Genomic DNA, 57671 nt, shown 5'->3' on the forward strand with positions numbered 1-57671 from the left:
GCCGTGACCATCACCGCCACCCGCACCGGCGGCAGCGCGGGAGCCGTAGGGATCAGCTACGCCACCAGCAGCGGCACCGCCACTGTCCGGCAGCGACTTTACCGCCACCAGCGGCACGCTCTCCTGGGCCGATGGCGACACGGCCGTCAAGACCTTTGATATTCCAATCACCAACGATGCCACCGTGGAAGGGAACGAAGACTTTACCGTCACCCTGAGCGCCCCGACTGGCGGCGCTTCGCTCGGCTCGCCGTCCAGCGCCGCCGTTACGATCGTGGACAATGACGTGGCATCAGCCGGGACCATAGCTCTGAGCGCTTCTGCCTATTCCATCGGCGAGGCGGGCCCCACGGTAACCATCACGGCAACCCGCACCGGCGGCAGCAGCGGCGCAGTCGGCATCAGTTACGCCACCAGCGATGGCTCGGCCACGTCAGGAAACGACTATTCCGCAGCCAGCGGCACACTTTCCTGGGGTAGTGGCGACACGGCCAGCAAGACCTTTACAGTCGGCATCATCGACGATGCCGACGTTGATCCCAACGAGGCCTTTACTGTTACTCTCAGCTCACCGACCGGCGGCGCATCGCTCGGATCGCCATCCAGCGCCGCCGTAACCATCATTGACAATGAAGGCCCTCCCGCGTCAACCAGCACCCTGATGCACAACAGCGCCAACACCTCGATCACCTACGGCACCTGGGGTACCGATAAGAACTGCTCCTGGTGCCACAACAGGGATACCGCCAACGTCAAGCGGATTGCCCAGACCATCGACACCCCGTATGGAACCCAGCAGGTCATTTTCACCCGGATGACCGCATCCCAGAACAGCACTTCCGGGGTCTTCGGCGACGACCAGCGCAGCTACGCCCTGACCGCATCCACCAACGTCTGCGAAGTCTGCCACCACAAGACCAAGTACCACCGCTACAGCTCCAACAGCACCTATTCAGGCACCACCTTTACCAAGACCCACGAAAACCGCAACGACTGCCTGACCTGCCATGCCCACAAGAACGGCTTCATGGCCGCATGTGACTCCTGCCACGGCAATCCGCCCAACTCTTCCGTTGCCGGCCCCAAGGGCATGGCCAAAGACGGCAGCAACACCACCGGATTTGCCAATCCCGGTGCCCATGTGGTGCACGCCGGCGACCCGCTTCTCGGCAACCAGGGCATGGCCTGCAGCGTCTGCCATAACGGCAACAGCACGCCGAGCCACCCCAGCCAGACCGTCCAGTTCGGCTTCGTGGTCAACAACAGCACCTGGAATGCCAAATTTATCGGCTCCAATAGCGCATCTTACGGCTCCTACAGCGGCACGGGACTTACCGCGCCATTTACCTATGCGACAAGCGATAGCGGTACCGTGGTCATCACGAATGCCGGTAGCCGCAACTCCTGCAATGTTTACTGTCACGGAGCCTGGCCGAACGCCAACGGCACCACCAACCCAACCTGGACCGGCGGCGCCTCCCAGGCTGCCTGCGGCACCTGTCACGGCGACCGGGCATCAAGACCGCCGCTCACCGGCAGCCATCTCCAGCACGCGGCCAACAGCGCCGGCAACTACGGCTTCTCCTGCTCCAAGTGCCACCCGAACGTCTCTGGTGCCGGCGACGGCCATGTCAACGGCTCCGTCCAGTGGCGGCTCTCCACCGGCTCCAACCTGATTGGCGTCAGCGGCTTCACCCCGCAGTACCGGACCGGCGCCAGCGGTGCGACCGGCACCACCGCGCCGAGCACCAGCTTCGGCAACTGCACCAACATCTACTGCCACAGCGCCGGCCAGGGCGCTACCGGCGGCAACCTGATCGCTACCGACTTTGCGTCGGTCCAGTGGGGGAACGGCGCATCCGTAAACTGCGGTTCCTGTCACAAGAACATTGCCAGTGACGCCACCGCGCCTGGCGACCATGTCCGTCACTCCCAGAATTACGGCTACAGCTGCGGCACCTGCCACAAGGGGTCCTCGGCGACCAGCGTCACTGTCGCCAACCATGTCAACCGGACCATCTACCTGAACTTCTCCGGCCAGGCAGCCGGGACCACCTACGGCAAGACCAGCCCGTTTGCCCCGTCGCTTGGGTACAGCAGCTGCGGCAACAGCTACTGCCACTCAAACGGCCAGAGCAACGACGCCAAGACTGCAATCAAGCGTACCGTCACCTGGGGGATTGCATCCGGCCTGGATTGCGGCGGCTGTCACAACAACATGGCCTCCTTTGCCAACGCCAGTTCCGGCAGCCATAAGGTGCATGCGCAAACCGCAGCATACACCTGTGACATCTGCCACGGCGCCAGCTACGGCAATGCCACGGTGCCGCGTCAGACCAACTCCACTCATGTGAACAAGAAGATCAATCTGGCTTGGACCGGCAAGGCCACGGGGCTCACCTACTCCAAATACTCCGCTTCCGGTTTCGCGCCGGCCAAGGGGTACTACGGCACCTGTTCCAACCTGGTCTGTCACGGCGGCGCTGCCGCCAAGATCACCTGGGGTGCCGATACCGCCCGTCCGGAATGTATGAAGTGTCACGGATCGAATTCCGCCTCGTTCACCAACGTGTCAGCCGCGGCAATAGCCCCTGGCTATAACAACGAGGGCCACGACCTGGCCGGCAATACCAACTCGACTGCTGCGCGTGTCGGCACCCACCAGGGGCACCTCACCGCGGCAACCGGCATCTCCGATACGGTTCACTGCGGTGAGTGCCATGTCAAGGTTTCTAATGTCGCTGATCTAGCCCATCTGGATTACACAACTGCAACCGTCACCATGACCAGCGGCAGGGGATCGCTGCAGTCGCACACGCCGAGGGTGAGCAGGACAAGCGGTGCCATCAACTGCAGCAACACCTACTGCCACACCGGCAAGACCAACACCGGCAACGCCATGACGCCGGCCTTCAACAACACCGCGTACCTGAACGCCACAATGGACATGGCGAGTTGCAAGCAGTGCCACAACATGCCGCCCAACCCCGGAGCCGTTGGTGACCACTCAACCGTTCCTGCGGCGCTGACGGCATTCCCGGTCAACAACAGCTGCAACTGCCACTCCAACCTCTCGACCAGCGCGACGACCTACGCCAACATCTTCACCGACAAGAAGAAGCATATCGACGGCGTTGTCGACGTGGACGGCGGACACGTGACCCCCTACTATGCCGGCTACACATACAACGAAGGCCATCAGGGGTGTCTGACCGGCATCGGTTGTCACCAGAATACCAATCCTGCCGCTACCTACCCGGCGGCATCCGGTGCGCCTGACTGCCGCTCGTGCCACAAGAAGGCCGACCCGACCGTTACCGCGACCTGTGCCAGCTGCCACGGTACCGGCATCAACAATGCCGCCGTGCCGAGCGGATCTACCGCTCCGGACCGGGCAGGCAGTCATGCCAAGCACATGGCGCTGGCAAGTGCCACCTGTACTGGCTGTCACGACACCGGCGGCGCTGGTGGCATGGCAAACCACGGCCCCGGCGACCACGGCGCCAACGCAGCTGTCATCAATGTTGCCTCGGCCCAGGCGTGGAGCTCGGGCGCCCACACCTGTTCCACCAGCTACTGCCACTCCAGCGCCCAGTCCAAGAACGGCACCAACACCGGCATCCACTATAGCGCCACGCCGTCCTGGCTCAGCCCGTCCACCCTTACCTGCGGCGGCTGCCACGCCAATATGGCCACCTTCAATAACATTTCATCAGGTGATCATCAGCGTCACTCCAAAGAGTACGCCTTCCAGTGCTACTACTGTCACGGCACGGGGTATAAAGCGGCATCGGTAACAGACGGAGCGATAAACACCCACGTCAACGGCCAGATCAACATGGCCTTTGCCCCGCTCTCATCGGCACTTCCGGCGTATGGTACCACCTACAGCAAGACCAGCCCGTTCAACCCCGGCATCGGCTTCGGCACCTGCTCCAACAGCTACTGCCACTCCAATGGCCAGAGCAGTACCGCCAGGGCAGCGATCAAGAGGGCCAACGTATCCTGGGGGCCGACTCTCGGCTGCGGCGGCTGCCACAACGATATGGCCACGTTTGCCAACACAACATCGGGGAGCCATTATAAGCATGCCAACACCGGCCAGCTGAACTATGACTGCTCGCTCTGCCACGGCGCCAGCTATGGTGATGCGACCGTGCCGCGAACTGCAAACTCCACCCACGTAAATAAAAAGATCAATCTCGGTTTCACCGGTACCGCTTCAGGAACCGTCTACTCCAAGTATTCGGCCTCAGGATTTGCCCCGGCCAAAGGGTACTACGGCACCTGTTCAACCTCGGTATGCCACGGTGGAGCACTTGCCAAAAAGCCGTGGGGGGTATCGCGATCTACTACCACCTGTACAGAATGTCACGGTCAGGCTAACTACTCTTACGCCAACATATCAGCAGCACAGATCGCGCCTGGCGGAGCAGGAACTGACCTTGCCGGCAATACGGCAGCGACTGCGCTCCGAGTCGGCACCCATCAAGGGCATCTAACAGCCGCCACCGGTATTTCCGAGCCGGTTCACTGCGGCGAATGCCATGTGAAGGTCACCGTAGCTTCTGATACTACAACACACCTGAACTACACCACTGCCACGGTCACTATGACGAGCGGCAGGGGATCGCTGCAGTCGCACACGCCAACAGTCAGCCGTTCGTCAGGCGCAATAACCTGTAATAACACCTACTGCCACACCGGCAAATACAACACTGGTGCAGGAATGATCCCTGCCTTCAATAACAATACGTATCTGAATTCAACGCTGGATATGGCGAGCTGCAAACAGTGCCACAATATGCCGCCAGCCACTTCCGACCATACCGGCATTTCCAACTTGGCAAACTTCCCCGCTGCCACCTGTAGCTGCCACACGAACCTGAACAGCGGAGCAAGCCCCACTTATGCGAACATCTTCTCCGACAAGAAACAGCACATCAATGGTGTCATCGAATATGCGAGCTCATGCACAGGATGTCATGCAGCCACTGTAGGCGGAAGCCCGTCACCGGCGAATTCACGTCGTCAGGTTGCCGCCAGCGGTGCAAACAACGGCGAATTCACCGTTGCCTCCGGCTCCAAGTACACCAACATGACGTCTCATATCAAAACCACTGCTGTAAGCGATTTGTCCTGCCAGTTCTGCCATGCGACGACATCCGCGCACAAGGCTTATGCTGACGGCATCAGTGTAAGACTTCAGAATACATGGGCTGCAGGGACTATCGATTACAATGGTACAACGGCAAGCCTGACCTATTTCTGCGCCGGCTGCCACCGGAGCGCCGGCTATGGCGGCTCCATACCGTCAGGCGCCACCGGCACTGCCACACAGCCGTACAAGGATTCCGGAGTTACCGCCTCGCCTGACAATATTTTCTCCGACTGGTCGTCATCCGCTCAGTACACTGCCACTAGTGCCGAACCAACATCTTTTACCTCCACCGGGAACACCAAAGTTCGCTACACCCACCGCAAGGCCGCACAATGCATGGACTGCCATGGCGACAACCGGACCAACACGACAACAACTCCGCGCGCAAACGCCCATGCGTCAAGCAATGGCAAGTTCCTGCGCTATTCCACGAGCGCCGGGCGTTACGAAACCCAGACCTGCTTCAATACCAAGAATGCCGCAGGCGTCAACGCCTGCCACGGTCCCGGCACCACCCTTGCCTGGGCAGGCGCAAAGGTCTATACCGAGTTCAAAGTTAATAATGCCGCTGCGGGGACAGGCGGAGCGCACCCGATCCTTCAGGCCGTAACTCCGAAATCTACAAACATAGCATCCGACACCACCGGCACACGATTTGTGAACGGCTGGAAGTCGAACAGCATCGCCACCTGCTCCGACTGTCACGGGGGCACAACTACCGGCCCCCGCGGTCCGCACGGGTCAACATTGCCATTTATAATCAAGGCGGCACCCACAACCTCGCCGACTAAGACTACCAGCGGCACCACCTTTACCGCAGTAACTCAGAACTCGCGGGCCTTCTGTCTCAACTGTCATGCCGCATAGTTTTTATGGCGACGGCAACGGAAACAAGGGGGCCGGGGCCGGCACCATGGTTGGCCATGGCTCTACAAGTGGTTGGAGCGGTACTTCAAACTGCAGCGGCCCGGCGAACAGCTACATGAACAACAGCTGCCAGAACTGCCACTGCGGCCGCGGTTTCTCCGGGACAGGGGCCAAAGGGACCCATAGTACCACCGCGACTCTTGGTGGGGCTACAGCTCACTCCGTCGGATTTGCCAACGGCAATGCCTGGATGGGTGGGCCGTGGGGAACTGGCTCTACCAGCGGTTGCTACGCAATCAGCTCTGCCACCAATTATGGCGACTGCAACAAAGGGGCGAACCATGCAAGTTCCGACAACAGGTTCAAGAAGAACTTCATGGATATCATCAACCCTCTTAAACAGCTGTTTGCTGCCGATATGACCCGTTATAGCAATGACGGGAACATACCGGTGCTGATCGAGTCAGTCAGGGAACAGCAGCGAATGCTAGACAATCAAAGCCGTGATATTAATGAAATCAAAGGTATGATCCGGGAAATGAACAGATAGACATCAGCTGTTTGCAGCAACAAAAGGGTGGCTTGCGCCACCCTTTTGTTGTTTGATATAGTGCATAAACTTCCAACTAGTCAAAATTATTATGGGGATATATGATACGAATCCGCACCGTCGCCAGCGTAGCAGGTTTAGTAATTGGTCTCGTCGCCATCGTGTTCGCGTTTATCCACCCGACAGATTTTATCGTCCTGGCGGTCATGCTGAATCTGGCATTTTTGCTACTAGGCTTCTATTTTTTCTCCGGAAGCGAATTATTTCGCAAAGAACTTTCTGAACAGGCAATTCCTCGTTCTCATGCCCTGTTGGTTCGTCTATTCTTTGTCTTCACTGTGGTGCTATTCAATCTCTTGATCCGCAACGAGTTATCGCGTGTACAAATACTTTCCGACCCTCTGCGGAAGGTTCTCAGCCTTCAGGGCAAGAGCTATGAGTGGCAGCGGGATCAATTCCCGGTTGAAAATTTTCCGGAAGGGCGAGTAACTGGTGTGATAGCTCAGGAGATCGAGAAGGTGCTTCCCGAACTGGTCGGCACACGCAAGGATGGCTACAAGGGTGTGGCGTACCAGGAGATCGTCCCAGTGCTGATTGAGGCGGTGAAGGAGCAGCAGAAGATTATTGATAACCAGAAGAAAGAGATAGGAGAGATAAAAGTAATGCTGCAGGGGATGAAGAAATAGGGAATGAGCCTTTTCGGGAGAAAGCGATATGACTCTGATGCATATCATCAATAAGGAAATCCGGCACTATATCTATTCTCCGATCGCCTATATCCTGGCAGGGGTTTTCCATGCCATTATCGGCTATTTTTTCTACAACGCAATGGTCGGTTATTCCCGTAGAGTCGTTGAAATGTCAGGTTCAGGCACGCCGACCGAATCATTCACTCCGATGACCGTTATCTTCCAGGGGCTTTGCAACAGCATGGGAACAATTTTTGTCTTGCTTGCTCCGTTACTTACAATGCGCCTGATCGCAGATGAAAAGCGCAGCCGCACCATGGAGTTCCTGGCGACTTCGCCGACACCGCTCGCATCATTTTTGGCGGGGAAGTTCCTTGCCGCCTGGCTAGTCTATCTGGTCATGATCTGCTCCTCGCTTTACATCCCGATCACCCTTGATCTCCTGTCACGAGTTAACTGGAGCCACGTTGCAGCTGCTTATCTGGGGCTGGCTTTGGTAGGAGGGGCGATGATTTCTGTTGGCCTTTTTACCTCGACCCTGACCGACAAGCAGGTAGTGGCTGCGGTGCTCAGTATCGGAATACTGGTGATCTGTTGGTTCGTCGGTGGCGGAATTGGCGCCGCAAGCCAGCGCGCATCAGACATGCTGCGGGAGCTGTCGCTTTATACGCCGTTCAGCAATATGATTGCCGGATTGATCGATCTGCGGGACATCGTCTTTCTGGTCACCTTCATCCTGATTATGCTGTTTATGTCGCATCGGGTGCTGGAATCAGATCGATGGTAACGTAATGATGAACTGGAGCTTTTCGCTTTGAATAAAATCACTTCAATTACCGGCGTCGCAGGAGTCCTGCTCGGAATCGGCGCTCTGGCTTACTCCAGCATCTACCCTGCCGATACCGTAATTATTACGGTCATAGCCCTGCTCGCACTCGCTCTGTTGGGGTGGTTCGTTGTTGCGGAATTTGCCCATTTCAGAATACTGGCTCGCAAACAGGCCACCTATCTTCGTCTCAACAATTTCCTGATGCTCGTCTTTGCGATCTTTGCCGTTGTGCTGATAAATCTGATTGTCCGGCAATACTACTACCGGGCCGATCTTTCGACAACACGTCGCTATACCCTCGCCCTACAAAGCATGACGGTAGCAAAAGGAATTGACCGGGAGACGGAGATCCTCTTTTTCGGGACCGAAGGGGGAAAAGAGCATAAAAGGGTTCGCGAACTGATGGATATGTATCGCTATCTGAACAGAAAGATCATCTATACATTTTATGACCTGGACCGATCTCCGCTGAAGGCAAAAGAGTATAATGTCGTGGATTACAACACCCTGGTTTTCAGGAGCGGGGAGAAGGTTGTGACCGCCAGGGGGGCCGACGAGGAGGCCATCACCAATCTGCTGATTCGCGGAACAAAGCGCAAGGTTATAAATGTCCGTTATCTCCAGGGACATAACGAGCATTCACTGAGCGAAACGGATCGGGACGGCTATGGAAGGGTCCTCGCTCAATTGAGCGCACAGGGATTCAATCTGCAACCGTTAGATCTGCGCGGCGCTGAACTCAGTCCGACTCAGGTGGACCTGCTGATCATTGCCTCCCCCAAGACAGAACTGTCTCCGGAAGAGCACGAAAAGCTGTGGAATTACCGGGAAAAAGGGGGGAAGCTGCTAGTCCTGGTTGATGGGCCGGGTCCGATGACCCCTTTCTTGAAGACATTCGCCATTCAAGTCGGCGATGAGCCGGTCTACGATACGCAGAATGTTGCAGGCACTGATCCCTCAACCCCGCTGGTCAACAGCTACCCCGACACACCGATCACCAGAAGCTTCAGGCTCAGCACTGTTTTCCCCGGTGCACATGGCCTTTATTATAAGGCTAACATTATGCTCGGGTTCAATTTTGATTCGCTGGTTCAGACTTCTCCAAATAACTGGCTGGAGGCGAACGGCAACCGGGTGAAAGATCCGGGAGAGGAAGCCCATCCCCAGGTTCTGGCGGCCATAGTCTCCCATCCGGACAAACTGGTGAAGATGGTACTTTTTGGAGACAGTGATTTTGCCTCCAACGCATATTTCGGGGTTGCCGGCAATGCCAACCTGTTTGTGAATGCGGTCAACTGGCTGTGTGGCGAGGGGGCCATGGTATCGGTAGCACCGGCCAAAGTAGAGTTTGTGCCGATGTTCGTTTCGGAACAGCAGTCGCGTCTTTTGCGGGTTCTGGTGCCAGTCGGGATTCCGCTTCTGTTTGTGGCGGCCGGCACACTGGTCTGGTGGCGGAGGCGTCGGTTATGAGGTTTCGCGGGACTGCGGTTCTTGTGGCAATAACTCTGCTTCTGGGTGGATTCTACCTGCTGTACCAACGCCCGCAGGCAGAAGCGAAAAAGGCTGCCCTTGCCTTTGAGAAGCGGTTCTTCCGTGCCGATAGCGGCGCCATTTCATCGATCATTATCGAGAACTGGGATGGTGTGGTGGAGATCTCCCATGGGGCCGACGGCTGGATGATCGAGAGGCCACAGCGATATCGCCCGGACGACGGCATGATCAGGAAACTCCTGGAAACGATCGCCAAGGGTGAATTAACCAAGGTGGTGGGAGAGGCGTCGGAACTGAATCAGTTCGGTTTCGATCGGCCGGTGTTGAGCCTGACCATCAGGACGGGCCAGTCCCGGGATATGCTGATGATCGGCCAGAAAAACCCGACTGATACCGGATATTATGCCTATTCGGAGGGGCTAGGCAAGATATTTCTGGTCAACAAGGAACTGCCGAAGGATTTGTATCTACGGCTCTACGACCTCCGGGAGAAGCGGCTCTACCCTGCCCTCCGTTTTGAGGATATCGGCAGAGTTGTCATCAGCCGGGGTAAAGAGAAACTGGACATTGCGTTCGACGGCAAAGTCTGGCGGATGCGTGCGCCGTTTGATGTGATGGCGTCGGCAGAGGAGGTGAAGGCCTTTCTGGGGACATTGACCGGCCAGAAAGCGGCTGCGTTCATTCCGTGGGAGAAGGGGCTGGCAAAGCTGCCGCAGCAGATGCATCTGCAACTGTTTGACCTGAACGGCCGGCCTGTTGTCGATAACCGGGTCTATTACCTGGGCACGGGGGAGGACGAGGGGGTCGTCATCCATGCAGCCGGCAATGGCGAATCGATCCGCACCCACCGCGAGTTCTGGGAGATCCTGCAAATTGACCCGGCTGACCTGATGGAGCGCAGGCTGTTCCCTCGCGACTCGGCAGGAATCACCCGGGTCAGCGTGTTTACAGGGAACGAACAGATCGTGCTGGTGCGTAACGGCAACCAGTGGGAGAAAAACGGCCGTCGGGTTGATGCGGAAAAGGTACGGATTATCCTTGATACCATGCGGAACTGGAAGACGTCCAAACGCGCGCCGGAGAAGGAGCATTTAGGGAAAACCCGAACAGGAATCGAGGTGAACTATGCCGGGGAGGTAGAGCGACTTATGATAACTGAAAAGGAGATTAGCCGCTCTATGTCTACCGAACTCCCCACAATGCATGCTGAAAGTAAAGACATAATCTACTTTTTGGCGTCATCGTCGGCGCTGGGTCAGAACGTCCTGGTTCTTTCCAATGAATTGGATCGCTTTCTCGGGCAGATGCGGCAACTCAAATGACATCCTCCGGCCTCAAGCAGCGCATCTGGCAGACGGTCACCAACAGGTCTCTTTCGACCTGGCTGCTGATTGCGGTGACAGCCATGCTGGTGCTCGGCTCGCTACTGCCCAACCCGGAATACATGACCCCTGATGCGGTTGCCAATCTGCAGGCCCGTAACCCGCTGCTGTTTGACATCGGCTCACATTTCAACAGCAGGAAGCTTGCAACGGGATACTTTTTCGGATTCGTCGGCATCTACCTCATCATCTCGGCAACACTCTGCAGTGTCGACCGCATCATGAACCGAAGGCGCGAACAACCGGTCTACGCCGAAACAGAGGCGTCAACCGGTGACATAACCATTCTCGTGCCAGCCGCTGCGCCTGAAGAGACCCGCGCCTTCCTGACCGACCGGCTGTGCCGGCGGTTGTTAGGGGCGGCGATCTTGCCGGATTCAGTGACCGGTACCGTTATCATCCAAAGGGGGCGATTCGGCTTCTGGGGCTCGATCATTTTCCATACCGTGCTGATTACGGCCCTTGCCGGGCTGGTGCTGTTCTACCTGGGCGGGACCCGAGGTAAGCTGGTGTTTACCGAGGGGCAACGCTATCGCCTGGAGAAATCCCGGTTCATCCACCTGGAAAAGGAACCGGTCTGGGGGTTGCGGCTGCCGCGGGTCGAACTGGAACTCATGACGCAATACTCCCTTTTTGCCCATGATGACCCGCAAACGGCAATCGAGCATCTGGCGCGTTTCCGGGTGCTTGACCTCGAGAGTGGCCACAGCTCTGTCCGGGATGTAAAGATCAATCTCCCCTTGCGGATCGCAGGCAGCGATTTTCTGCTGATGACCGGCGGATTTGCGCCGCGCTTTGTCATTTCCGGAAAGAACGGCGCCGCTGTTCGCTATGATTCCTTCGTCAATCTGAAACGGGAAGCAGGGACCAAAGATGACTTCTCGGCAATAGACGGGTTACATTTCAATGTCCGGTTTTTCCCCGACCTGGCGCGCAAAAACGGCCAGCCAATCACGAAAAGCCTGTTGATGAACAATCCAGCGGCGCTCATTACCGTGACCCGGGGTGGAAACAGGCTGTTCGATGATTTTGTGCCGGTTGGAGCGAGCGCGGTCGTTGCGGGATACACCATCACCATCCCCGAAGTCCGACGCTGGGTGGAGCTGGAGATGGCCGATGAACCGGGAATCGGGTTCTTCTTTGCCATATCTTTCCTCGGCATTATCGGTATTCTGGTGCGGATGCTCGACCCTGATGAGCAGCTTATTATGGTGACCCGCGCAGAGACTAAGGGGACAAGGGTTGAATTCTTTGTGAATTCCCGTCATTTTTCGGCCCTGCTCAAGGATGTTGCCACTGATTGCGCCCGGGCCGCGGTGGCATGGGGAGAGGAAAGGTCGAAAGGATTGGAGAAATGAACATGATGTCTGAATCGTGGCGGCGGACAACGATGCTTTTTGCAGCCGTGCTATTCCTGGTGCTCGGGTTGACCGGCTGCACGCGGGGTGAAGTGGAACTGAAAAATACGGTTTCGGCCTACATCCAGATGCTGACCGAATCGCTTGCCAAGCCGGATGCCGCAAAGATGAAGTTTTTTGCCAGCCAGGCTGAAATAGCCCGGATCGATTCGTATATTCTCTTCATGCTCAAGGAGAAGAAAGTCCTGAACAGCACTATGCAAAAACTGGATTTTCGTGGCGTCGAGATCGATAAGGATCAGACGAAAGCAACGGTGACGGCCTACGAGGAATGGACATACCATTATGTGGATGAAAAAAGCCGCCAACCGATCAGCAAGGAAGAAGCGATTGCCTATAACAATGTCTACCACCTGATCAAGGATCAGGGGCACTGGGTAGTGGACAAGATAGACTCGAACGAGACGCAGTCAACCACCACTCCGGCCCCTGCCGAACCAGCCGGCGCGAAACCTCCGGCTGGCGATAATTCCGGAGGCATACGGCCATCGGGGAAATTTTAGCTGCAGCACTGATTGACGATTGCAGTTACCGGGAAACCAGAGCGTATGATTCAAATTGAAAACCTGACAAAACGGTTCGGACAGCATGTTGCAGTCAACGGGATATCCTTCACCGTCGGCAGGGGTGAGACCATGGGGCTCCTCGGGCCCAACGGCGCGGGCAAGACCACCATGATGAGGATGATCACCGGCTATCTCCCTCCCAATGACGGCCGGGTCGTTATTGATGGGCTCGACATGTTCGACCAGCCGAGCGAGGTGAAAAAAAGGATCGGCTATCTTCCCGAACAACCGCCGGTCTACATGGATCTGACGGTCCGGGAATACCTGGAGTTTGCCGCCCGTATCCGGGCTCTCCCCGGCAACAGGGTCAAGCGGCAGATCGAGCTTGTCGTGGAACGGTGTGGCATTTCCGACAAGCTGGGACGATTGATCGGCAACCTTTCCAAGGGGTACCGCCAAAGGGTGGGACTGGCCCAGGCGCTGGTTCACAACCCGGACATCCTGATCCTGGATGAGCCGACCGTCGGCCTCGACCCGGTACAGATCGTCGAGATTCGTGAACTGGTGCGTGAGTTGGGCCGCGAACGGACCGTCATCCTCAGCAGCCACATAATGCAGGAGATAACGACGATCTGCGAGAAGGTCGCCATAATAAACCAGGGGAAGCTGGTGGCATTCGACAGCATCGCCAACCTTTCTTCGGCCATGAGTGGCGGACAGAGATTGACGGCGATCGTGTCGCGCCCCGGGAACGTGGACCGGGCCAGGTTGTTGTCGCTGCCGCATCTGCTGTCCGTAGAAAGCCGGCCCGACGGATATCTCGATATTCTCGGCGAAAGGGGCTGGGATGTACGGGAGCCGCTGGCAAGGGAACTGTATGAAATGGATAGCGGCCTGCTCGAATTGCGGCTGGTCAGCCTGACGCTGGAAGAGGTGTTTTTAAAGGCGATCACCAGTTGACCGGAGAGATATCATGTCCCTGATTGAAGGATTACTGCTCTGGCCGGCCATGTTCGGCTACTTAACGGTTTTCATCCTGTACCTGACCCTGGCAATCTTCAAAAAAGACCGGGTGGAGAGGGTTGCCTGGCTGTTGTTCATTATCAGCTTTCTTGTCCAGACCGCCTCCATACTCTGGAGATGGCATGTCAGCGGCCGGGCGCCGGTCATGGTGAGTTACGAGCATTACCAGCTCGGTTCCTGGTTTGTCGGCCTGGTCACCATTGCCAGTGGCTACAGATACCGGCAGACGCGGATCTTTGCCATGGCTTCGGCAGCGGCCATGCTGTTGATGCTCGGCATGGGACTGGGAACCGAGACGGCCATGGAACCGATGCGCCCCCCCTTCCGCTCCAACTGGCTCATCATCCATATCGGCTTTGCCTGGTTTGCCTGGGGCTGTTTCGTGATGGCCGCAGCCATGGGGGTCGCATTCCTGCTAAAGCGCCCCGGAAAGGGTGAAGGCCCGCTGCTCGCCAAATTCCCCGACCGCAAAGTGATCGACGACCTGATGATTAAACAGGTGCTCTTCGGATTCGTATGCCAGGGGTTGATGATCATTGCCGGCGCCATCTGGGCTCATCAGTTGTGGGGACGTTACTGGGGGTGGGACCCCATAGAGACCTGGTCCCTTATCTGCTGGCTGGTCTACGGGGTGGTGCTTCACTTGCGCCTCATGATGGGGTGGCGGGAGGATAAACTGGCGATCCTTGTAATCCTGGCTCTTTCAACGTCTGTAATCTGCTTCTGGGGGATCGGCCTGGGACCGCAGAGCCACACGACTCTGATGCTGATGGAATTCAAATAGGATGAAATCGTAACCGAGGGGATTGAATCAGGTGAGGAACTTGCCTGACATCAGACAATAGAACCCGGCGGTTAAGAGGCTGGCGGGTTTATATTCTTTTCAGCATGTAATCCGGCAGGTAACCAGTTAAAGTCCCTCATGAAACTGACGATAGATAATTGTGTATAGACCGTTATCGAGAGGTTGTACACATGGAACAGTTTCAAGCCCAGTTGAAAACCGGCAGGCATATCCTGCTGACAATCAATACCCCCTGCGGATTCGCTATGGTTGAGGACGCCGTTATCGCAAGCGCTTCCGGCCGGTATATCAAGGTGATCCTGCCTGCTGCAACAAACCCCAAAATGGACCATCTCCCTGTGGGCACAAAGGTTTCCGTGGCTATTGAAACGGATACCGGCGGCCAATTGGCCTGTAACGCCGTGATAAACAACCTGGATGAGCGCCCGTTTATCTGGATCAAGGTTCTCGATACGCTGCCGGCCATCTCGAAGAGACGGCATCAACGTATTTCAGTGAACCTGCCGATGTACTGCTCCGTAATTACCGAGGATGGTTCAATGACCGTCATCTACGACGGCAAGAAGGACAACGGGAGTTACGAACCGGTTGACCTTTCGTTAAGCGCCGGGGGATTCAAACTCAAAACCCCGTTCAAAGTAAAGGATGAGACAATAGCGATCGCAGTATTTTTTTCCGCCGACGAAACAGAATGGATGGTGCCGGTCTTCTCGAAATCGGTATATTCCTACCCGTCAAACGCGAACAACAAATTCCTGACCGGTTTCAGGTTTTCCATGATCAATTCCCGCGACAAGAAAAAGATCGCTCATCTGGTCGAGGAGCATCTGCAGCCTGTCACCGCCGGCTGCAAGGCCAGAAAGTACCCGTCATGCCTTCTGCGCATGCGTAACTACAGCTTCAAGACGTCAGATATGCCTGTGCAAGGACCCTGAACTCGGGCAGGCCATGATTGAAAGTACGGTTTTGTCGCTTAAAATGGAGATTTATTGATTAGTATTGGGGCGAAGGCTGCTGCAATTCCCTTCGACAACAGTCGTCAGGACGTCGTTGGATATTTTACCTTTCAACGAGCCGTTACTCTTAACGATATCAAACTCGATCTTCTTCTCTTCGTCTGCCATCTCTTTTACCAAATGAAAATTGGCGTCAGTGATCCTTATGTTATCGAATGAGTATTTATTGAAATACATATTTTTGATCATATTGGCATTTTCATCGATCAAATAAATGTTATTGCTGGTGTCATACACCAGTCCATCCCAGAATATATCATTGATATTGCATTGCAATATATTGAGTGAATCTTTGGCGTTGGTTTTCTGCCTGTTCTTATAGGTTAATGCCATTGAATACGATGTACTTTTGGTATTGTCAGTGATACCGGTAATGGTTGCGTCAATTATTGAATTATCCAACTGCCACTGCCTCTCGCTCAGCATTATCAAGATATCTGATGATACTGTTTCCGACTTATCGTATTTAGTGAAATCAGTACCAAATCTGTTTTCCAGAAGAGTTCTGATTTTCCCAAAGTCTTCTTCATTTGTTGTCTCTCTTATCAGCCGGATTGAATGGTTTTTATTGGTATTATCATTCAGTTCATCTATATAGATATCAAAAGTCATATTCTCTATATTTACTTTGCCACTATATAACGTTGTATATTTTTCAGAGGACTTGCCGGTCTTTTCCCATTTCCCCAGTTTGAATATTTTTGAAATGAAGACATCCACCCAGCTGAAGTTGTTCCAATACATCTTGTTAGTTAAAAGCCCTTCCAACGCACCATCCGAGGCCTGTGCCATTCGGGACGAAAAAACCAGCATTAGGCAGACAACGGCTATTAATCTGGCTGACATTTTCATGAATGAACCTTTCGCTGATAACATTGAGCGCGGCTACTTGCTCCCGTCATCAATAGGCATTTGCAGCAGTCGGCTGTTTAACGGGAGATTTATAGGCAACAGGGGTTTACATATCAGTAATTTAATTAGAAATCAAATATAATCCTGCTGTTCCTTGTATTAAGCTGTCGGTCTGCTCATTTGGATGTCAGCACGAGATTTCGGCAAAGCACTTTTCAATGATAGTGAACAGTTCCAGGAAAACCACCGGCTTCACAATAACGAATTCGAAACCGACCCCTGATTCGCCGGTATGCTGCAGAAAGGCTTTTCCCGAATTGCCGGTAAGTATGATGAACCTCGTATCGGGCCTGATTGCACGGATTTCGCCGACCATTTCCAGACCGCTCATCTCCGGCATGTTGATATCGGTGATAACGATATCCGGCTGGTGCGTCTTGAACAGTTCCAGCCCCATTCTGCCGCTGGTGGCGGTATGGAGTGATATCTCCGGATACTTCAAGGTAAGCATTGAAGAGAGAAGTTCGATGGTAACCTTGTCATCCTCAACAAGCAGTATCGATGGTGACGAGTCGTGCCGGGCCATAACACCCCCTTCAGACCTCTATCCTGAATTCAGCGCCTTCGGTATTGTTACGTACCGTAAGCTTACCCCCCATATTCTTCTCGACAATTGATTTCGACATGAACAAACCCAGGCCTGTCCCCTGTTGCGGACCTTTGGTGGTAAAATAGGGATCAAAGATCTTCCCCATAATCTCCTCAGGAATACCGCCGGCGTTGTCGGCCACCAATACTACAGCCCGATCGTTTTCACGGCAGATCGTAATCGTAATGCCGGGAACGGCAATTTCCCTTTCCAGCAACGCATCCCGGGCATTGATAAGGAGATTGAGGAGAACCTGTTCGTATTCATTCCGGTAGCCATAGATGACAGGGTTATCCTTGGTTACGATTTCGATCCCGATCATCGGTTGCTGTAAGCTTCCGGCAAGGAGCGACAAGGTATTTCCGATCGTTTCGGCCACCGGGAACTCGACCTTTTCCTTATCCGGTTTGAAGAAATTCCTGAAATCGTCAATGGTTTTGGACATGTGCTGGACGAGGTCCATTGACTTATTGACACTGTTTTCCAGTATTTCCCCGTTGAATTCGCCAAAATCATACAGAAGCTTAAGCTGCTGTACCGTGAGCCCGAGAATATTCAGGGGTTGACGCCACTGATGGGCGATATTGCTGATCATCTCCCCCATGGCTGCCTGGCGGCTCTGCTGAATGAGCATCTGTTCTTTCTCTCGCAGCGCTTCCACTACCCGCAGACGTTCGAGGGTCTCAGCCTGCAAGGCCTGCTCCGCCTCCCGGCGCTGGTTTTCCCTGCTGAAGTTATCGAGGGCAAAGGTGATGTCGGCCGCCATCTGCACCAGCAACCCCAGGTACTGTTGATCGAAGAAATTCTTTTCCCTGGAATAAAGCGTGAGAGCACCGATTACCCGACCATTTTCCTTAAGGGCGATGGATGCCGAGGCGCAGATGCCGTAGGCGCGCCCCTGTTCATGCCAGGGGCGGGTACATGGGTCGTTCTGGAAATCGTTGCAGATGTAGTAGGTACCCTCACGGATGGAGATGCCGGTGGGACCCTCCCCGTTCGGTTCCTTAGCGGACGAGATCCTGATCTCGTCCAGATAACCGGTAACGCCACTGGCGGCAGCGATCCGCACCGGGCCTCTCTCCTTATCCACCACCCCCACCCAGGCGAGGAGAAACCCGCCATGGTCCACGGCAATGCGACAGAAATCATGGAACAGGGAATCGCGATCAGCAGCACGGACGATCGTCTGATCGGTCTCGCAAAGCACCGCATAGAGCCGGTTAAGCCGGTAAAGAGTCCCTTCCGCCAGCTCCCGCTCCTTGATTTCCCCCAACAGGGTTTCCACGGTCGCTGCCAGTTCTTCGGTCCGTTCCCTGACCCTCATTTCCAGTTCATCGTGGGCACGGCGCAACTCGATCTCCGCCCGCTTGCGCTCCATGGCAATGGCGACCTGATCGGCCACCGCTTTCATAAGTGCCAGGTCGTCGTCGTTGAACCTGGTTCTGGTGCGGGTCCCGAAAGAGAGGGTGCCCAGCACCTCCCCCTGGACCAGCAGTGGATGGCAGGCGTAGGCCTGAATGCCGTACGATTTGACCAAGTCAGTGCGCGGATCAGGGGTATTGGGGATATCCTCGGCCACGATCCGGCAGGCGTCGCGAGCCGCGCAACCGCATACCGCCGCACCATAATTGAGCCACTCGACCTTCTGTCTTTCCTCGCCGGAAATGCCGGCGCAGGCATTGAGGCGAAGACGGCCATCATTTTTGTCCACCAGGAAATTAAAGAAGACATGACAATCGAGAAACGACATGACTTTCTGACAGAGTCCATCGACCACCTGCTGCGGCGAATCGCTTGCAAGCAGCTCACTGGCGGTTTCGGCCAGAAGATTGACGCGGCTGGAGCTCTCCACGGCCCGCCGGCTGGCGTCAATGGCGTCTTCCATCATATTCAGGGCAGCACGGCGCGAGTCACGCAACAGGGCATTGGCCGCTTCCAACTCGGCGGTACGCTCCGACACGCGACGCTCCAGGGTTTCGTTCAGCTCCAGGAGAGCTTTCTCAGCCTGTTTCTGGGCAGTGATGTCGCGGGCCGCGGCAAAGACACCAGTCACCTCCCCATCCACATCCTGGTACACCGTGGCATTGTACAGGACCGGTGTGATGTGGCCGTCCGGATGGCGCAAGTCAAGCGAGTAGTTATGAACCGAACCCTCGGCAAATGCCTGTTGATACCCTGCGCGGGCCTTTTCGGGCTCAGTGAAGTAATCGGAGAAATCGGTCCCGATCAGTTCGGTGCGCGAACAGCCGGTCGCCGCTTCGGTTGCGGCGTTGACATCCGTAATCTTCCCGTCGCGACCGATGGTCACCAGCGGATCAAGGCTCGCTTCGATGAGACTGCGGTTGTATACGTTGGCAAGCCGTAACGCCCTGGTCCGCTCCTCGATCCGCTGTTCCAGCTCGTCGTAGGCCTTTTGCAGATCTGCCTCGACCTTCTTGCGCTCGGTGATGACCTCGAATACGGCCACAAAGTGGTCCTGCTTCGGGCTGTAGGCCGATATGGAAAACCACATATCCATGGCATTGACATACGCCTCAAACTTTTCGGCATGTCCGGTCCGTGCTACTCTGCCATAGGTATCGAGCAGAACGGGATCGAGCTCCCACAACCCCGGAATCACAGCAGACGCCTTTCTTCCGACAACATCTTGCAACCCGGTCAGCGCCTCGAAGGCGTTGTTGACCGCAAGGAAGATGAAGTCTGCCGCCCGGTCGCCATCGTACAGCATCCGGCAATACGCAAACCCGTTGAACATGTTGTCGAAGAGGGAGCGGTACAACTCCTCGCTCTTTTTCAACTCCTCCCTCAGGATGCGGGCTTCCGAGCTTTCTATGACCTCCCAGGCACCATGATTCCTGATCAGTGCAAAAGGATGGCCCTTGACCACCTCCATGAGCCCCACGGCATCGAATTCGTCGCGGTAATACGCAAACAGCGCGATCACCCTTCTTTTGCCGATATCGTCGATCCCGCACCTGAGCTCTTTGTGCGACAAGGCCGGAGACGAGTGACATACCAGCCTGAGGCCATCGAAACCGGCGGACAGGGCCTTGCCGACCATCGACGCAAGGGGGCTTACCGTTTCCTTCTCCAGTGCGCACCAACGGCTGTACGGGATGATCTCCATCTGTCCCTTGTCCACGGACTCAGTGAACGCTGCACCAGCCAAAACTCCCTCGGCATCATCGGGGGTTACCCACAGGCAAAATTCATGGTTCTCCAGGCCAGCCCTGAAAAACGGCACAAGGATATCGAGCAGTTCCCTGTTAGTCTGGTAAAACTGGCAGAAATGGCTCCCCCAGGGGAGTTCGCCGACCAGTGAGATTCCGGATTTTCGTACGTCAGAGCGCATAAAGTCAGTATTCTCCAGGCAGTTCACAACCATCAACAACCGGCATGGACCGCCGGCATCTTCACAACCTGCCACTCTCCCCGGTTCATGGCCAATGCGAACTCATGGTTCCTGACCACATCCAGTATCTCGGTAACGCCGCATTTTTCAAGCGCATAGGAGCAGAGCACCAGCAGCTTGGTGCCGCTGATGACGTTGTTGATCTCCGCCTCGTAGCAGGTGAAATCGTCCCAGTCCTTCTTGTTGTTGATCCAGTACGGGCTGCCGGTGACCCTCATCCCCGCGAACCCTCGTGACAACGCCTCATCATGCTTTTCCATCCACATGGCGAGCGTTCTCTTGAGGTCGAAACTCCCCCCCTTGAGGTACCAGTCGGTGTAGGGAAAGATCTCCATCTGCCCGTTTGCCAGGTATTCCGAGAAGCCGGGCACCCGCTCACCCATGACGTTTACCGCTTCCTCAGTAGTGAAAAAGTCCGATGTCACCCAGACGCAGAACTCGTTGGCTTCAAGGCCGGCCCTGAAGTACGGGACGAGTATATCCAGCAGATCCTTCTTGGTCTGGTAGAACTGGCAGAAGTGGCTTCCCCAGGGGATGTCTCCCACCAGGGCAATCCCGGAGTTCCGTTTTCCAGCCGACGTTTTCATCCTTTACCTCCGATCTTCAGTGGCACGGCATCGCTGCCGATGCCATAGTGTTGGCATGCTCGTCATCGCTCTTTCTCGAAATCGAGGGGGTAGCGCTCCGGTTGCCCGGACAATCGGCACAGTTCGTTCACTTCCTTCTTGAGCTCGATCATGCGCAGTTCGCGCCCCACGGAAGCCTCATTGAAGCGGGTCAACTCCTCGTTACTCACCTTGAGATCCTTGAGATGGGACTGAATCAGCGCTTCCACGTGCTTCCGCTCAGAGATATTACGGGCCACATGTACCGAGCCGACCAAAATGCCCTGCTCATTCTTAAGCGGAGTAGTGCTGACCAGGAAGTCGCCGCCGAGCCGCTCCTCGAACACCTCGGACTGATGTCCCATGCCGTCGGCCATGGTCTGGGTATGGGGACAAAAGTCGGGAGGAGTTTCCAGGCCATGGACCACACGGTAGCAGACCTGCCCCACGCACTCCCGGGGAGTGATTCCCAGTTGCTCGGCCATGGCGCGATTGGCACGCACAACCCGGTGCTGGTCATCCATGATGGCAATAAGGTCCGGCACGCTGTCAAAGGTCCGTTCCCACTCCTCCTTGGCCCTGATGATCGTCTCTTCCATCCGCTTGCGCTGGGTGATGTCGATCAGGGTCACCACGATGCCGTCGATCTTCCCATCGGCAGACCGGTAGGGGAAAATCCGCTTCAGGTAGTACTGCTCACCTTCCAGGTTTGCGACCTCCTTCTCGGCAAAGGGTTGCCCTCCGAGCACCATCTCTGCGTCACGGGAAAGCGAGGCCCAATCGATCTTCCCAGCCAGGTGATGAAAGGGACGGCCCTGATCGGCCGGAAGCAGATTGAAGAGACCGGCTGCGGCCGGTGTGAACCCCTTGATGGTCAGCTCCCGATCGAGGAAGATGGTGACGATCCCGGAGCTGTCCAGCAGGTTCTCCATGTCGCTGGTGCTCAGGTTCAGCTCCTCCACCTTCTGCTGCAGCTCGGCGTTTACCGTTGCCAGCTCCTCGTTCAGGGCCTGCAGCTCTTCCTTTGAAGTCTCCAGTTCTTCATTGGTGGATTGCAGCTCTTCATTGGCCGACTGAAACTCCTCGTTCATGGAGATCAGCTCTTCATTGGCAGAGAGGAACCCCTCGTGGGTGGACTCCAGCTGTTCGGTAGTGGCATGAAGCTGCTCGTGGGTTATGCGCAGCTGTTCCTCCAACTGCCGGACCAGCATCTCCCCGGTGGTTTCGTCACCGCAGAGAGATTCTTCCCCCGCGGCCGGGATAAAGGCCATGGCAGCGGTAGAGACCTGCTCAAAGACGACCATAGCAAGTTTATCGGACGGATGACCGGCTTCAAGGGGCTCCACCAGAAGGTTCACCGTCAGTTCCTGTTCGTCGATAACAACATTGACCCCCCGGAAATCGACCTGCCGGTTTTCCGCAAATGCCTTGTAGATCGCGGCGCGCAGGGCGGGTCGAAGCTCTTCCCTTGCCATGCGCAGAATGTTCCGGCTCGGTTCTCCCAGTGGGACTTCAAGAAACCGGTTCAGGCTGGTGGTGACATGCATGACCTCGAATTTCTCGTTAACAATCACACAGGGGGGGGCATAGCGTTCCAGGAGGAGTCTTTCGGTCACCAGAACCGGCCCCCTTTCCACGGCTTCGGCCGGCCTGTGGTGGCCGGGCATGCCGGAAAGGTACCTGACCGGGGTGGTGAAGGGGAACATGGGGTCAGGCCGGTGCTTCCCTTCCTTGCGCTCAAACAGTTTCCACTTCTTGTCGATTGAGGCAAACAGGTCGGTGCTGCGCCCAACTGTTTCCGAACTTCCCAGAAAGAGGAATCTCCCGGGCTTCAGAACCTGATGAAACAGGGAGATGAGCCGCTTCTGCATGTCGGGGTTGAGGTAGATCATGAAGTTGCGGCAAACGAGAAGATCGAGTTTGGAGAAAGGGGGATTCTTGATCAGGCTGTGATGGGCAAAGACAATCATCTCCCGCACCTGCTTCACCACCTGCCAGCGCTTGCCGCTCCGGGTAAAGAACGCCTTGAGCCGCTCCTCGCCCACTTCCGCCTCGATACCTTCCAGGTAGAGGCCGGCCCGGGCCTGGGCGATCGAGATTTCGTCGATATCGGTGGCAAATATCTGGAGCTTGGCACTGATCCCATGGCGGTCGAGGTATTCCCTGATCAGGAATGCCATCGAATAGACCTCTTCACCGGTGGCGCAGCAGGCGTGCCAGATCCGCACCGGTTCGTCGGGGTCGTGATCGGCGAAGAGCCTGGGAATGACCGTTTTTTCGACCATTGCGAAGGCTTCGGGATCGCGGAAGAAGCCGGTCACCCCGATGAGGATGTCCTGAGCCAGGGCCTGAGCCTCCTGAGGGTTCTCATCGAGCAGCGCCACATACCTCTTGATCCCTGATACCTCGTTCACTGCCATCCGCCGTTCAATGCGGCGCATGACCGTATTAGTCTTGTATGAGCTGAAATCGTGGCCGGTTCGGGTCTTTACGATACCGAAGATAGCGGCCAATTCATCATCAAAGGACATTATCCGGCAGGCAGGAGGTTGAATGTGGCAGGCTGTGCCGGCAATTTCGGCAATCTTGGCCGCTATCTCGTCCATGGGAAGGACATAATCCACCGCCCCGGTCGCAATGGCGCTCCGCGGCATGTCGGGGTGCATGGCCGACCCCGGTTCCTGGACGATAACAGTGCCGCCGGCTTCTCTGATCGCCTGCACCCCCTTGGAGCCGTCGGTGCCGGAACCGGAAAGGAGAACTGCTATGGCGCGCGCCCCGTTTTCCTCTGCCAGAGAGCGGAACAGACGGTCAATAGGATGATTCACACCTCTTAGGGCGGGCTCTTCCAGATGGAGCAGTCCCTGGTTAACGACAATGTCACTGCCGGCAGGGATCACCTGGACCCGGTTCGGGGCAAGCGCCATTCCCTCTTCGGCAGTCACGACCGGCATGGTAGTGTAACGTCCCAGCATTTCGGCCAGAAATGACGGACCGGCAGGCGGGATATGCATGATCACCACGAAAGAAAGGCCGCAGTCCGTGGGAATGGCGGTGAAAATCTGTTCCAGCGCCTCCTGGCCACCGGCAGATGCGCCGATCCCGACAACAAGGCAACTCAATTGCTTCTCCAAAGCCCCTCCGGTGTTACTCTCCATGTTCGTGGCTCTTCCATTGCGTTTGTTATATATACTTAGAAACTATTATTGCTTCGACAACTTTTTGCATTCCGCCATGCTGAGGCCAATTTCCAGCTGCGACGCCCCCAGCGCAACCCTTATAGAGACAAATGTTGCTATCCCTAAATTTTATAATCATTGCATCAGAATGCAATAAGCCGAAATCAATCGGTTATCGGCAATTTTATTGTCTGGCACAAATCCTGCCTATAAGACCTTGTATATTACCCGGGAGTAATATCCCGATCAAACCGGTTTAGTATACCGCTGATCCGGCAGGAGTATAACCTATGGACATTCCAAAGGATATAATAAGCAATACGAGCCTCCTGTATGTCGAAGACGACGAACTCACGCAAGAGTTGGTTATTGAGATCCTGCGGTTCAAATTCCAGCAGATTACCCTTTATCAGGCTAACAATGGCCGGGACGGCCTCAATCTCTATGTTGAAAAACATCCTCATATCGTCATCACCGACATTCGCATGCCGATCATGGATGGCATCGCAATGGCAAGACAGATCAAGGAAATTGACAAAGACAGCCAGATCATCATCCTGTCGGCAATAGATGAGATAGACTATATTTTAGAAGCGATCGATATCGGCATCAACAATTATGTGCTGAAACCGCTAAAAATGGAAAAGTTTGTTGCTGCTGTAGAACGATGCCTCAACAATATCTGCCTCAGAGAGCAGCTCAAGCAAAAAGAAGAGTATATCAGCAGCATGGCCTACTATGACTTTCTTACCGGTCTCCCGAACCGGCAGCTGTTGACTGAGTTTCTGCATAAATCCGTAGCTAATGCCCAGCGCCATAACCGGTGCTTGTCCTTGTTATCACTCGATCTGGACGGTTTCAAAAGTGTCAATGACACTCTCGGGCATGCTGCCGGCGATGCACTGCTCAAGGGCGTTGCGCAGCGGCTGCTGTCCTGTTGCCGCCGGGATCAGGACACTGTGGCCAGGTGGGGGGGGGACGAGTTCATCGTTCTGCTGACCGATCTGAACGGAGCGCATGAAGCCCTCAGTGTGGCGCAACAGATAATTACCGCCTTTGAGCAGCCATTCACTGTCCACGGCCAGGCGTTGACCATCGGCATAAGTATCGGTATCGCCTTCTTTCCCGACAACGGCACCGATGAAGAGACCCTGATCAGGAATGCCGACACAGCCATGTATTGCGCCAAAAAAAACTGGCCGCAACCGGTATCACTGCTATTCACCCTTTAAGATGTCTGCCTGATCCCCGGTCTTGACTGTTCCGGCGCAGCCCCTTTCAGCAGTTGACAATCCCCCTTCCGCAACGCATAATCCGTCGGTTTTTTGAACAACTTCCTCTTGGAGTAGCGATGATACACCTGTCCAATATTGCCAAACAACACGGCACCCAGCTGCTGTTCAGAGATGCCGGCTTTCAGATCCTCCCTGCCAGCAGAGCCGGACTGGTCGGCCCTAACGGCGCCGGCAAGACCACCATCTTCCGGATCATCACCGGCGAGGAGGAGGTCGATGGCGGCGAAATTACTTGCGCCAAGCGGACGACCATCGGTTACTTCTCCCAGGATGTCGGTGAAATGTCCGGCCGCACGGCCCTGGAAGAGGTCATGGCCGGTTCGGAGGCGACCGTGAGGCTTGCGGCCGAGCTCAAGGAGATGGAGACCGCCATGGGCGAGCCGCAATCCGATGACGAGATGGCAGCGCTGCTGGAGCGGTACGGCGAGGCAATTGAGGAGTATGAGCACCGCGGGGGATATGATCTGGACAGCCGTGCCCAGACTGTGCTGACCGGCCTGGGGATCGGTCCGGACCGGTTCAATCACCCGGTGGAGTCGTTCAGCGGCGGCTGGAAAATGCGGATTGCCCTGGCCAAGATCCTGACCAGGCAACCGGATGTACTGCTTATGGACGAGCCGACCAACCACCTGGACGTCGAATCGATAATCTGGCTGGAAGAATGGCTGGCATCGGATTTCAAGGGCGCGCTCCTGATGACCAGCCATGACCGAGAGTTCATGAACCGGATCGTTACCCGCATCATTGAAGTAGCCAACAAGACCGTAACCACCTATGGCGGCAATTACGACTTCTACGAGCGTGAGCGCGACATCCGCCGCGACCAGCTGCTGGCCAGTCACAAGCGGCAGCAGGAGATGCTGGCCAAGGAAGAGGAGTTCATTGCCCGCTTTGCCGCCCGCGCCTCCCATGCCGCACAGGTCCAGTCGCGGGTGAAGAAGCTGGAAAAGATCGACCGGATCGAGATCCCTGCCGAAGAACGGGCGATCAGGTTTGAATTCGCCGAGCCGCCGCGCAGCGGTGACGACGTGGCCTGCTTCAGCGATCTGGCCAAGAGCTGGCAGCTCCCCGGCGGCGGCGAAACCCCGGTGTTCAGCGGGGTATCGGGAATAATCCGCAGGCAGAACAAGATCGCCGTGGTTGGCGTCAACGGCGCCGGGAAATCCACCTTTCTCAAGGTCCTGGCAGGTCAGACCGAACCGACCGGCGGCACTGTCTCTCTGGGCGCAAATGTCGCGTTGGGCTATTTCAGCCAGCACGCCATGGACCTGCTCGAACCGGGGAAAACCGTATTCGAGACCGTTCAGGATGCCATGCCGCTGCTGAACATCGGCGTGATCCGGAACCTGCTCGGCGCCTTCCTCTTTTCCGGCGATGCCGTGGACAAGCGGATCGAAAACCTTTCCGGCGGCGAAAAGAGTCGCGTGGTACTGGCCACCCTCCTGGCCCGACCGATCAATTTCCTGGTGCTGGATGAGCCGACCAACCACCTGGATATCCGCTCCCGCGAGATACTGCTCGATGCCTTGCGGAGCTTTACCGGCACCGTGGTGATTGTGAGCCACGACCGGCACTTTCTCAGGTCGCTGGTGGACAGGGTATTCGAGATCGATCATGGCGAGATGAGGAGTTATGAGGGGAATTACTCCTACTACCTCGAAAAGGCGCACAACGCGGCATAGTCAGATTCAGCGGCGGCGCGGTTCCCCTATTACTGCGATTTTCCACCTTGATTGCGTTAAATCTCCTGTTATCCTTACAGATAACATGGAGGTATGAACCATGAAGAACCGCTTTACCCTGCTGACCTTCCTGGCAGTGGTATTCAGCGCATCTCTTGCTTTTGCGACCCCGGATCCGGCATCAGGCGCCAGGGATGAACGGAGTCCCGCTACCTATACATTTGCCGTGATCCCCTACTATACCCCGGAAAAGATCTGGAAACTCTTCTCTCCCTTTGTCGACCATCTTTCCAGGGTAACCGGCCAGTCGTGGAAACTCCAGCTCTACAACAATCATGATGAATTCATCGAGGATATGTGCAATGGCAGGATATCCGTCGCCCTTGCCGGACCGGTGCCGCTTGCCAGGGCTTATAACAAATGCGGGATAAACCCTTTTCTCGTCGCCCTGGCAAAGAACGGCAAGCCCGACTACCACTCGGTCCTGGTGACGAATAATCCGGACATCAAGACCATTCAGGAGCTGAAAGGGAGAAAGATCGGGCTGTTCAAGGGTTCGACAGCGGCTCACATACTACCGGTAAAGATGATGCAGAGTTCGGGGATCAAGTTGTCCGACGTCCAACCGGTGTTCCTGGAAAGCCAGGACCGGATACTTTCGGCGCTCCTGTCCGGGGAGCTGTCTGCCGGCGGCATGAAAGAATCCCTATACCAGCGGGCCGGAAAGGGTCATCTCACGGTTCTGGCCACATCCGAGGCGCTCCCGAATTTTGCCCTGGCCAGCCTCCCCTCTTTCCCGGCAAAACTGCGCGAGCAGCTGGCCTCAGCACTGCTCAGAATAAAACCTCTTGCCAACCCCAGACATGCCGAGACCGTCAAACAGTGGGACGATGAAATCAAAAACGGTTTTGCGGCGCCCGGCAAGGATTTTCTGCCGGAAATATTGAACCTTTATTCGATTTACTGGGAAGTCACCAATGGCTCCAGATAGATACAGCCTTGGGTACCGGTTGATTGTCCCCAGCTTCATCATCATAGCTCTTGTCTTTGCCTCGCTCACCTATCTGATCTACACGATTTCGCAAACCATCCAGGATGACTATTCCCGTTTTTCTCTGGCCGCCGTAAACGGCGAAGCGCGGAAAATCCTCTCTGCCGCCGCTTCGGAGATGACTGCGGCAGACCTCTCCGGAAATCAGGTGGTTACTGCAGCGATGCAAAAGAGCGTCAAAGAGGCGTTGACGCTTTTGTGGCAACGCATGAACCATGACGGCGTCATTGCGAAGGCGGACGGCACCATCCTGTTCAGCACCCTTCCGGAAGACCGGTGCCGGGCCATAATAACCGGCGGCAATTCCGGCTATTACATCGCATTGGCTCCTTCCGGCAAATCCCGGTGTTATGCGCAACGGTTTCCCCTCTGGGACTGGCGGGTGGTTTCCGTTGACCGGAATTCGCGATCCCTTATGGACAGGAGCATGGCAGGGCTATTACTGCCGGCCGTTTCCCTGGGAATCCTGTTGATGACCGGCGGTGTTTTCCTGGTACTGAGAAAAACCCTCAGGCAACCGATGGAACAGATGGTCTCCGCCCTTAAGCATGGTAAAGAGATAGAGGCAACCGGGCTCACGGAGTTCGACTTTATCGGCAATGCCGTTAACGATGCCTTTGCCCGGCTGCACGAACGGGAAACGGCCCTGGGAAACGAGCTGCAGGAACGGATCAGGGTTGAAAACGAACTGCGCGCCAGTGACGAGCATATCCACAGGCTATTGAGCTTTACCGAAGAGGGGATCTACGGCATCGACACCAAAGGTAACTGCACGTTCTGCAACCTCTCGTGCCTCAAGATGCTGGGGTACGAAGAGGAACAACTGCTCGGTGTCAATGTGCATGATCTGGTCCATCACTCCCATCCTGACGGCACAGCGTATGCCAACCGTGAATGCAGGATTTACCTGGCTTTCCGCGATGAGGTTAATGTCCATGTGGATAACGAGGTGTTCTGGCGATCCGACGGCAGCAGCTTCCCGGTCGAATACTGGTCGCACACGGTCTATGAGCAGGGGAAAGTGACCGGGGCGGTGGTGACCTTTATCGATATCAGCCAGCGAAAGCTGCTCGAGGACCAGCTGATCCAGGCCCAGAAGATGGAATCGATCGGCCGGCTTGCCGGTGGCATTGCCCATGACTTCAATAACCTGCTGACTCCGATCAAGGGTTACGCCGAGTTCCTGATGCAGGACCTTGCCGGGGATACGCCGGCCGTTGCCAAAGTGAAAAGGGTTCTCAAGGCCGCAGACCGCGCGCAGACCCTGGTCCAGCAACTCCTGAGCTTCAGCCGCAAGCAGATCCTGGAGATGAAGGTCATTGACATCAACCAGACCATTACCTCCTTCTACGACATCATGCGGCGTACCATCAGGGAAAACATCAATCTCCGCCTCTATCTGTCCGACGAAACATACGGCATCAGGGCGGACAGGAACCAGATTGAACAGGTCATCATGAACCTGGCGGTGAATGCCCAGGACGCCATTGCCGGCCGGGGCGAAATCACATTTGAAACCGCCTTTGTCCTGCTGGACGACGAGTATGCGAGCAATCATGCCGAGGTGACGCCGGGCCGGTTTCTGATGCTGGCAGTGACTGACAACGGTTGCGGCATGGACAAGGAAACCAGGCAACGGATCTTCGAGCCGTTTTTTACTACCAAGGGGGTCGGCAAGGGAACCGGCCTCGGGCTGGCCACGGTTTACGGGATAGTCCGCCAGCATGGGGGTAATATCTGGGTCTACAGCGAGCCGGGCAAAGGCACGACCTTCAAAGTTTACTTCCCGATAGTCGACGATCAACTGACATACGAGCCGCATGTCCCGCAGGCAGAACTCTCTTCCCCGGCTGAAAGACTGCACATCCTGGTTGTGGAGGACAATGAGATGGTGCGGACCATGGTGGATGAGCTTCTTTCCAGGCGCGGCTACGATGTAATCTCGACCGAATACCCGAAAGAAGCGCTGCAGATGGTTTCGGGACGGCCACTGGACCTCCTGATCTCAGACGTTGTCATGCCGGTCATGACCGGACCGGAACTGCACGAGAAGCTTCTTGAAAGCTACCCGGGGTTGAAAGTCCTGTACATGTCCGGTTACACCAGCAATATCATTGTCCACCAAGGGGTACTGGACGAAGGGATCCACTACATTCAGAAACCTTTTGCCGTTACGGAATTCGCCCGGAAGGTCGAGGCGATATTGAATTCATAATTCCGGAAGCGTTACGCCACCAGCCCCCTTCGCCGCCTTGACTTCAGCTCTCTTCATTGTAGAATTATTACACAATATATATGGCAGGTATGAGGTTAACAATGAATTATGCCAGAGAGATCAACAAGGCAATAGCCAATCATGGTTATTGGAAAGTTCGATTACATGACGCCATTGAATCCGGGAAAAGCGACTGGACGCCGGACCAGGTGGGGAACGATTCCCTATGCGAGTTCGGCAAATGGTTTTACTCGCTTCAAGCCAAAGAAGGGTATTCGGAATTCTGGCAAAAAACCAAGACGCTCCATGAGCGGTTCCACTCCAATGCGGCTAAAATCCTGAAGATGGCGCTTACAGGTCATAAAGAAGATGCGCTGGCAATAATGAGAGACATGGAAAGCGAATTTGTCCTCACCTCCATTGAGTTGACCAACACATTGAATGAATGGAAGAAATCGGTCTCGTAATCAACCGCTCTACCAGTATTTTGTCCCTGATGTCAGAAAAAGTCAGATTTCGCTAAACACTCTCATTAGTCTGCCGATAAAAAGTACTGGTGACCTCGATATCGACTAATTGCGGGAGGAAGCAATGAATGCTCTGTTGAATCTTTACATGCACCTGAAAATCCGCACCAGAATCATTCTGCTCTGCTTGTGTTACAGTTTCTGCATTATTGTGGCAGTAATCGCCGGCCGTTCGTTTACCACTATTCAGGCGGTTATATCCACCGCCACGTTTGTCCTCCTCGGGATGTTATTCAGCTGGCTGCTCTTCTGGACGGTCAATGACGCATTGCAGCGCATGCTTGCCTATCTGACCACCATGGGAAAAGGAGATCTGACCCAGTCGATCGCCCCCAAACGGAACAACGAAATCAGCGATATTATCCGCGCCATCGGCACCCTGCAGACAACCATGCGCGACATCATTTCCCAGCTGTCGCAGACCGCGGAAAAGGTCTCTACGGCATCAGGCCAGCTTCAGGCCAACGCCGACCAGATTGCCGCAGGGACAGAGAGTGCCGCCTCCCAGACCAATACGGTCGCGGTTGCCAGCGAGGAAATGGCCGCCACTTCGGGCGACATCGCCAACAACTGCATGAGCGCTGCGGACAACTCTTCCCGCGCCGGCGAAACCGCAAAGTCGGGAGCCGATGTGGTTCGACAGACCACGGTCTGCATGGAACGCATTGCAACCAGGGTCAAAGGCGCAGCGAAAACCGTTGAAAATCTGGGCAACCGCTCCAACCAGATCGGAGAGATCATCGGGACCATCCAGGATATTGCCGACCAGACCAATCTCCTGGCGCTCAACGCCGCCATAGAGGCGGCGCGCGCCGGCGAGCAGGGACGCGGCTTCGCAGTAGTGGCCGACGAAGTCAGAGCCCTGGCGGAACGGACCACCCGCGCCACCCATGAAATCAGCGATATGATCAAAACCATTCAGCAGGAGACTACCGGAGCTGTTGCCGCCATCGATGAAGGGGTTAGCGAGGTGGAAAAAGGGACGGAATTCTCGGAGAAGTCGGGGCACTCCCTGGAAGAAATTCTCCTGCAGGTCAACGATGTCACCATGCAGATCAACCAGATCGCCACTGCCGCCAACCAGCAGACCGCTACAACCGGAGAGATTTCCAACAACATCCAGCAGATTACGGCAGTCATCCAGCAGACCGCTCACGGGGCCACGGAAACCGCTTCCGCGGCAGCCACACTTGCAGTGCAGTCCAGGGAACTGCAACGCCTGGTCGGTCAGTTCAGGCTGTGAGTTTACGATTGGCAACCGTCAAAAGCGGCTCTTAACTTCCGGGCAAGATCGGTCGGCGTCAGCGGCTTCATGAGGATTTGCGCGTCATCGTCCAACAGGTTCCGTTCATGAATAAGGTCATGCGGGTAGCCGCTGGTGAAGACAATTTTTATATCCTTTTGCAGCTCCTTGATCTCACGGGCCGCTTCCCTGCCGTTTTTATACGGCATAATGACATCCATCAGCACCAGGTCCACTTCAGCCCCCTTGTCACGAAACAGCTGCACAGCTTCCCGGCCGTCCTGCGCCAGCAGCACCTTGTAACCAAGGGTAGTTAAGAATGACTCCAGGTACTGCCTGATCGGCGCTTCGTCATCAACAACCAGAATGGTCTCGTCCCCATGCTCCAGCGGCAGCTGACCGATTCCCGCCCCATCCGCTGCAAATTCGCCCGACATGAGCGGCAGCAGGATTTTAAAGGTAGTCCCCTGCCCGGGCTCGCTGTAGACGCTAATGTGTCCATTATGCTGTTCCACGATCCCGTAAATGATTGAAAGCCCCAGACCGGTCCCCTTGTCGGTTTCCTTGGTCGTGAAAAACGGCTCGAAAATCCTTTGCCGGGTATTTTCGTTCATACCGGTGCCGTTGTCGGCAAAAGTAAGGAGAGCATAGCGTCCGGGCTTGCCGTAGCCGTGCATCCGGATAAACTCATCGTCAACAACGACAATATCAGTTCCGATCGACAGGATGCCGCCATCGGGCATGGCATCGCGCGCATTTGCCGCCAGGTTCATCAATACCTGCTCGACATGCCCTCCGTCGGCATATATCAGTATTTCTTCCACCCGCTGAGACGTTATCAGCTTAATGTCCTCGCCGATGATCCGGCGGAGAAATTTTTCTACGTTCCGGATGCAGCTATTGAGGCTCAACAGCTGCAGTTTCATCTCCTGCTTCCGGCTGAAGGTCAGCAGGCTGCGGGTGAGGTTCGCGGCCCGGTCGGCTGCGGCAAGGATATGATCTATGTTCTCATGCATAGGATCTTTAGCGGCCATCTTCAACTTCATGACGGAACCAAACCCGAAAATGACCGTCAGGATATTATTGAAATCATGGGCAATACCGGTGGAAAACCGGCCGATTGCCTCCATCTTCTGCACCTGGCGCAGCTGTTCTTCAAGATGCCTCTGATCGAGCATCTTCTGTTCAAGCTCCCGGTTGGCCTGCTCCAGGTCAAACATCTTCTTTTCCAGCTTGCGGAACAGGGCCTCATTATACTCTCTCAGCAGCTCGCCTTCTTCAGGATGTGCAGCTTCGGTACGGCTCTCAGCGCCGGACCGGTTTCCGGCCAGCACCTCGCGGATTATCACCATCAGGTCATCAGGTTCCTGGGGCTTGATGACGAAGCGGTCGGCACCCAGCCCGAGCGCCAGCTCTTCGTCTTTCTTTTCGATGAAGGTCGCGGTGTAAAAGATGAACGGTATCTGCCGCAACCGCTCGTCGGCCCGCCATTCGCGGCAGAGAGCATATCCGTCCATCACCGGCATCAGGATATCCGAGATAATAAGATCGGGTGGAGACTTCCGGGCCGATTCCAGGGCTTCCGCGCCATTGGCAGCTGCCAGCACCCCAAAGCCGTTCCCTCTCAGCAGAACATCAAGGAAATACAGGTTTTCGGCAATATCATCGACAATCAGAACGTTCAGCATGACCATGCCACTCCTTACTGTTCCCTTCTCTACAGGTGCGACTCCACCTGCTGCATAAAGGTATCAGGGTTGATCGGTTTTTCAATATAGCCGTTGCATCCGGCTGCCAACGCCTTGTCCCGGTCGCCGGCCATGGCATAGGAGGTAACCGCCACAATCGGAATCGAGGCCAGATCAGCGTTGGCACGGAGCTGCCGCGCCACGGAGTATCCGTCCATGAGCGGCAGCTGGATATCGAGCAGGATCAAATCCGGCTTCACTGCTGCGGCAAGGTCGATCCCCTCCCGGCCATCCAGGGCGGAAAGCACCTCATAGCCATGTTTTTCCAGGATAAACCTCACCAGATACAGGTTTTGCTCATTATCCTCGATATAAAGAACCTTTTTCATGCTGATCCCCTTTCCAGCGGAAGTATAAGAGTAAATGTGCTTCCCTTGCCAAGACTGCTTTCGACACGGATGCTGCCGCCCATCAGCTCAGCCATTTTCTTGCAGATGGAGAGCCCCAGGCCGGTCCCTTCGTATTTTCGGCTCAGGCCGGTGTCGATCTGCTGAAACGGTTGGAACAGAAATTCCTGGTCTTCAGCCTTGATACCGATACCGGTGTCGGTCACACTCGTTACATAGTTGCCGTCTTCACGCACGCAACGAACTGAAATGCACCCCTGTTCGGTGAATTTGACCGCGTTGCTCAACAGGTTTAGCAGGATCTGCTCCACCCGGCGCTCGTCACTGGCGATGAGCCCCACATCATCAGCCACCTCGACAGACAAGCCGAGTCCCTTTTTCTCGGCCATGGGTCGAATAGTCTGCGCCTCCTTGAGGATAGAATCCCTAAGATTGAACGGCTCCAGCACCACCTTCAGCTGCCCGGCCTCGATCTTGGAAATATCCAGGATATCGCTGATCAGGGAGAGCAGGTGATTGGCGCTATTTTTGACCATGTTGAGCTGCTTGGCCTGCTCCTCATTGACCGGCCCTCCCAACTCCTGCAGCAGAATGCCGGTAAAACCGATGATCGAGTTGAGCGGCGTCCGGAGTTCATGGGACATGGTAGCGAGAAAAGCCGATTTCAAGCGGTCCGCCGCTTCGGCCCGGTCCCTGGCAACGGCAAGGTCCTCCAGTGCCTCCCGTAACTTCAGATTCGTCTCCTGCAGCGTGAGTGTCCGTTCTTCGACACGCTGCTCCATCTCTTGATTGATCTGCTTCAACTCCCTGGTACGGGCAGTGACCTGGTACTTCAACACAAAACTTCCCACCAGGCTTATGAGCAGGGTTGTGCCCAGGACAAGGCCACAAAGCAATAGCCATGTCGGCAGCTTGAATTGCACCTCTTCGGATGTCCAGCGCTTCATTGCCGCATAATATGCCGAATTAGGATCTTTTTTCAGCTCGGCAAGATGGCGGTCAATGATCTCCGGCAATTTGCCGGCAGAGTTCTTGGGCGCAGCGAAAAAGAAAGGAGCCGGATCAAACATGATCGGTGTATCTTCAAGCCCTGACTTTCTTGCATACATCAGCCCGTAGAGCCGGTTAGTGAGGCCGGCGTCGGCCTTCCCCGCGGCAATCATCGCAAATTCGGTTTTGTAATCCGGCACAGGAATGAGAGTAAACTTCAACCCGAAGCTGGTGATCATCCGGTTGAAGGTCTCAAGCTGGATCGTTTTTTCCAGAGCGGCAACCCGTTTGCCGTTCAGGTCCAGTATTGACTGGATACCGCTCCCTTTGGGGGCATAGACCTGGGACCATCCGGTCAGGACCGGGATCTTGTGAAAGGCGAAAACCTTTTCGCGCTCCGTCGTGTAAGCCACGTCCGGCATCAGGTCGATTTCACCTTTTGTCACGCGTTCCAGGCCTTCAGCCCAGGTGCCGGGAACATAACGGATATTCCACCCTTCGATTTTGGCTATATGCTCGATGATCTCGATAAAAATGCCTGATGGTTTGCCGGAGTCTGAGGTGAATATTTTGGGAGCATTCTCATAGACTCCGACAGTCACGGTACGAACTTCGGCTCCGGCCGGAAGGGCTTGAAAACATGATAAAGCCAACAAGACATGCAGCGCAAAATAACAGCATGGAGATAAGAAAGAAATGCGCGCCATTGAAATATATCGGTCAATTTTCCGCTTAAAGACAGTTGACATCCAGCTCCCCTCGATCGAGCGGCAACAAAAAACTGAAGGTGCTCCCCGTGCCAAAGATGCTTTCAACACGAATGCTGCCACCCATCATCTCTGCCATTTTCCTGCAGATGGAGAGCCCCAGGCCGGTCCCCTCGTACTTGCGGCTCAGACCGGTGTCAACCTGCTGGAACGGTTGAAACAGACGTTCCAGGTCGTCGGCCTTGATGCCGATGCCGGTGTCGGTCACATTCGTCACATAGTTACCGGCTTCTAGCATGCAGTGAACTGAAATTGACCCATGTTCGGTAAACTTGACCGCATTACTCAACAGGTTGAGCAGGATCTGCTCCACCCTACGGACATCACCGGTGATGATCCCCACATCATCAGCCACCTCAACGAACAAGTCGAGTCCTTTTTTCTCGACCAGGGGGCGAATAGCCTGCGCCACCTTAAGCATAGAATCCCGGAGGTTGAACGGCTCCAACACCACTTTCAGCTGGCCGGCCTCGATCTTGGAGATATCCAGAACATCGCTGATCAGCGACAGCAGGTGATTGGCGCTGTTTTTCACCATTGTAAGCTGCTTTTCCTGCTCTGTGTTGATCGGCCCGCCCAGCCCCTGCAACAGGATACCGGTAAAGCCGATGATGGAGTTGAGCGGTGTGCGCAGCTCGTGGGACATGGTGGCCAGAAAGGCCGATTTCAAATGGTCGGCAGCCTCGGCCCGCTCCTTGGCAACGGCAAGCTCTTTTTCGGCCCTGACACGCTCTTCGATCTCTGTCGTCAAGCGTTCATTGGCTCCCTGCAGTTCTGCGGTCCGTAAAGTGACCTGTTTTTCCAGATTGTCCTGGTACTCCCGCAAACTGTCTTCTGCCCGGTTGCGAGCACTGATAAGCGTAGAGAGGATCAATGTCGATGCCGATGCCACCCCGAGATAAGACTGTAGAAAAAGGAGTGCGTTATTCAGCGGTTTACCGGCAAACGGGCCTAAGCCGTTGACGGTCCAAAGCAGGAAAGTCGCCATGACCAGCGTCACGGTGAGGGCAGTCTCGAATTGACCGAAACGAAAGGCGGTCCAGAAAAGAAGAGGGAAGATCAGGTATTCCAAAGGGGCATTCAGGTGAAAAATGATGATTTCAGTGAGCAGCAGAGCTGCCAGAAGAGCGGCAGCTTCCGCTGGTTGCCATCTGTACCGGCGAAACGCGCCGCGCTTTTCCCAGGTAAGGAGCAGCGGCGCGAAAACCAGGGCGCCCACCGCGTCCCCCAGCCACCAGGTCAGCCACATCTGGCCGCAACGGGACCAGTCGCTACCGTAAACAGAGAAACTGACGGTTCCGATGGTCGCGCTGATCAGTGGGCTTGCAAGCGCACCGAACAGCATGAAATATACAGCATCAAGCGTGCAGTCGAAAGGAAGCCTGCCGGAAATGAAGCGGCTGACGAGATATGCGCCAACCAGCGCTTCCAGGGTATTCCCGGCCGCCGTACTCAATGAAAGCAACAGCACCGGGAGCGAAGCAGAGGAACTGCCCGCCACCACCAGGATGTTTGCCAAAAAGGCTCCCAGAAATATTCCGGGCCAGAGGTGAAGTCCGAAAACAAGGCAGGCCGCCAGGGCAACCCCGGTCGGGGGCCATACTGCCGTGGCATTGGTATGGTCGAGCGCAAGCAGGAACCCGAGCTTTGCCGTCAACAAGTAGGTAAGAGCAACAGCGGCATTCTGAGACAATCCAAGCAGAAAGTGTCCGGCCGGACCGGCTTGAACTTTGAATGACTGCGCCTTTTCGATAGATGAAAACATAGTTACCTGACCCTGTTCACTGCATATCTGACTTTTCTGCGTTCAATACTGCATAATCTTGCGCTATCTGCCGGAACTGATCCTGAAGCGCGATAAATGCCGCCATGATATCAGGATCAAAATGGCTTCCTTTGCCTTCGGCCAGAATCTGCACCACCTTTTCATGAGGCATTCCATCCCGGTAAACCCGGGCGCTGATCAGCGCATCATAGACATCGGCAACGGCCATCAGTCGCGCCGAAATCGGGATCTCGTCTCCGAGCAGTTCACCCGGATATCCGGTTCCGTCCCATTTTTCATGGTGGGAGAGGGCGATTTCCTTGGCAATGCGCAGGAATTCCACATCGGCGCCCAGAGAGCGCTCGGCATGCTCGATTGCGTCCCACCCGATCTGAGTATGTGTTTTCATTATTTCACCCTCTTCAGGTTCCAGAGGGCCCGGCTTGAGCAGGATGCGATCGGGGATGCCCACCTTGCCGATGTCGTGAAGCGGCGCCGACTTGTACAGCATTGTAATGTTGCTGTCCGAGAGAAACTCCTCAAACCTGGGATGTGTTTTCAGTTTCAGGGCAAGCGATCTGACATAGAGCTGTGTACGTCTCAGGTGGTTGCCGGTGGCGGAATCGCGGGTCTCGGCCAGTGATGCCAGGGCCAGGATGGTAACCTCCTGCAGAGCCCGCACCTCGCAGGTGCGGCGCTCCACTTCCTGTTCCAGAAATTGGTTCTTGTCGCGGAGAAAATCAGCGGCAGCCTTCAGTTTAAGTTGTGTCTTGACGCGCGCCGTAAAAATGGGAGGGCTGATCGGCTTGGTGATATAGTCTTCAGCGCCAAGCTCCAGGCCGTGCTTCTCATCCTCCATTTCGGTGCGCGCGGTAATGAACATCACGGGGATAGCGCAGGTTGCCCTGTCCGCCTTGAGTTGCCGGCAGACTTCATAGCCATCCATGCCCGGCATCATGATGTCGAGCAGAATCAGGTCCGGCTGGTCCTCCGAACGGGCGATCCGGAGCGCCTTTTCACCGTTGTTGGCCACCTTGACCCTGTAATACTCTTTGAGCAAGGCACTCATCAGCGCCAGGTTTTCCGGGGTGTCGTCAACCACCAGCACTGTCGGTCTCTTGCCGGCAGCGGCTTCTCTGTTCAACTGGAAACTCGCATCAACCATCAGGCCGGCACCCCTTTGCCACAGGAATCGGACTGCTTCATTGCCTTCTGCAGCGTATTAAGTGCCGCCTCGAAATCGAAACGCCTGATCGCCCCATCGATAACGGAGAATTCCAGGGGAAATGAGCTCCTGAGCAGATCGCTGTTCGCGCCGAGCAGGTCACCGGCCGCGGCATCGTCGTCCTTCAGCAGTCCGGCAAGCTTGAGACAGACGGCTTCAAGTTTCTCCCTGTCAACAGTGGCCGGGACAACGCTTGGCATCGCAGCCGGTTCCACCCCCGGTTTCACAACTGTGACCTCGACTACGGGCGCTATTTGATCACCCCGAACCGGAGCCGGCAATATGTCACCCAGCTGTTCTCCGCTGTTATCGACCGGCAGACTGAACCAGAACGTGCTTCCGGCTCCGTATTCGCTCTTGACGCCGATCTCGCCACCCATAAGGTTGGCCAGCCGCATACAAATGGAAAGTCCCAGGCCGGTTCCCTCGTATTTACGGCTCAGGCCGGAGTCAATCTGGTGGAACGGTTTAAACAGCCGTTCCAGATCTACATCTTCAATGCCGATCCCGGTGTCGATCACGCTGGTCAGATAGTACCCGGCTTCACGCACGCAACGAATTGAAATGCCTCCTTGCTCCGTGAATTTTACCGCATTGCTCAACAGGTTGAGCAGGATCTGCTCCACCCGTCTAACATCACTGGTAATAATCGCCACGTCAGGGGCAACCTCGACGGACAGTTCAAGCCCCTTTTTCTCAGCCAGGGGACGAATGGTCTGCGCCACCTTGTGAATCGATTCCTGAAGGTTGAACGTCTCCAGTGCCACCTGCAACTGGCCGGCTTCGATCTTGGAAATGTCCAGGATATCGCTGATCAGGGAGAGCAGGTGACTGGCGCTGTTTTTGACCATGTTCAGCTGTTTGGCCTGTTCCTCGGTGATCGGCCCCCCGAGACCCTGCAGCAGAATGCCGGTAAAGCCGATGATGGAGTTGAGCGGGGTGCGCAGTTCATGGGACATGGTGGCAAGGAAGGCGGACTTGAGCTGATCGGCAGCTTCGGCGCGCTCTTTGGCTTCCTGCAGCTCGACCGTTCGTTCCGCCACCCGCTGTTCGAGTCCCCGGTTGCTGTCAACAAGTTCCCGGTTCTGGATTTCTATGGTCTCCAGCATGCCGTTGAACGACTTGACCAGAACCCCGATTTCATCGTCGTTGCCCTGCGGAACCCGGACGGAATAGTCCTTATCCTGGGCAATCAACTGCGCGGTATGCGTGAGGGTCGTTATCGGCTCGGAGACGATCTGCTGCAACCGGGACGAAAGAACAAAGGCAACCAGCCCGGCGCCGAGCATGATCAGCACTGTGGAGATCAGGTAGTTGCGCCAGAGGAGGTCGAGTTCGGCAAGATTCGCCCGCACACAGACCACGCCGATCTGTTTCCCTTCCGAAAGGATCGGCTCGAAGACTAACAGTTGCCGCTGGGCAAAACGGTGCAGCCGCGTATGCTCAGGTGCAGGAAAGGGGTCGCCTTTTGCTCCGGGAGCATTATAACGTGCGAAGATCGAGCCGCTTTCCGTGTAGATGCACGCCCCGGTGACAGACGGTTTGATCCGGAGAGCTGCCAGGTTTTCCCTGGCCAGATTCTGATCGTCGAAAAGAAGCGCGGCGTTGCTGCGGTCGGCAATGAGCATTGCCAGGGCCGACAGATCCTGCACCATATTCCGCTTGACGTGGTATCGGTTATAAAACGTAAATGCCGTACCAGCCACCAGAAGACCGATGATCGTAGTTGTCATGGCGATCAACACGAGCTTCTTCCTGATCGGAAGCTTATTGATAAAAATCACGGCATTTCTCAGCTGTTTCATGGCACGACCCGCGCAATTTCAAAAAGCTTGGCACTGACCTTCAAACCGGCCTGGCGCACCGCTCGCTGGCTGATCTCGATCTTGACCCGATCCTTTTCGGTTATGAAACTTACCATCCCCCCTTTTTGCGAAAACTGAGAAATATCGCTGACCGTCAAGGTTTGCGTCCCCTGCAGCCGCTGCAGGATAAACGGCAGCTGCTGTTCTTCGGAACGGCTGATAAACATCAGGTGGCACTGGGGCAGCGCATTCAGATCCTTCACTCTTTGGATCCTGATCGGCCTCCCCTTCACTTCGCGATTGGACAGTTCCCCCAATACTGTGCGGATCGGGTCTGTGCCGACAACGCAGATCCTGAACGGCTCACGCCCTCCATCGTCGGACCAGTCGACAAATTTGGTGAAATTATAGATATAGGCGGCCTTGACCTTGATCTCCAGATCGCCGGCCCAGGCCGGGTGCAGCGTGATTGTTGCAGCCGCCAGACAGACAAGCAGTGCCGCTGCACGCGTAAGAAGACCGCTGAAGCGATACCTTCGATAAAACAACCGCAGTACTGTCAGCACAATCCTCAAAAAGTCAGCTCCAGGCTGCCGAAGGCGTTGAAACCCGGGTCACGAAACTGCCACGGCATTTCATAACGCTTGTCGAACAGGTTGTTCAGGTCCACGGCAGCATTCAATGCATAATCGGCACTCTTGAATAGAATCTTCTGCGCCCGGATGTTCAGTACATGATACGGCCCGAACTTGCTCCGCCCGCTTTTGGAGGTGCTGTCAAAATAGGTCCCGACAAGGTGCAGGTAGGGGGACACGGATATTCCCCAGGGCAGCCGGGAAGTGATACCGGCATTGGCCACATAGTCAGGGACAAAGGAGATGTCGGCGCCGTCCTGGTCGGAGTCCAGCGGATTTTCAACCTTGGTTGCCGTATAGGTCAAGTTGGCAAACGAGCGCAGATAGTCGCTGAACCGATGATCCAGGTTCAACTCGAAGCCGTACGAATAGGCATTGCCGGCATTCATAGAGCGGCTCTGCGACGGGGTCGCGTTGACTGCGTTTTCCACAATGGCATCGTCAATCTGGTTATAAAAACCGCGAATCCCGATAATCAGGTTATCAAGAGGCCGAAGATCAACCCCCAGGTCAGAGCCGATCCCTTTTTCCGGCTTCAGGTCAAGGCTGGGGAGCTGGCCGTTCCTTCCGGCGACCCCTGCATCCGCGGCATTCAGCGTCCCTCCGAGCTGCTTGGCCGAAGGCGCCACAAAACTCGATCCGGCGTTGCCATAAAACGCAAGCCATGGGGTCATATTGCACCGGGCACCGACGCTCCAGAGAAAGGTGTTCCAGGAGTTGTCCCGCTTTGCCGGAGTTACGCCATTGAAGAGATCATAGGAGTGATCCGTATAGTTGAACCGTCCCCCGCCCCTCAGCACCCATCTGCCAAGGACCAGTTTTTCCTGGAGAAAGAGTCCGACCGAATAGGCGTTCACATCGGTACCGGTGCTTCGCACCCCGTTGACCTCGGCAAACGACCGGTACGTCGCTACCTGCGAATCCGCGCCGGCTGTCAGCAGACTGTTGCCGTAATGGCTGACATTGATGGTCAGATCCGAAGGAAAGATCTGCTGTTCAACTCCATCCCGTTCGCGCAGACCGAGATTGGCCGGGAAGTTGTCTTCACCCCAGCGGCGGTCGTAGTTGCGATAACCGGTCTTCACCTGGAGATTGATCGCTTCATTGATCTGATTGGTGTATGTGGCGTTGATGGTGTCGTACTTATGGTTGAAGTCGCGGTTGGGACGGCCGGCATCCCCGGTATGCTGGGTATGGTGGGCAAATACCGACAGCTTGTGGTCATCCCGGTCGAACAGATAGGTCAATTTTGCGTACAGCTTGGTCTTCTGGTATTCCGGGTCCTTGATGATGTTCAGCCATGAATTTGCCGTGCCGTAGTCGGTATAGTCGGACTGCTCATAGCCGGCGCCGATGAAATAGTTCAGGTTCTCTTTTCGGTCCTGATGATAGAGGCGACCGGCAAAGGTATTGTAACTCCCCCCGCCAACCAGGAAACGGGTTGCCGGAGCGTCGATGCGGTCCTTCAGGATGAAATTGGTGATGCCGGCCAGAGGGGTCTCGTTCCCGGCAAAATCCATGGTCAGGTAGTTTGAATACATGACAGACGCCGGCCCCTTGTGGATCTCGACCTGGCCGAAGGCCCACGGATCAAGGCTCATGGCATCGACAAAGGAGTCAATCGGCAACCCGTCCAGCAGATAGCCGTTATACTTCGGCCCGAGCCCGCCGAACGAACCCCAGTTGGCGTCGTTGCGCGACAGCACATTGACAAACTGGCCCGAGGTGTACTGGAGCAGTTCGGCGATATTCCGGTTGTACGTGGTCTGCTGCTCGAACTCTTCCGGATAGAACAGCTCAACCTTCTGGGTCACGGTTTCCTGCGACTGGGCAATTTTGGAGTCGGTAACCACCAGATCGGAGAGCTTTTCAAGGCTCAGGTCATAGATGTTTCGCTCCAGCGCCCATGCGGAGTCTGCCGCGTACATCGACATGCACAGGAACAAGGCTACTCCCGAAGACCTTGATACCATGTCAACCCCTTTCACTACTGGATTACCGGGCAGCAGAAATTCTTGAATTACTTTAATCGAAAATCAGGCTTTGGCAACCGCTATTTCGATAAAAATATCGCGGCGTTGCCGTTGTCAAACAGCCTCGTCAGGATAGATGGTGAAAATCGAATACTTATGTTTGAGGAGAGAGCGTCCGGAGAGTGCCTGGACCTATAGATATACAGACAGTTAATGCCTTGCAGATAAAGGACTTTTTACATCATCTGTTGTACAAATAACCTGCTTGAAGGTCGATGGATTCGGCCCCCAGGCAGGTCGATAAACCTTTCGGCGCTGGTATAAACTCAAGCAGTTTCCCAGAACACCAGACAATGTCAGATCTGGTAATCCTCGACAAACACCACCAGGTTTTTCGGCGAGACATAGACCTGCTCGCCGGTGGTGAACCATAACTCCTCGTGCTTTTCGCGCGGGATCTCCGCCTCCATCAATCCGCCGGTATCAACTCGGGCCAGTTCAAGGCGCACAATCGCCCCGAGAGGGAGCACCCGCGACACGGTAACTGCAATGGCGCCGTTGCCGGGGTCCTGGCGGCTGACATCGATCTCGTGGGGGCGGGCATAACCGACCGAATGGTGCTCTGTTGAGGCTGTCTGCCCTGCCTGGGGCCGGGCGTGAAACATGTTGACCGTGCCCAGGAACGAATAGACGAATGGTGACGCTGGGCGGCTGTAAACCTCGTCCGGCGTCCCCTGCTGCTCGACCTTTCCTTTGTTCATCACCACGATCCGGTCGGCCACCTCCAGCGCCTCTTCCTGGTCATGGGTCACAAAGACGCTGGTAACGTGGATCTCGTCGTGCAAGCGCCGCAGCCAGCGGCGCAGCTCGATCCTTACCTTGGCGTCCAGAGCGCCGAACGGCTCGTCCAGGAGCAGCACCTTCGGCTCCACCGCCAGTGCACGGGCCAGGGCCACCCGCTGCCGCTGGCCGCCGGAAAGCTGGGCCGGGTAACGGTCCGCAATCCCCTCCAGCTGGATCAGCTTGAGCAGCTCATGCACCCGCTCGCGAATTGCCCCTTTGGACGGCCGTTCCTTGCGCGGCCGCACCGTCAGGCCGAACGCGACGTTATCGAAGACCGTCATGTGCCGGAACAGGGCGTAATGCTGGAACACGAACCCGACCTGCCGTTCCCGGACATCGTCATGGGCGTTTTCGCCGTTGAACAGGATCTCGCCGCGGTCCGGAGATTCCAGACCGGCAATGATCCTGAGCAGCGTGGTCTTGCCGCAGCCGGACGGCCCGAGCAGCGCCACCAGCTCGCCAGACGGCACGGTGAGGGAGATATCCTGCAGGGCGGTGAAAGCCCCGAACTGTTTACTTACGCCGCTTACTTCGATACTCATGACTGAATCTCCTGTCTCTTCATCCGGAACTCCACCCAGCTTTTCACCACCAGGGTCACCAGCGCCAGCAGGGCGAGCAACGAAGCGACAGCAAAGGCGGCGGCGTAGTTGTATTCATTGTAGAGGATCTCCACCTGCAGCGGCACGGTATTGGTCATGCCGCGGATATGGCCCGACACCACGGAAACCGCGCCGAACTCCCCCATGGCCCTGGCGTTGCAGAGGATCACCCCGTAGAGCACCCCCCACTTGACATTGGGGAGCGTAACCAGGAAAAAGGTCTGCAGCCCGCTGGCGCCGAGGGTCAGGGCCGCCTCTTCCTCCTCCCGCCCCTGCGATTCCATCAGCGGGATCAGCTCCCTGGCAACAAACGGGAAGGTGACGAAGATGGTGGCCAGGATGATTCCGGGCGCGGCAAAGACGATCTTCAGGTCGTGGTCCTGCAACCAGGGCCCCAGCCAGCCCTGGAGGCCGAAGAGCAGGACATAGATCAGGCCCGATATAACCGGAGACACCGAAAACGGCAGGTCGATCAGGGTGAGCAGCAGACTTTTCCCCGGAAAGGCAAACTTGGCAATGGCCCAGGAGGCGACCAGGCCGAAGACCAGGTTGAGCGGCACGCTGATGGCCGCCACCAGGACGGTGAGCTTGATGGCCGACCAGGTATCAGGCTCCCTGAGCGCGGCGAGATAGGTCTCCCACCCTTTTGAAAACGCTTCGCTGAAGACTGCGGCCAGCGGCACGAACAGGAACAGGGTCAGAAACAGCATGGCCGTGGCAACCAGCAGCCACCGAACCGGCGCCGGTTCGGTGTTAGTGTTGTTACCGCTCCGTGCGGAAGAATTATGCTGCATAGCGCCTACTCCATTTCTGCAGGATATTAATCACCAGCAGCATGACAAAGGAGATGACCAGCATCACCGAAGCGATGGCCGTGGCGCCGGCATAGTCGTACTGTTCCAGCTTGGTGATGATCAAAAGCGGCGTGATCTCGGATTTCATCGGCATGTTGCCCGCTATGAAGATGATCGAGCCGTACTCCCCTACCCCGCGGGCAAAGGCCAGGGCAAAGCCGGTTATGACCGCCGGGGTGATCGACGGCAGCAGCACCCGCCTGATGGTCTGCCAGCGGTTGGCCCCCAGGCAGGCGGCCGCCTCCTCAAGCTCCGGTTCCAACTCTTCCAACACCGGCTGGACCGTGCGCACCACAAACGGCAGTCCGATGAACACCATGGCCACCGTGATGCCGAGTGGGGTAAAGGCGACCTTGATGCCGAGCGGTTCCAGATACTTGCCGAGCCAGCCGTTTGAAGAATAGACCGTTGCCAGGGTGATACCGGCAACAGCCGTCGGCAGGGCAAACGGGAGGTCCACCAGAGCGTCGGCCAGCTTTTTTCCCGGAAAGCGGTAACGGACCAGCACCCAGGCTACCAGCGTACCGAAAACGGCATTGGCAACAGCTGCGGCAATGGCGGCGCCAAAGGTCAGCCGAAACGAGGCGATGACCCGAGGAGAGATGACCGTTGCCACGAAGTCGCCCCAGCTCAGGGTCGCGGTCTTGAAGAACAGCGCCGACAAGGGGATCAGGACTATGACACTCAGGTAGAATATGGTGTAGCCGAGGGTCAGGCCGAAACCGGGAAGGACCCTGTTATGTGCACTCTTGGTAATGCTCATGGTTACTCCTGGTCCGAGCAGCTGGTTGCCGTTTTCTTGAACAGCAGGCCGTAATGATACGGTTTAAAATCGAATTGCCGCTGCTTCTCAAAGCCGGCAAGTTTTCCCCAGGCAACACACTGTGCCGGTTGCGGCCGGATCTCCATGGCTGGGCCGCGTGGGGTTGCGGGATCGTAATTCCAATGGATAACCGCCAGGCGGCCGCCTGGCTTGAGGATTCGCAAAGCCTCGGCCATCAAGGCTACAGGCTCTTCATGGTGCAGGATGTTAAAGAGCAGGGCAGCATCCTGGCTGTCGCTCATGAGACCGCTCCCTGCGGCGGCAAAGTCCCTGACCTCGGCCTGCACATTTAAAACCCCTAGTTGACGGCACTTCGCCTTAACCAGTTTAACCATCTCCGGTTCAATGTCCAGGGCAGTGACCGTACCGGAGACAAGGCCTGCAGCAGTCAGGGTAAAGGTGCCATAGCCGCAGCCGAACTCCACCAGGTCAGCGACGCCGTCGTGCAACCCAAAGCTTTGCAGGATGGCTGACGCGTCAAAAAAACCTTCCCACATCTCCTCATCAGGCATGCCGCTGTCCCGTACCTTCATTGGCGTTCCTCCCCGGCTTTATGAATCTGACCAAATGACTTCAGATTGAGTATTCTGCTTCCTGTAAAGCCATCTGGTGCACCAGATGAAATTCCGTGAAAAGCTCGCGGCGGAAGAAGGCGAAGTCATCGCGGGTCCGTTCCCGCGGGTGCGGCAGGCTGACTTCCAATACCCGCTGGATTCGCCCCGGATTCGGGGCCATCAGCACGATCCGCTGGCCCAGTGCAATCGCCTCGTCCAGGTCGTGGGTGACAAAAACCACGGTCGGCCGTGTCTCCTGCCAGAGGCGGAGCAGCTCATCCTGCAGGTGATAACGGGTAAAGGCATCCAGTGCGGCGAACGGCTCATCCATGAACAGGACACTGGGCTCCACGGCCAGCGCCCGTGCGATTGCCACCCGCTGCTTCATCCCTCCGGAGAGTTCATGGGGGTGCTTGTCTATTGCATGGCGCAACCCCACCAGTTCTAGGGTTGCCAGCGCCCTGTCCCGCGCCTCCCCTGCCGGAATCCCCTTGGCCTGCAGCCCGAACAGGACATTGCCGAGCACGGTGCGCCACGGGTAGAGGCCGTAATCCTGGAAGATCATGATATGGTCAGGATCAGGTCCGCTAACCGGTCTGCCGTCAATAGTCACGGAACCAGCGGATGGTTGTTCAAAACCGGCCATGAGGTTGATCAGCGTGGTCTTGCCGCAGCCGCTCGGGCCGACCAGGCAGACAAACTCGCCGCTTTGAATTTCAAGATCGAGCGGGCTGACTGCAACCTGCCGTTCACCGCGTGCCGATGTAAAATGTTTTTCCACCGCCGAGAGTTTAATTTTGGACGTCTGAATACTCATGACGTCACCCCCCAACGACGGCCGAGCAGACGCTCAACCGCTTTCATTCCCCGATATATCCCCAGCCCCAGCAGGCCGACCAGCAGCATGCCGGCCATAATCTGGTCGGTGCGCAGGAAGTTACGGGCATCAACAATCATGAAACCGAGTCCGGACTGGGCGCCGAGCATTTCACCGGCCACCAGGTGAATCCAGGCGGTGCCGACGGCGATATGCAGGCCGACCATGATGCCGGGAAACGCAGCCGGAACGATCACCCGCAAAAAGGTCATCCGGGAGCCGGCGCCGAAATTGCCGGCAACTTTAAGGTAGAGCGGCGGCACTCCCCGCACGGCGCTGATTGTTGTCAATAGCACCGGATAAAAGGCTGCCAGGAAGATGATAAACACTGCCGGGGCATTGCCGATACCGAACCAGAGCACGGCCAGCGGAAACCAGGCGATGGGCGAAATGGGGCGCAGCACCTGGATCAACGGATCTATGGCGGCATGGCAGCGGCTGAAGCGGCCGAGGAACAGCCCAAGAGGAATCGCAATAGCAACTGCCAGCAGGTAGGCGCTCCCGAAACGGACCAGGCTGATGCCGATATGCCCCCAGAGTACCCCGTTATCGGATAACTCCTTGATGGCCTTGAGCACATCGGCCGGCCCCGGCAGCTGCTCAGGGGTATAGCGGCCCGCAGCCAACTGCCAAAGGGCAATAAATGCGACTCCGGCAAGGAACGGCACAAGTATGGCGAACAATCGTGATTTCATCGCTATCGATTCCTATACATCAACCCTTTTTGGCAAAGCGGGCATCAAGGTAGCTCCCCAGATCGACCGTGTTCTTGGCAACCCCGAACTTGCTCATGTACTCCTGGGTCGCGGCGAAATCGGCCCGATTGGGCACCAGGTTGAGGAAACTCAGACGGTCGCGAGGAGAGGTCAATACCCGCTCGATGATCTCGGGCTTCTGCCCCAGTATTTTCGTCGATCCCTTGGCCGCCTGTACCGGATTGGCCTCGATGAAGGAGGCGGTACGGATAAAACCGGATACCAGTTCTTGCACCGCGTCAGGGTGACTGGCGACGACATTTTCCCGCAGGTTGAGCACACAGCAGATGTGGTTGGGCCAGATATCCTTGGAGAGGGTCAGGACCTTGCCCACCTTCTGGGCTTCGGCCTGGGCGCCGAACGGTTCGGCCACGATATAACCGTGGATACGGCCGGTGGCCAGGGCATTGACCATTTCCGGCGGCGCCATGTCGATGATTTTCAGGTCGCGGGCCGGATCGATATGCTTCTCGGTAAGCGCCTTGCGCAGCAGGATGTTGTGGGTCGAGAAGGGGCTCGGAATGGCTATGGTCTTCCCCTTCAGGTCCTCAATCCGGTTGATCTCGCCGCTGTTCTTGACGGTAATGACGCTGCCGTTGCGATGGCCCAAGAGTACGACCTTGACCGGTACCCCCTTCTGGCGCAGGGTCAAACCGATGGGGGCCAGCAGGAAGGCGCCATCAATAGCACCGGCCTTGAGCGCCTCGGCGATCTCGGGCCAGGAGGAAAACTTGACCGGCTTGACGCCGACGGTCTTGAACTGCTCCCGTTCGGCAGCGATCATCAGCAGGTGATCGGTGATGGGAAGGTAGCCAATCTTCAGGCTGACCTTATTGCCACCGGCAAAGACATTACTGACCAAACCCGGTGTAGCTGCGGCCGCCAGGGCCAGTCCTGATGCCTTGAGAAAATCACGTCTATTCATGGTGCTCCTCCGTATGGTGATTATGTGTATGGTGATGGCCATGCCGATGGGCATGGGCGTGTTCCTGTTCCTTGTAGAGCTCCGACAGCCGGCCGGTTACCGGGGCAGCGGCCGGTTGCCAGCCGATGGCCGACCGCCGGACGTCGAAGTCGGCCACGATCCGCTTGGCCAGGGCCACCGGGTCCGAATCGACCACCATCACGGCACCCAGCAGTTCCTGGGTATCCTCGTAGATGAATTTCGACACCTTGTCCGAACCAGCCACCGGCGGGGCGATGCAGTGGTACGAATTGAGCCCCAGGAGCCGGAACCCCATGGCTGCGCCCAATCCCTTTTCGTTGGACCATTCCGGGCTGGAGAAGGCGAGCGGCAACTGCTTGAGCGACTCGCCGCTAGCATTGGCGATGACCCGGAAAAAGGCCGAAGCCCGGGCGTTGTCCAGGCATTCCCCCATGTGCCAGACCGGCGGCAGATCGTGCGGCGCCAGGGCAGCGTTCAATCCCGTGCCTGCCGCGGCCAGCCCTTCCGGCAGGCAGAAACCGAGCTTCAGCAGGGCATAGGCGGCGCAGCCATTGGTGAGGGCCAGCACGTCATGGGCAATCAGTTCGTCGGCCACCTTGACCACCGCTTCTTCATAGACCACTTTCAGGTTATTGCACCCCACAAGATTGACCACCCCCCGGATCCGGCCGCTGCGCAGATGCTCCAGCAGCACGTCGGCACCGCCAAAGGTTGAGAGAATGTTCTCCACCGAGAAACCGACCTCGGCCTCCATGCGGGCCTGTGGGATAAAGACCTTGCCGCTCTGGCGCTCGCCATAGGCCTGGATGCCGCGCCGGACGATCCGTTCGGCCAGTTGATCGGCCTGGTCGAGATTGCTGTGGTGATGGTCGAAGGCGATATGCTCGGCGCCGGGGAGCCGAGCCGAATCGCTGGTGGTGACCACCCTGGTGTGGAAGCAGGCCGCCACGTCCATGATGCCGGGGAAGACGTCCTGGACGTCGGCCACCCAGAGATCCAGGGCGCCGGTGGCCAGGGCCAGCTCCGCACCGACCGCATTGGTAAGCGGTGTTATATCGCCGAACTTGGCCAGGGCCGAATGGCCGGAGCAGCAGATGCCGTAGAGGCGAATGGTGGCGGCGCCTCCCTCTCTGGAAATTGCGATCAGATCGTCCCGCTTGCTCGCCTTGACAATTGCCGCCACCAGCACCGGGGAGTGGCCGTGTACGGCGATGTTGACCGTATCCTCGCTGATCGCCCCCAGGTTGGTACTGATCCGGCTCCGTTTGGGGAGGCCATAGAGGCAATCCATGGCAATGCTTGATCCGACCACGCTGCTCCAGGCAAAGGCGAGACCACAGCGGAGCATCTGGCGGACAATGTTCTGCCAATCGCCATCGGTACCGGTGGTGGTGCGATGCAGCGCCTCGAACACCTCGTGGTAGGCGCCGATCGGCAGGATGTCCAGCTCGCGCCAGAGCTGCAACCGTTCCGGCGGCGCCATCGCTTCCAGGGTCCGGTGCGGTCCCGGCAGGGTGCGGCACAGATCGTCCAAGAGGATCATGGCAATCTCGCCGGCCAGTTCCTTGATCGATTTCTGCTCGTCAAAGATGCCGAAGGCCTTGGCAGTGGCCAGAACCTTTTCCGGGCCGAGGATCGGCAGGTCGATGGCCCCATCTCCGGCTGCCTTGAGCGCCAGCATTACCTCGCGCCCCCGGCTGCCGTGGGCAGCAGCACCGGCGGCGGTCCAGCGCAGGATATTGCGGGCCACGATCAGATGGGCATCGGCGCCGCAGACGCCTTTGGGGCTTTTGGGGGTGATCCGGCACGGACCCATGTGGCAGTTCTTGCAGCAGGTGCCGTTCAGGCCGAAACCGCAATGGGGCTTCTGGGCGTCAAAACGGTCGAAAGGGGTCTCGATGCCTGCCTGTTCAAGATGGGCAAGCATCTCCCGCACCGCCGAGTCCGGGGTGCGAGCCATGACATCTGCTTTGGTTGGAAATGTTTTTTTCGTGCTGGTCATGCGCTTCCTCTCGCTCGGGATCATGCAGAACCGTCATTTTGTAGGGGCGATCCTTGCGTTCGCCCCATGGTCGGGCGGCCACAAGGGCCGCCCCTACAGCCACCTATTTCGTTGGTGCGTAGATCTGGTCAAAGAGACCGCCGTCGCTAAAGTGGGTCTTCTGGGCCTTCTGCCAGCCGCCGAAATCCTTGTCTATGGTGTACAGCTTTTTGATTTTGGCCAATTTGGTCGGTATCTTGGGGTTGATCGGGCGGTAGTAGTGCTTGGCGGCGATTTTCTGCCCTTCATCGGTGTAGAGATACTTCAGGTACGCTTCGGCAACCTTGCGGGTGCCGTGTTTGTCAACCACCCTGTCGATGACGGTAACCGGCGGCTCGGCCAGGATGCTTTCCGGTGGCGTCACAACTTCAAACTTATCGGGTCCCAGTTCATTGATTGCCAGGAAGGCCTCATTCTCCCAGGCCAGCAGCACATCCCCCAGACCGCGTTGCACAAAGGTATTGGTGGAGCCACGTGCGCCCGAGTCCAATACCGGCACGTTCTTGAACAGTCTGCCGACGAACTCTTTTGCCTTGGCGTCATTACCCCCCTTTAGATTTCTGGCGTAGGCCCAGGCAGCCAGGTAGTTCCAGCGGGCGCCGCCGGAGGTCTTGGGGTTGGGGGTGATCACCGAAACGCCGGGCTTTATCAGGTCATCCCAGTTCTTGATCTTTTTGGGATTCCCCTTGCGCACCAGGAAGACGATTGTGGAGGTGTACGGCGCGCTGTTGTGCGGCAGCTCCTTCTGCCACCCCGGCTTGATCAATTTTTTTTCAGCGATGGCATCGACATCGTAACCCAGAGCCAGGGTAACGACATCAGCTTCCAGGCCGTCGATAACCGCCCGTGCCTGCTTGCCTGAACCGCCGTGAGACTGCTTGATGGTGACCGTCTCGCCACTCTTTCCTTTCCAGTACTTGGCAAAGGCACCATTGAAATCCTGGTACAGTTCCCGGGTCGGGTCGTAGGATACGTTGAGCAGCGTGGTGTCGGCAGCGGCAACGCCTGCAATCGATAGCGACAGCGCCAACGCAATAACCGTGGTAGTCTTTTTCAGCAGTCCTGTTTTCATCTTGCTCTCCTTTTGTAGTCTGTAGATTTAGTAGATTTTTACCGGGAAACAAATCCCCTTCCAGGAGGGGCGCAAATTAAATATAAACTCTATGGATTTTATGATTACAGTAGCCGACCAATAATGTCAAGAAAAAGTTTGGCCCAAATTCCCAATTGTTCTGTTTTCGTGATACAAATATATCTAGTTTCCGTCCGGAGTTTCCGAATGGAAACTATCTAGCTTTGTCAGGATAACGTTGTAGCATAGGAATAAAATGCGCAGTCTTATCTCACTCTCAATTCGCGTGCATATGTTAATACTGGTCGTCGTTATGACGGCCGTACCGGTCGCGATCATACTTTATTCGGCGTACACCCAGCATGAGCAGAATATTGGCAAAGCCAAGCTTCTTGTCGAGAGACTTGCCGATAACGTCAGTGATGACCAGAACATACTGCTGTCCGGAACGGAGCAGTTGTTAAGCACCTTATCCCAACTCCCCGCCGTTAAAAACCATTCTGCGAAAGCCGTAAACGCGCTGCTTGCGGATCTTGTCAAGAAAACCCCCCAATATTCCAATCTGATCATAGCAGATAGAAACGGTATTCAGTGGGCTGCGGCAATCCCGGCAAAAGGCCCTGTTTCCACTGCAGACAGAAGGTATTTCCGGAATGCGATTGCTTCCGGCCAATTTTCCTCCGGAGAATACGCCATCGGGAGAATCCTGAAAAAACCTGTACAGCATTTTGCCTACCCCATTAAAGACTCTTCCGGAAATGTCACCGATGTTGCTGTCGTAGTTTTTACCCTTGATAACTATATAACCAGATACAAGTTGAAAAATATGCCTGCCGGCAACATGTCGCTGCTATTTACCGACCATAAAGGGACCATCCTCTTCAATGTAACCGCACCGGAAACCTTGGGAAAACAGGACCGGAATGATCTTTTCAAGAGAATGACCAATGGCCCGGACAAGGGAACCTTTGAGGCGGTGAGCAACATCGGTATCAGGCGATATTTTGCCTATCAGAAGCTCCGCCTTGGCGGCGAACAGGCCCCATACATGTACGTACGCGCCGGGATACCGGTGGAGACCATTTTAGGGGAAACCCGCTCGAAACTAATGTTCAATATGGCGGTGATGTCGTCCATGCTGCTTCTGGCGGTTGGGTTTGCCGTCTTTATCAGCAAAAAGGGGGTTATTGACAAGGTTATCGCCCTTCGGGATGCCACGCAAAAAGTTGCCAGGGGAGATCTCGATGTCAGGATCTCGGATTATGTTTCCGGGGGAGAACTGGGCGACCTGGGGCGGTCTTTTGATGAGATGACGCAGGCATTGATTAACGACAATGAAGAACGGACAAGACATGAAAAAGAGCTGTCCCAGTATGCCGACATTGTTGCGCGTATGCAGGTGGGGCTCTACGTATACCGCCTTGAAGATCCCAATAATGACCGCAGTCTCAGACTATTAACGGTAAACCCGACATCGGTAAACCTGCTGGGCCTTTCCGAGCAGCAAATAGTTGGCCGGACCATTGATGAAATATTCCCGGCATTGCGGCAAGCGGGCATCCCGGCTAAATTTGCAGATGTGGTAAAAACCGGAACTTCTTTCGAGCGGGAAGAGTTCATTTATACTGACCGGAATGTCCGGGAAGCCGCCTTCTCTTTCAAGGCATTTCCGCTCCCCGATAATTGTATGGGGGTGCTGTTCGAAGACATTACCAAACGCAAGAATGCGGAATCGGCCCTGCAGCTGCTGAATGATGAACTTGAAGAGCGGGTTCATCAACGCACCGCCGAGATCAACGCCATAAACCGCGAGCTTGAGGCATTCAGCTATTCGATTTCCCATGACCTGAGAGCGCCATTGCTTCGAATAACAGGTTTTGCCGATATTCTGCTGGAGGTATGCACACCTAAACTTACTGACGAGGAACTGCATTACGTTTTGCGGCTCAAAGAAGCAAGCCGGAGGATGAACGAGCTTATTGAGGCTTTGCTGAAGCTGTCACGAGTCACCAGCAGTGAGTTGAATACCGAGACCGTGAACTTGAGCAACATGGCACTGGAAATATTCAGCGGGCTGAAGGAACAAGAGCCTGACCGGCTGGTAACTTATTCCGTCAGCGATGGCATGGTCGCGGATGCCGACCCAATATTGATGAAGTCGCTTCTGGACAATCTCATCAACAATGCCTGGAAGTACAGCTCGAAAAAGGAACATGCCGTAATCGAATTTGGTGTCAGCGAACAGGACGGGAGTGAGGTCTATTTTGTTCGTGACAATGGCGTAGGATTTAACATGCGCTACCGTGACAACATCTTTGCGCCATTTCGCAGGCTGCACAAAGATGAGGATTTTGCCGGCATCGGCATCGGGCTTGCGACAGTGCAACGGATCATCCGTCGCCATAGGGGCGACATCTGGGCAGAAGGCAAAGAAGGGGAAGGCGCGACCTTTTATTTTACCCTGCAAGCGAATAACACCGCAAACCCCGAACGAGCACCCGAGCCAACCGACTAAGTCAATTACATGCGCAAGCAGGCATTCTCGCCACAGTACCGCGAATTCAGATCCCGGTCCCGTCGTCGTCGGGCAAGACGCTTTTCAGACCGGTGCTCCGCTTGAATAGCAGCACGCTTACACCGTCAGTGGTGCGGTCAAATTCGAATGACAGGGTCTGTTCAAACGCCAGCTGCGCCACTGCTGCCACCTGCCCCACGTCTCGCAGCCGGAACAGGATCCGGTTCCCCTTGCCTAGATATTCGAGGAAGCTGGCGGACACCTCGAATGCCAGCGCCCCCCATTCCGCGGCAAGGTCCACCACACTTATCCCGCGGCCACCAATAACGGTTTCACTTAAGTGGATACGTCTGGGGATAGAACCATCTGCGCCGTTCCCCTCCGTTTGAATTGTCGTTTCCTGCACTGTCCGAAGCTCTGCCGGAGCGGTTGCGATCACCATTCCGGCCGCCACCGTGGCGTTGCTGAACCGGTCGATCAGGATAAAACTGCCGGTATCACGATTCTGCTGATAGGTGTCGAATGAGATCGGGCGATCCAGTTCCAGACGGGCAACGCCGATTTCATTCAGCCCCAGTGTCGGCACCTGCTTCTGTTCCAGGGTATTGACATCCACAGCATATTGCAGGGCTGTGACCCGTCCGGGGGTTATGGCCGTAGCGGTCCGGACCAGGTAGACCTGGCCCACCTGCAGCGGTTCGTCATGCATCCAGACCAGATGGGCTTCAGGGTGGCGGGCATGGAGCGGCGGGGCTTCGGGCGCGGTCAGCATATCACCCCGGCTGACATCGATCTCATCCGCCAGCGTCAGGGTCACGGCCTGGCCGGAAACTGCCTCCTCCAGGTCGCCATTCATGGTAACGATCCGGGCCACCCGGCTGGTGCGGCCCGACGAGGCAACCCGCACCTCATCCCCCGGGCGGATCGTGCCGGCAGCGATGACGCCGCAGAAACCGCGGAAATCGAGATGGGGGCGGTTCACCCACTGCACCGGCATCCGGAACGGCTGTTCCCGGTTGTCCCCTGCCACCGGGAACTCTTCCAGAAAGCCCATCAGGGTGGGCCCGTTGTACCAGGGGGTATTAGGGCTTGGTTCGATCATGTTGTCGCCGTTCAGGGCCGAAAGAGGGATGGCGGTAATAGAGGCAAAACCGAGCGGGCTGGCAAACTGCCGGTAGTCGCGAACAATGGAGTCGAACCGCTGTTGGCCGAAGTCGATCAGGTCCATCTTATTGATCGCCAGCACCACATGTTTGATGCCGACCAGCGAGACCAGGAAACTGTGGCGTCTGGTCTGGGTCAGCAGCCCCTTGCGGCTATCCACAAGGATCACTGCCACCTGGGCAGTGGAGGCGCCGGTGACCATGTTACGGGTATACTGCTCATGGCCGGGGGTGTCGGCAACGATAAACTTGCGCTTGTCAGTGGAGAAGAAGCGGTAGGCAACGTCAATGGTGATCCCCTGCTCCCGCTCCGCCTGCAGACCGTCCAGCAGCAAGGCATAGTCAATGGCCCCGCCTTGGGTGCCGACCTTCTTGCTGTCCGCCTCCAGGGCGGCCAGCTGATCCTCGAAGACCATCTTGGAATCCCACAACAGCCGCCCGATCAGGGTGCTCTTGCCGTCATCGACGCTGCCGCAGGTAATGAACCGCAGCAGCGACTTCTCCTCCTGACTCTTCAGGTAGGCGAGGATATCCTTTTCTATGAGTTCTGACTGGTGTGCCATTGAAAAATCCTTTGTGCTTTTAAGATAGATCCCATATGACCCATACGACCTATTGGACCTATCAAAAATAGCCTTCTTGCTTCTTCCTCTCCATAGAGCCGGCCTGGTCGTGATCAATCAATCTACCCTGGCGCTCCGAGGTGCGGGTAAGCAGCATCTCCTGAATGATCTGCGGCAGGGTGTCGGCCTCTGATTCCACCGCGCCGGTGAGCGGATAGCACCCCAGGGTGCGGAAGCGGACCGATTTGTGCTGGATCGTTTCTCCAGGCCTGAGATCGAGGCGGTCGTCATCCACCATGATCAGCATGCCGTCACGCTCCACCACCGGCCGGACCGCGGCATAATAGAGCGGTACGATCGG

General features: G+C 56.2%; 41 protein-coding genes and 1 pseudogene (1 of these 42 running past the window's edge). 18 read left to right on the top strand and 24 right to left on the bottom strand.

Going from position 1 to position 57671, the window contains the following annotated elements; all coding sequences use genetic code 11:
• Window positions 1–82 precede the first annotated feature (82 nt).
• The 11 genes from OR1_RS12135 (at window position 83) to OR1_RS12185 (ending at window position 15656) form a co-directional block, all read left to right on the top strand.
• Entirely contained in the window at window positions 83–6028 is a 5946-nt protein-coding gene (locus tag OR1_RS12135) for a CxxxxCH/CxxCH domain-containing protein (protein WP_272946198.1), read from the top strand.
• The gene (locus OR1_RS12140; protein ID WP_041972146.1) at window positions 6018–6578 is read left to right on the top strand and encodes a hypothetical protein; all 561 of its coding nucleotides are present in this window, start codon (window positions 6018–6020) and stop codon (window positions 6576–6578) included. The genes OR1_RS12135 and OR1_RS12140 overlap by 11 nt, the downstream gene beginning before the upstream one ends.
• A gap of 101 nt (window positions 6579–6679) precedes the next feature.
• Window positions 6680–7264, top strand: a complete 585-nt coding sequence (locus tag OR1_RS12145) for a tail fiber domain-containing protein (RefSeq protein WP_041972147.1) — start codon at window positions 6680–6682, stop codon at window positions 7262–7264.
• A gap of 28 nt (window positions 7265–7292) precedes the next feature.
• A complete protein-coding gene (locus OR1_RS12150) occupies window positions 7293–8054 on the top strand; it encodes an ABC transporter permease (protein ID WP_041972148.1) in 762 nt (253 codons plus the stop codon).
• 27 nt (window positions 8055–8081) lie between these two features.
• Complete coding sequence (locus OR1_RS12155; RefSeq protein WP_041972149.1) at window positions 8082–9566, top strand: GldG family protein; 1485 nt, start codon at window positions 8082–8084, stop codon at window positions 9564–9566.
• Window positions 9563–10909 (top strand): DUF4340 domain-containing protein, encoded by a 1347-nt coding sequence (locus tag OR1_RS12160; protein ID WP_041972150.1) that lies wholly within the window; start codon window positions 9563–9565, stop codon window positions 10907–10909. Before OR1_RS12155 ends, OR1_RS12160 begins: the two co-directional genes overlap by 4 nt.
• Window positions 10906–12327 carry a cytochrome c biogenesis protein ResB gene (locus tag OR1_RS12165; protein WP_041972151.1) on the top strand — a complete coding sequence of 474 codons (1422 nt, stop codon included), beginning with the start codon at window positions 10906–10908 and terminating at the stop codon, window positions 12325–12327. The genes OR1_RS12160 and OR1_RS12165 overlap by 4 nt, the downstream gene beginning before the upstream one ends.
• On the top strand, window positions 12324–12890 hold the full coding sequence (locus OR1_RS12170; RefSeq protein ID WP_041972153.1) for a hypothetical protein: 567 nt from the start codon (window positions 12324–12326) through the stop codon (window positions 12888–12890). The genes OR1_RS12165 and OR1_RS12170 overlap by 4 nt, the downstream gene beginning before the upstream one ends.
• A 45-nt stretch (window positions 12891–12935) precedes the next feature.
• Window positions 12936–13853, top strand: coding sequence for an ABC transporter ATP-binding protein (locus OR1_RS12175; RefSeq protein ID WP_041972154.1), 918 nt, complete (start codon window positions 12936–12938; stop codon window positions 13851–13853).
• Between the two features lie 13 nt (window positions 13854–13866).
• The gene (gene ccsA / locus OR1_RS12180) at window positions 13867–14700 is read left to right on the top strand and encodes a cytochrome c biogenesis protein CcsA (protein WP_041972155.1); all 834 of its coding nucleotides are present in this window, start codon (window positions 13867–13869) and stop codon (window positions 14698–14700) included.
• A gap of 191 nt (window positions 14701–14891) precedes the next feature.
• The gene (locus OR1_RS12185; protein ID WP_041972156.1) at window positions 14892–15656 is read left to right on the top strand and encodes a PilZ domain-containing protein; all 765 of its coding nucleotides are present in this window, start codon (window positions 14892–14894) and stop codon (window positions 15654–15656) included.
• A gap of 51 nt (window positions 15657–15707) precedes the next feature.
• Here OR1_RS12185 and OR1_RS12190 read toward each other — a convergent pair whose 3' ends face one another.
• The 5 genes from OR1_RS12190 to OR1_RS12210 form a co-directional block, all read right to left on the bottom strand.
• Window positions 15708–16589: a hypothetical protein gene (locus OR1_RS12190; protein ID WP_041972157.1), complete on the bottom strand. Its 882-nt coding sequence runs from the start codon at window positions 16587–16589 to the stop codon at window positions 15708–15710.
• A 187-nt stretch (window positions 16590–16776) separates the two neighbouring features.
• Window positions 16777–17175, bottom strand: coding sequence for a response regulator transcription factor (locus OR1_RS12195; protein WP_041972158.1), 399 nt, complete (start codon window positions 17173–17175; stop codon window positions 16777–16779).
• 10 nt (window positions 17176–17185) lie between these two features.
• Window positions 17186–20590: a GAF domain-containing protein gene (locus tag OR1_RS22785; RefSeq protein ID WP_237754284.1), complete on the bottom strand. Its 3405-nt coding sequence runs from the start codon at window positions 20588–20590 to the stop codon at window positions 17186–17188.
• 32 nt (window positions 20591–20622) lie between these two features.
• A complete protein-coding gene (locus OR1_RS12205) occupies window positions 20623–21237 on the bottom strand; it encodes an MEDS domain-containing protein (RefSeq protein ID WP_052440422.1) in 615 nt (204 codons plus the stop codon).
• A 62-nt stretch (window positions 21238–21299) separates the two neighbouring features.
• A complete protein-coding gene (locus OR1_RS12210) occupies window positions 21300–24413 on the bottom strand; it encodes a chemotaxis protein CheB (RefSeq protein ID WP_052440423.1) in 3114 nt (1037 codons plus the stop codon).
• Window positions 24414–24724: 311 nt separating this feature from the next.
• Between OR1_RS12210 and OR1_RS12215 the strand changes: the two genes are divergently transcribed.
• The 6 genes and pseudogenes from OR1_RS12215 (at window position 24725) to OR1_RS12240 (ending at window position 32447) form a co-directional block, all read left to right on the top strand.
• Window positions 24725–25666: a diguanylate cyclase domain-containing protein gene (locus tag OR1_RS12215; protein ID WP_041972159.1), complete on the top strand. Its 942-nt coding sequence runs from the start codon at window positions 24725–24727 to the stop codon at window positions 25664–25666.
• Window positions 25667–25785: 119 nt separating this feature from the next.
• Window positions 25786–27411, top strand: coding sequence for an ABC-F family ATP-binding cassette domain-containing protein (locus OR1_RS12220; RefSeq protein WP_041972160.1), 1626 nt, complete (start codon window positions 25786–25788; stop codon window positions 27409–27411).
• 100 nt (window positions 27412–27511) lie between these two features.
• Window positions 27512–28402, top strand: a complete 891-nt coding sequence (locus tag OR1_RS12225; protein ID WP_041972161.1) for a PhnD/SsuA/transferrin family substrate-binding protein — start codon at window positions 27512–27514, stop codon at window positions 28400–28402.
• Window positions 28403–28991: 589 nt separating this feature from the next.
• Window positions 28992–30596 (top strand): annotated as a pseudogene (locus tag OR1_RS20885) (ATP-binding protein); the annotation flags it as partial.
• Between the two features lie 182 nt (window positions 30597–30778).
• On the top strand, window positions 30779–31144 hold the full coding sequence (locus OR1_RS12235) for a CZB domain-containing protein (protein ID WP_041972162.1): 366 nt from the start codon (window positions 30779–30781) through the stop codon (window positions 31142–31144).
• Between the two features lie 124 nt (window positions 31145–31268).
• A complete protein-coding gene (locus OR1_RS12240; protein WP_041972163.1) occupies window positions 31269–32447 on the top strand; it encodes a methyl-accepting chemotaxis protein in 1179 nt (392 codons plus the stop codon).
• A gap of 2 nt (window positions 32448–32449) precedes the next feature.
• On the opposite strand, the gene OR1_RS12245 is transcribed toward OR1_RS12240, so the two are convergent.
• From OR1_RS12245 to OR1_RS12325, 17 genes are all read right to left on the bottom strand, one after another.
• Window positions 32450–34135, bottom strand: a complete 1686-nt coding sequence (locus OR1_RS12245) for a response regulator (protein WP_160295245.1) — start codon at window positions 34133–34135, stop codon at window positions 32450–32452.
• Between the two features lie 29 nt (window positions 34136–34164).
• Window positions 34165–34524 (bottom strand): response regulator, encoded by a 360-nt coding sequence (locus OR1_RS12250; protein WP_041972164.1) that lies wholly within the window; start codon window positions 34522–34524, stop codon window positions 34165–34167.
• Window positions 34521–36134 (bottom strand): ATP-binding protein, encoded by a 1614-nt coding sequence (locus OR1_RS12255; RefSeq protein ID WP_237754285.1) that lies wholly within the window; start codon window positions 36132–36134, stop codon window positions 34521–34523. The genes OR1_RS12250 and OR1_RS12255 overlap by 4 nt, the downstream gene beginning before the upstream one ends.
• Window positions 36135–36264: 130 nt before the next feature.
• Window positions 36265–38064 (bottom strand): MASE1 domain-containing protein, encoded by a 1800-nt coding sequence (locus tag OR1_RS20890; protein ID WP_052440426.1) that lies wholly within the window; start codon window positions 38062–38064, stop codon window positions 36265–36267.
• A gap of 16 nt (window positions 38065–38080) precedes the next feature.
• On the bottom strand, window positions 38081–39229 hold the full coding sequence (locus OR1_RS12265) for a two-component system response regulator (RefSeq protein WP_041972165.1): 1149 nt from the start codon (window positions 39227–39229) through the stop codon (window positions 38081–38083).
• A complete protein-coding gene (locus OR1_RS21640) occupies window positions 39229–41094 on the bottom strand; it encodes an ATP-binding protein (protein ID WP_082002928.1) in 1866 nt (621 codons plus the stop codon). Before OR1_RS21640 ends, OR1_RS12265 begins: the two co-directional genes overlap by 1 nt.
• Window positions 41091–41660: a YfiR family protein gene (locus tag OR1_RS12275; protein ID WP_237754287.1), complete on the bottom strand. Its 570-nt coding sequence runs from the start codon at window positions 41658–41660 to the stop codon at window positions 41091–41093. The genes OR1_RS21640 and OR1_RS12275 overlap by 4 nt, the downstream gene beginning before the upstream one ends.
• Window positions 41661–41665: 5 nt before the next feature.
• Entirely contained in the window at window positions 41666–43702 is a 2037-nt protein-coding gene (locus OR1_RS12280) for a TonB-dependent siderophore receptor (RefSeq protein WP_202812052.1), read from the bottom strand.
• A 356-nt stretch (window positions 43703–44058) separates the two neighbouring features.
• The gene (locus tag OR1_RS12285; protein ID WP_041972169.1) at window positions 44059–45087 is read right to left on the bottom strand and encodes a sulfate/molybdate ABC transporter ATP-binding protein; all 1029 of its coding nucleotides are present in this window, start codon (window positions 45085–45087) and stop codon (window positions 44059–44061) included.
• The gene (cysW, locus tag OR1_RS12290; RefSeq protein ID WP_041972170.1) at window positions 45084–45941 is read right to left on the bottom strand and encodes a sulfate ABC transporter permease subunit CysW; all 858 of its coding nucleotides are present in this window, start codon (window positions 45939–45941) and stop codon (window positions 45084–45086) included. The genes OR1_RS12285 and cysW overlap by 4 nt, the downstream gene beginning before the upstream one ends.
• Entirely contained in the window at window positions 45931–46764 is an 834-nt protein-coding gene (gene cysT / locus OR1_RS12295) for a sulfate ABC transporter permease subunit CysT (protein ID WP_041972171.1), read from the bottom strand. The genes cysW and cysT overlap by 11 nt, the downstream gene beginning before the upstream one ends.
• A gap of 2 nt (window positions 46765–46766) precedes the next feature.
• Window positions 46767–47357: a class I SAM-dependent methyltransferase gene (locus OR1_RS12300; protein WP_041972172.1), complete on the bottom strand. Its 591-nt coding sequence runs from the start codon at window positions 47355–47357 to the stop codon at window positions 46767–46769.
• A gap of 40 nt (window positions 47358–47397) precedes the next feature.
• Window positions 47398–48195, bottom strand: coding sequence for an ABC transporter ATP-binding protein (locus tag OR1_RS12305; RefSeq protein ID WP_041972173.1), 798 nt, complete (start codon window positions 48193–48195; stop codon window positions 47398–47400).
• On the bottom strand, window positions 48192–48950 hold the full coding sequence (locus OR1_RS12310; protein ID WP_041972174.1) for an ABC transporter permease: 759 nt from the start codon (window positions 48948–48950) through the stop codon (window positions 48192–48194). Before OR1_RS12310 ends, OR1_RS12305 begins: the two co-directional genes overlap by 4 nt.
• 19 nt (window positions 48951–48969) lie before the next feature.
• Window positions 48970–49935: an ABC transporter substrate-binding protein gene (locus OR1_RS12315; protein ID WP_041972175.1), complete on the bottom strand. Its 966-nt coding sequence runs from the start codon at window positions 49933–49935 to the stop codon at window positions 48970–48972.
• On the bottom strand, window positions 49928–51958 hold the full coding sequence (gene cooS, locus OR1_RS12320; protein WP_041972255.1) for an anaerobic carbon-monoxide dehydrogenase catalytic subunit: 2031 nt from the start codon (window positions 51956–51958) through the stop codon (window positions 49928–49930). The genes OR1_RS12315 and cooS overlap by 8 nt, the downstream gene beginning before the upstream one ends.
• A 103-nt stretch (window positions 51959–52061) precedes the next feature.
• Window positions 52062–53069 carry a sulfate ABC transporter substrate-binding protein gene (locus OR1_RS12325; RefSeq protein ID WP_041972176.1) on the bottom strand — a complete coding sequence of 336 codons (1008 nt, stop codon included), beginning with the start codon at window positions 53067–53069 and terminating at the stop codon, window positions 52062–52064.
• A 313-nt stretch (window positions 53070–53382) separates the two neighbouring features.
• Between OR1_RS12325 and OR1_RS20895 the strand changes: the two genes are divergently transcribed.
• Window positions 53383–55584: an ATP-binding protein gene (locus OR1_RS20895; RefSeq protein WP_160295246.1), complete on the top strand. Its 2202-nt coding sequence runs from the start codon at window positions 53383–53385 to the stop codon at window positions 55582–55584.
• 46 nt (window positions 55585–55630) lie between these two features.
• On the opposite strand, the gene cysN is transcribed toward OR1_RS20895, so the two are convergent.
• Entirely contained in the window at window positions 55631–57310 is a 1680-nt protein-coding gene (gene cysN / locus OR1_RS12335; protein ID WP_041972177.1) for a sulfate adenylyltransferase subunit CysN, read from the bottom strand.
• A 61-nt stretch (window positions 57311–57371) separates the two neighbouring features.
• Window positions 57372–57671 carry the final stretch of a sulfate adenylyltransferase subunit CysD gene (cysD, locus tag OR1_RS12340; RefSeq protein WP_041972178.1) on the bottom strand. The gene runs 606 nt beyond the window's last position, so the window shows 300 of its 906 coding nt (coding positions 607–906); its start codon lies off the right edge, out of view; it ends in the stop codon at window positions 57372–57374.

This window comes from Geobacter sp. OR-1 (genome assembly GCF_000813145.1).
In the GTDB taxonomy this organism is placed as follows: Bacteria; Desulfobacterota; Desulfuromonadia; order Geobacterales; family DSM-12255; genus Geoanaerobacter.

What these genes read in the sequence shown, in the direction of transcription:
- OR1_RS12140 (WP_041972146.1), top strand. Translation starts at nt 6,018, where the DNA reads ATGCCGCATAGTTTTTATGGCGACGGCAACGGAAACAAGGGGGCCGGG.
- OR1_RS12145 (WP_041972147.1), top strand. Translation starts at nt 6,680, where the DNA reads ATGATACGAATCCGCACCGTCGCCAGCGTAGCAGGTTTAGTAATTGGT.
- OR1_RS12150 (WP_041972148.1), top strand. Translation starts at nt 7,293, where the DNA reads ATGACTCTGATGCATATCATCAATAAGGAAATCCGGCACTATATCTAT.
- OR1_RS12160 (WP_041972150.1), top strand. Translation starts at nt 9,563, where the DNA reads ATGAGGTTTCGCGGGACTGCGGTTCTTGTGGCAATAACTCTGCTTCTG.
- OR1_RS12165 (WP_041972151.1), top strand. Translation starts at nt 10,906, where the DNA reads ATGACATCCTCCGGCCTCAAGCAGCGCATCTGGCAGACGGTCACCAAC.
- OR1_RS12170 (WP_041972153.1), top strand. Translation starts at nt 12,324, where the DNA reads ATGAACATGATGTCTGAATCGTGGCGGCGGACAACGATGCTTTTTGCA.
- OR1_RS12175 (WP_041972154.1), top strand. Translation starts at nt 12,936, where the DNA reads ATGATTCAAATTGAAAACCTGACAAAACGGTTCGGACAGCATGTTGCA.
- ccsA (WP_041972155.1), top strand. Translation starts at nt 13,867, where the DNA reads ATGTCCCTGATTGAAGGATTACTGCTCTGGCCGGCCATGTTCGGCTAC.
- OR1_RS12185 (WP_041972156.1), top strand. Translation starts at nt 14,892, where the DNA reads ATGGAACAGTTTCAAGCCCAGTTGAAAACCGGCAGGCATATCCTGCTG.
- OR1_RS12190 (WP_041972157.1), bottom strand. Translation starts at nt 16,589, where the DNA reads ATGAAAATGTCAGCCAGATTAATAGCCGTTGTCTGCCTAATGCTGGTT.
- OR1_RS12195 (WP_041972158.1), bottom strand. Translation starts at nt 17,175, where the DNA reads ATGGCCCGGCACGACTCGTCACCATCGATACTGCTTGTTGAGGATGAC.
- OR1_RS22785 (WP_237754284.1), bottom strand. Translation starts at nt 20,590, where the DNA reads ATGCGCTCTGACGTACGAAAATCCGGAATCTCACTGGTCGGCGAACTC.
- OR1_RS12205 (WP_052440422.1), bottom strand. Translation starts at nt 21,237, where the DNA reads ATGAAAACGTCGGCTGGAAAACGGAACTCCGGGATTGCCCTGGTGGGA.
- OR1_RS12210 (WP_052440423.1), bottom strand. Translation starts at nt 24,413, where the DNA reads ATGGAGAGTAACACCGGAGGGGCTTTGGAGAAGCAATTGAGTTGCCTT.
- OR1_RS12215 (WP_041972159.1), top strand. Translation starts at nt 24,725, where the DNA reads ATGGACATTCCAAAGGATATAATAAGCAATACGAGCCTCCTGTATGTC.
- OR1_RS12220 (WP_041972160.1), top strand. Translation starts at nt 25,786, where the DNA reads ATGATACACCTGTCCAATATTGCCAAACAACACGGCACCCAGCTGCTG.
- OR1_RS12225 (WP_041972161.1), top strand. Translation starts at nt 27,512, where the DNA reads ATGAAGAACCGCTTTACCCTGCTGACCTTCCTGGCAGTGGTATTCAGC.
- OR1_RS12235 (WP_041972162.1), top strand. Translation starts at nt 30,779, where the DNA reads ATGAATTATGCCAGAGAGATCAACAAGGCAATAGCCAATCATGGTTAT.
- OR1_RS12240 (WP_041972163.1), top strand. Translation starts at nt 31,269, where the DNA reads ATGAATGCTCTGTTGAATCTTTACATGCACCTGAAAATCCGCACCAGA.
- OR1_RS12245 (WP_160295245.1), bottom strand. Translation starts at nt 34,135, where the DNA reads ATGCTGAACGTTCTGATTGTCGATGATATTGCCGAAAACCTGTATTTC.
- OR1_RS12250 (WP_041972164.1), bottom strand. Translation starts at nt 34,524, where the DNA reads ATGAAAAAGGTTCTTTATATCGAGGATAATGAGCAAAACCTGTATCTG.
- OR1_RS20890 (WP_052440426.1), bottom strand. Translation starts at nt 38,064, where the DNA reads ATGTTTTCATCTATCGAAAAGGCGCAGTCATTCAAAGTTCAAGCCGGT.
- OR1_RS12265 (WP_041972165.1), bottom strand. Translation starts at nt 39,229, where the DNA reads ATGGTTGATGCGAGTTTCCAGTTGAACAGAGAAGCCGCTGCCGGCAAG.
- OR1_RS21640 (WP_082002928.1), bottom strand. Translation starts at nt 41,094, where the DNA reads ATGAAACAGCTGAGAAATGCCGTGATTTTTATCAATAAGCTTCCGATC.
- OR1_RS12280 (WP_202812052.1), bottom strand. Translation starts at nt 43,702, where the DNA reads ATGGTATCAAGGTCTTCGGGAGTAGCCTTGTTCCTGTGCATGTCGATG.
- OR1_RS12285 (WP_041972169.1), bottom strand. Translation starts at nt 45,087, where the DNA reads ATGAGTATCGAAGTAAGCGGCGTAAGTAAACAGTTCGGGGCTTTCACC.
- cysW (WP_041972170.1), bottom strand. Translation starts at nt 45,941, where the DNA reads ATGCAGCATAATTCTTCCGCACGGAGCGGTAACAACACTAACACCGAA.
- cysT (WP_041972171.1), bottom strand. Translation starts at nt 46,764, where the DNA reads ATGAGCATTACCAAGAGTGCACATAACAGGGTCCTTCCCGGTTTCGGC.
- OR1_RS12300 (WP_041972172.1), bottom strand. Translation starts at nt 47,357, where the DNA reads ATGAAGGTACGGGACAGCGGCATGCCTGATGAGGAGATGTGGGAAGGT.
- OR1_RS12305 (WP_041972173.1), bottom strand. Translation starts at nt 48,195, where the DNA reads ATGAGTATTCAGACGTCCAAAATTAAACTCTCGGCGGTGGAAAAACAT.
- OR1_RS12310 (WP_041972174.1), bottom strand. Translation starts at nt 48,950, where the DNA reads ATGAAATCACGATTGTTCGCCATACTTGTGCCGTTCCTTGCCGGAGTC.
- OR1_RS12315 (WP_041972175.1), bottom strand. Translation starts at nt 49,935, where the DNA reads ATGAATAGACGTGATTTTCTCAAGGCATCAGGACTGGCCCTGGCGGCC.
- cooS (WP_041972255.1), bottom strand. Translation starts at nt 51,958, where the DNA reads ATGACCAGCACGAAAAAAACATTTCCAACCAAAGCAGATGTCATGGCT.
- OR1_RS12325 (WP_041972176.1), bottom strand. Translation starts at nt 53,069, where the DNA reads ATGAAAACAGGACTGCTGAAAAAGACTACCACGGTTATTGCGTTGGCG.
- OR1_RS20895 (WP_160295246.1), top strand. Translation starts at nt 53,383, where the DNA reads ATGACGGCCGTACCGGTCGCGATCATACTTTATTCGGCGTACACCCAG.
- cysN (WP_041972177.1), bottom strand. Translation starts at nt 57,310, where the DNA reads ATGGCACACCAGTCAGAACTCATAGAAAAGGATATCCTCGCCTACCTG.